General features: G+C 61.5%; 41 protein-coding genes (1 of these 41 running past the window's edge). 27 read left to right on the top strand and 14 right to left on the bottom strand.

Going from position 1 to position 43,265, the window contains the following annotated elements; genetic code table 11:
* Nucleotides 1-253, top strand: the 3' portion of a protein-coding gene (locus BUB53_RS15695) for a lytic transglycosylase domain-containing protein (protein WP_084729197.1). It extends 236 nt beyond the left edge of the window; the window shows 253 of its 489 coding nt (coding positions 237-489); the start codon falls outside the window, past its left edge; it ends in the stop codon at nucleotides 251-253.
* Here BUB53_RS15695 and BUB53_RS15700 read toward each other — a convergent pair whose 3' ends face one another.
* Nucleotides 254-688 (bottom strand): VOC family protein, encoded by a 435-nt coding sequence (locus BUB53_RS15700; RefSeq protein WP_073035734.1) that lies wholly within the window; start codon nucleotides 686-688, stop codon nucleotides 254-256.
* Between the two features lie 98 nt (nucleotides 689-786).
* On the opposite strand from BUB53_RS15700, the gene BUB53_RS15705 reads away from it, so the two are divergent.
* The 3 genes from BUB53_RS15705 to BUB53_RS15715 all read left to right on the top strand — a co-directional run bounded on the left by BUB53_RS15705 (nucleotide 787) and on the right by BUB53_RS15715 (nucleotide 3,639).
* Complete coding sequence (locus BUB53_RS15705; protein ID WP_073035735.1) at nucleotides 787-2,271, top strand: AMP nucleosidase; 1,485 nt, start codon at nucleotides 787-789, stop codon at nucleotides 2,269-2,271.
* Nucleotides 2,272-2,402: 131 nt separating this feature from the next.
* On the top strand, nucleotides 2,403-2,690 hold the full coding sequence (locus BUB53_RS15710) for an HU family DNA-binding protein (protein ID WP_073035736.1): 288 nt from the start codon (nucleotides 2,403-2,405) through the stop codon (nucleotides 2,688-2,690).
* A gap of 73 nt (nucleotides 2,691-2,763) precedes the next feature.
* Entirely contained in the window at nucleotides 2,764-3,639 is an 876-nt protein-coding gene (locus tag BUB53_RS15715; RefSeq protein ID WP_073035737.1) for a DMT family transporter, read from the top strand.
* A 168-nt stretch (nucleotides 3,640-3,807) separates the two neighbouring features.
* Here the strand turns inward: BUB53_RS15715 and aroC are convergent, their stop codons facing one another.
* Together aroC and ald are read right to left on the bottom strand one after the other, a co-directional pair.
* Entirely contained in the window at nucleotides 3,808-4,911 is a 1,104-nt protein-coding gene (gene aroC / locus BUB53_RS15720; protein WP_073035738.1) for a chorismate synthase, read from the bottom strand.
* A gap of 127 nt (nucleotides 4,912-5,038) precedes the next feature.
* Entirely contained in the window at nucleotides 5,039-6,157 is a 1,119-nt protein-coding gene (gene ald, locus BUB53_RS15725; RefSeq protein WP_073035739.1) for an alanine dehydrogenase, read from the bottom strand.
* A 136-nt stretch (nucleotides 6,158-6,293) separates the two neighbouring features.
* Between ald and BUB53_RS15730 the strand changes: the two genes are divergently transcribed.
* Together BUB53_RS15730 and BUB53_RS15735 are read left to right on the top strand one after the other, a co-directional pair.
* Nucleotides 6,294-6,752, top strand: coding sequence for an Lrp/AsnC family transcriptional regulator (locus BUB53_RS15730; protein WP_073035740.1), 459 nt, complete (start codon nucleotides 6,294-6,296; stop codon nucleotides 6,750-6,752).
* A gap of 57 nt (nucleotides 6,753-6,809) precedes the next feature.
* Nucleotides 6,810-8,396, top strand: coding sequence for a GMC family oxidoreductase (locus BUB53_RS15735; protein ID WP_073035823.1), 1,587 nt, complete (start codon nucleotides 6,810-6,812; stop codon nucleotides 8,394-8,396).
* Nucleotides 8,397-8,696: 300 nt separating this feature from the next.
* Here BUB53_RS15735 and pnp read toward each other — a convergent pair whose 3' ends face one another.
* From pnp to BUB53_RS15775, 8 genes are all read right to left on the bottom strand, one after another.
* A complete protein-coding gene (gene pnp, locus BUB53_RS15740; protein ID WP_073035741.1) occupies nucleotides 8,697-10,832 on the bottom strand; it encodes a polyribonucleotide nucleotidyltransferase in 2,136 nt (711 codons plus the stop codon).
* Nucleotides 10,833-11,084: 252 nt separating this feature from the next.
* On the bottom strand, nucleotides 11,085-11,354 hold the full coding sequence (gene rpsO, locus BUB53_RS15745; protein ID WP_073035742.1) for a 30S ribosomal protein S15: 270 nt from the start codon (nucleotides 11,352-11,354) through the stop codon (nucleotides 11,085-11,087).
* Between the two features lie 146 nt (nucleotides 11,355-11,500).
* Entirely contained in the window at nucleotides 11,501-12,550 is a 1,050-nt protein-coding gene (locus BUB53_RS15750; RefSeq protein WP_073035743.1) for a calcium-binding protein, read from the bottom strand.
* Between the two features lie 126 nt (nucleotides 12,551-12,676).
* Nucleotides 12,677-14,068 carry an FAD/NAD(P)-dependent oxidoreductase gene (locus BUB53_RS15755; RefSeq protein ID WP_073035745.1) on the bottom strand — a complete coding sequence of 464 codons (1,392 nt, stop codon included), beginning with the start codon at nucleotides 14,066-14,068 and terminating at the stop codon, nucleotides 12,677-12,679.
* Nucleotides 14,055-14,369 carry a (2Fe-2S)-binding protein gene (locus BUB53_RS15760; RefSeq protein ID WP_229709568.1) on the bottom strand — a complete coding sequence of 105 codons (315 nt, stop codon included), beginning with the start codon at nucleotides 14,367-14,369 and terminating at the stop codon, nucleotides 14,055-14,057. The genes BUB53_RS15755 and BUB53_RS15760 overlap by 14 nt, the downstream gene beginning before the upstream one ends.
* Nucleotides 14,344-15,444: an NAD(P)/FAD-dependent oxidoreductase gene (locus BUB53_RS15765; protein WP_073035750.1), complete on the bottom strand. Its 1,101-nt coding sequence runs from the start codon at nucleotides 15,442-15,444 to the stop codon at nucleotides 14,344-14,346. The genes BUB53_RS15760 and BUB53_RS15765 overlap by 26 nt, the downstream gene beginning before the upstream one ends.
* 182 nt (nucleotides 15,445-15,626) lie before the next feature.
* A complete protein-coding gene (locus BUB53_RS15770) occupies nucleotides 15,627-16,358 on the bottom strand; it encodes an ABC transporter ATP-binding protein (RefSeq protein ID WP_073035753.1) in 732 nt (243 codons plus the stop codon).
* A 19-nt stretch (nucleotides 16,359-16,377) separates the two neighbouring features.
* Entirely contained in the window at nucleotides 16,378-17,484 is a 1,107-nt protein-coding gene (locus BUB53_RS15775) for a KpsE/RkpR family capsule polysaccharide export protein (protein ID WP_073035755.1), read from the bottom strand.
* A 233-nt stretch (nucleotides 17,485-17,717) separates the two neighbouring features.
* On the opposite strand from BUB53_RS15775, the gene BUB53_RS15780 reads away from it, so the two are divergent.
* From BUB53_RS15780 to BUB53_RS15790, 3 genes are all read left to right on the top strand, one after another.
* Complete coding sequence (locus BUB53_RS15780) at nucleotides 17,718-18,542, top strand: ABC transporter permease (protein ID WP_229709569.1); 825 nt, start codon at nucleotides 17,718-17,720, stop codon at nucleotides 18,540-18,542.
* Nucleotides 18,543-18,689: 147 nt separating this feature from the next.
* Nucleotides 18,690-20,933 (top strand): glycoside hydrolase family 99-like domain-containing protein, encoded by a 2,244-nt coding sequence (locus BUB53_RS15785; protein WP_073035757.1) that lies wholly within the window; start codon nucleotides 18,690-18,692, stop codon nucleotides 20,931-20,933.
* A gap of 3 nt (nucleotides 20,934-20,936) precedes the next feature.
* Nucleotides 20,937-21,929 carry a hypothetical protein gene (locus BUB53_RS15790; protein WP_073035760.1) on the top strand — a complete coding sequence of 331 codons (993 nt, stop codon included), beginning with the start codon at nucleotides 20,937-20,939 and terminating at the stop codon, nucleotides 21,927-21,929.
* A 183-nt stretch (nucleotides 21,930-22,112) separates the two neighbouring features.
* Here BUB53_RS15790 and BUB53_RS15795 read toward each other — a convergent pair whose 3' ends face one another.
* The 3 genes from BUB53_RS15795 to BUB53_RS15805 all read right to left on the bottom strand — a co-directional run bounded on the left by BUB53_RS15795 (nucleotide 22,113) and on the right by BUB53_RS15805 (nucleotide 25,634).
* Nucleotides 22,113-22,766, bottom strand: a complete 654-nt coding sequence (locus BUB53_RS15795; protein ID WP_143163242.1) for a hypothetical protein — start codon at nucleotides 22,764-22,766, stop codon at nucleotides 22,113-22,115.
* A gap of 392 nt (nucleotides 22,767-23,158) precedes the next feature.
* On the bottom strand, nucleotides 23,159-24,115 hold the full coding sequence (locus BUB53_RS15800) for a glycosyltransferase family 2 protein (protein WP_308424330.1): 957 nt from the start codon (nucleotides 24,113-24,115) through the stop codon (nucleotides 23,159-23,161).
* A gap of 97 nt (nucleotides 24,116-24,212) precedes the next feature.
* A complete protein-coding gene (locus BUB53_RS15805) occupies nucleotides 24,213-25,634 on the bottom strand; it encodes a calcium-binding protein (RefSeq protein WP_073035766.1) in 1,422 nt (473 codons plus the stop codon).
* A gap of 201 nt (nucleotides 25,635-25,835) precedes the next feature.
* On the opposite strand from BUB53_RS15805, the gene BUB53_RS15810 reads away from it, so the two are divergent.
* The 18 genes from BUB53_RS15810 to BUB53_RS15895 all read left to right on the top strand — a co-directional run bounded on the left by BUB53_RS15810 (nucleotide 25,836) and on the right by BUB53_RS15895 (nucleotide 43,132).
* Nucleotides 25,836-27,332: a calcium-binding protein gene (locus tag BUB53_RS15810; RefSeq protein WP_073035768.1), complete on the top strand. Its 1,497-nt coding sequence runs from the start codon at nucleotides 25,836-25,838 to the stop codon at nucleotides 27,330-27,332.
* A gap of 118 nt (nucleotides 27,333-27,450) precedes the next feature.
* Nucleotides 27,451-28,767 (top strand): DUF2793 domain-containing protein, encoded by a 1,317-nt coding sequence (locus BUB53_RS15815; RefSeq protein ID WP_073035770.1) that lies wholly within the window; start codon nucleotides 27,451-27,453, stop codon nucleotides 28,765-28,767.
* A gap of 11 nt (nucleotides 28,768-28,778) precedes the next feature.
* Nucleotides 28,779-29,093, top strand: coding sequence for a hypothetical protein (locus BUB53_RS15820; protein WP_073035772.1), 315 nt, complete (start codon nucleotides 28,779-28,781; stop codon nucleotides 29,091-29,093).
* A complete protein-coding gene (locus BUB53_RS15825) occupies nucleotides 29,090-29,470 on the top strand; it encodes a hypothetical protein (RefSeq protein ID WP_073035774.1) in 381 nt (126 codons plus the stop codon). The genes BUB53_RS15820 and BUB53_RS15825 overlap by 4 nt, the downstream gene beginning before the upstream one ends.
* 263 nt (nucleotides 29,471-29,733) lie before the next feature.
* On the top strand, nucleotides 29,734-30,420 hold the full coding sequence (locus BUB53_RS15830; RefSeq protein WP_159437845.1) for a sulfotransferase family 2 domain-containing protein: 687 nt from the start codon (nucleotides 29,734-29,736) through the stop codon (nucleotides 30,418-30,420).
* A 61-nt stretch (nucleotides 30,421-30,481) separates the two neighbouring features.
* Nucleotides 30,482-31,369: an HAD family hydrolase gene (locus BUB53_RS15835; RefSeq protein ID WP_073035779.1), complete on the top strand. Its 888-nt coding sequence runs from the start codon at nucleotides 30,482-30,484 to the stop codon at nucleotides 31,367-31,369.
* 23 nt (nucleotides 31,370-31,392) lie between these two features.
* The gene (locus BUB53_RS15840) at nucleotides 31,393-33,894 is read left to right on the top strand and encodes a glycosyltransferase (protein ID WP_073035781.1); all 2,502 of its coding nucleotides are present in this window, start codon (nucleotides 31,393-31,395) and stop codon (nucleotides 33,892-33,894) included.
* A gap of 226 nt (nucleotides 33,895-34,120) precedes the next feature.
* Nucleotides 34,121-34,570, top strand: coding sequence for an Lrp/AsnC family transcriptional regulator (locus BUB53_RS15845; RefSeq protein WP_073035783.1), 450 nt, complete (start codon nucleotides 34,121-34,123; stop codon nucleotides 34,568-34,570).
* A gap of 2 nt (nucleotides 34,571-34,572) precedes the next feature.
* Nucleotides 34,573-35,187 (top strand): LysE family translocator, encoded by a 615-nt coding sequence (locus tag BUB53_RS15850; protein WP_073035785.1) that lies wholly within the window; start codon nucleotides 34,573-34,575, stop codon nucleotides 35,185-35,187.
* A gap of 138 nt (nucleotides 35,188-35,325) precedes the next feature.
* The gene (locus tag BUB53_RS15855; RefSeq protein ID WP_073035787.1) at nucleotides 35,326-35,793 is read left to right on the top strand and encodes an RrF2 family transcriptional regulator; all 468 of its coding nucleotides are present in this window, start codon (nucleotides 35,326-35,328) and stop codon (nucleotides 35,791-35,793) included.
* 190 nt (nucleotides 35,794-35,983) lie between these two features.
* Entirely contained in the window at nucleotides 35,984-37,180 is a 1,197-nt protein-coding gene (locus BUB53_RS15860) for a sulfate ABC transporter substrate-binding protein (protein ID WP_084729209.1), read from the top strand.
* A 3-nt stretch (nucleotides 37,181-37,183) separates the two neighbouring features.
* Nucleotides 37,184-38,023 carry a sulfate ABC transporter permease subunit CysT gene (cysT, locus tag BUB53_RS15865; RefSeq protein WP_073035789.1) on the top strand — a complete coding sequence of 280 codons (840 nt, stop codon included), beginning with the start codon at nucleotides 37,184-37,186 and terminating at the stop codon, nucleotides 38,021-38,023.
* 293 nt (nucleotides 38,024-38,316) lie between these two features.
* The gene (gene cysW, locus BUB53_RS15870) at nucleotides 38,317-39,186 is read left to right on the top strand and encodes a sulfate ABC transporter permease subunit CysW (RefSeq protein WP_073035791.1); all 870 of its coding nucleotides are present in this window, start codon (nucleotides 38,317-38,319) and stop codon (nucleotides 39,184-39,186) included.
* A gap of 11 nt (nucleotides 39,187-39,197) precedes the next feature.
* Complete coding sequence (locus BUB53_RS15875; RefSeq protein WP_073035793.1) at nucleotides 39,198-39,917, top strand: sulfate/molybdate ABC transporter ATP-binding protein; 720 nt, start codon at nucleotides 39,198-39,200, stop codon at nucleotides 39,915-39,917.
* Nucleotides 39,918-39,932: 15 nt separating this feature from the next.
* On the top strand, nucleotides 39,933-40,292 hold the full coding sequence (locus BUB53_RS22795) for a hypothetical protein (RefSeq protein WP_159437846.1): 360 nt from the start codon (nucleotides 39,933-39,935) through the stop codon (nucleotides 40,290-40,292).
* Nucleotides 40,289-40,768 (top strand): Lrp/AsnC family transcriptional regulator, encoded by a 480-nt coding sequence (locus BUB53_RS15885; RefSeq protein ID WP_073035797.1) that lies wholly within the window; start codon nucleotides 40,289-40,291, stop codon nucleotides 40,766-40,768. Before BUB53_RS22795 ends, BUB53_RS15885 begins: the two co-directional genes overlap by 4 nt.
* A 60-nt stretch (nucleotides 40,769-40,828) precedes the next feature.
* Nucleotides 40,829-41,485: a peroxiredoxin gene (locus tag BUB53_RS15890; RefSeq protein WP_073035800.1), complete on the top strand. Its 657-nt coding sequence runs from the start codon at nucleotides 40,829-40,831 to the stop codon at nucleotides 41,483-41,485.
* A gap of 18 nt (nucleotides 41,486-41,503) precedes the next feature.
* Nucleotides 41,504-43,132, top strand: coding sequence for a Na/Pi cotransporter family protein (locus BUB53_RS15895; protein ID WP_073035802.1), 1,629 nt, complete (start codon nucleotides 41,504-41,506; stop codon nucleotides 43,130-43,132).
* Nucleotides 43,133-43,265: the final 133 nt, after the last annotated feature.

Below are 43,265 nucleotides of genomic sequence, written 5' to 3' on the forward strand. Positions count from 1 at the left end.
GGCGCGCAACGGGCCATATTACGGGCTGTTGCAAATCCTGCCGCAAACCGCGCGCACCATGGGATTTCGCGGTCACCCCGATGATCTGCTGGATGCGGAAACCAACCTGAAATACGCGGTCAAGTATCTGCGCGGCGCGTATCTGGTGGCTGACGGCGATCCCGATGAGACGATCATGTGGTATGCGCGCGGCTATTATTACGAAGCCAAGCGCAAGGGCCTGCTGGTGGAAACCGGCCTGCGCCCGGCCTGATCATCCTGCCACACCCGACAATGGTCGCGACGGCACCCACGCATAGCCATCGGCGCACAGGATGAAACATTCGCGTAGCCCGTGGGGCTTGTCGGTGGGGTCTTGCAGGATGGCGCCGCCCGCATCCTCGGCCCGGCTGGCGGCCAGATCGGGATCGCAATCATAGAGCCTGATCTCGACCCCCGCGCCGCGCGGCGGATTCTCGGGCAACAGGTTCAGCAGGGGATTTTCGGCATAGGTACCGTCTGCGTGCAACTGCATCACATGCGTCCCGTGGGCCATGATCGCAAAATCGGCCGAAACCCGATGCGCGGTCATCCCGAACACCGTTTCCAGAAACCGCGCGCTGCGCGGCACATCCGTTACCAGAATATTGAATCCGAACCCGTGCAAGGATGCGCCGAATATCTCGGGGCTGACCGTTTCATAATCCATGAAGTACCACGCCTTACCGTCCGACCGTCGCAGGAATGGTTGATTGCCCCCCGCCCCCATGTCAACGTCGGACGCGACACGACCCGCAAGGATTGCGCATGACTCCCAATGACGCAGGCGTCCGGTTTCAAACGCCGGAACAACCCGAGCCGCAACAGTTCACCGATGCCGGACAGGCCGTCGATCATCTTATCCAGATGTATGAGACGGCAACCGGCTTCCTGTGCGAGGCGTTCAATCAGGTCATGCGCGGCAAACAGCCGCTACAGCGTATCCGCGCATTTTATCCCGAGATCCGGATCACGACGGCCAGCTATGCACAGGTCGACAGCCGCCTGAGTTTCGGCCATGTCGCGGCGCCAGGCACGCATACAGCCACGATTACCCGGCCCGACCTGTTTCGCGGTTATCTGGAACAGCAGATCGGCCTGTTGCTGGCAAACCACGGCGTTCCGATCACCATTGGCCAGTCGGACACCCCTATTCCCATTCATTTTGCCGTGGCGAAGGATCCGTCGATCACCGTGCCACAGGAAGGGGCGGCGGAATTCACCCTGCGCGATGTGTTCGACGTACCCGATCTTGGCACCACCAATGACGATATCGTCAACGGCACTCATCAGCCCGCGCCGGATGGCTCCGAGCCGCTGGCGTTGTTCACCGCGCAGCGCGTCGATTACTCTCTGGCGCGTCTGTCGCATTACACGGCGACAGACCCCGAGCATTTCCAGAACCACGTTCTGTTCACGAACTACCAGTTCTATGTCTCGGAGTTCGAAGCCTATGCCCGTGTGATGCTTGGCGATCCCGACAGCGGCTATACCGAGTTCGTCGGCACCGGGAACGTAGCCATCACGGCAGCCGATCAATCCTTGCCGATATCGGCCAAACAACCCCAGATGCCCACGTTTCACCTGAAACGCGCGGATGGGTCGGGGATCACGCTGGTCAATATCGGCATTGGCCCGTCAAACGCCAAAACGGCCACCGATCACATCGCCGTTTTACGCCCGCATGCATGGCTTATGGTTGGGCATTGCGCCGGGCTGCGCAATACCCAGAGGCTGGGCGATTTCGTGCTGGCGCATGCCTATCTGCGAGAGGATCGCGTACTGGATGCCGATCTGCCGTCATGGGTGCCGATCCCGGCCCTTGCCGAAATCCAGATCGCCCTTGAAGAGGCTGTCGAAACCGAAACCCAGATGGAAGGCTATGACCTGAAACAGGTCATGCGCACCGGCACCGTGGCCAGTTTCGACAATCGCAACTGGGAACTGCGCGACCAATCCGGCCCGGTGCAGCGGCTCAGCCAGTCGCGCGCCATCGCACTGGACATGGAAAGCGCCACGATCGCGGCGAACGGGTTCCGGTTTCGTGTGCCCTACGGGACCTTGCTTTGCGTCTCGGACAAGCCGCTGCATGGCGAATTGAAGCTGCCGGGCATGGCCTCGGATTTCTATAAAACGCAGGTGGCGCGGCATCTTATGATCGGCATTCGCGCCATGGAAAGCTTGCGCCAGATGCCCCTTGAGCGTATCCACAGCCGCAAATTGCGCAGCTTCAGCGAGACGGCTTTTCTCTGACGTTGCGAAAATCACCGCAAAATCCATGAAAAACACTTGCTTTTCGCCACTATTCGTTGTGTTTGGTCACAAGATACAGTTAAATTCTGCACATGAGGCCCATAGATCGGGCAGTTGAAGGAGACCATGAAATGGCAAAACCGATGACCAAAACCCAGCTCGTTGCGGCCCTGGCCGAGGAAATGGGCAGCGACAAGAAATCCGCAAGCGCTGCTCTGGACGCCGTGACCTCGATCATCACGCGCGAAGTGTCGGGCGGCGGCGCTGTCACCCTGCCGGGCGTCGGCAAGATCTATTGCCGCGAGCGCCCCGAGCGCATGGTGCGCAACCCGGCCACCGGCGAGCAAATCAAGAAAGAGGCCGACAAGGTCGTCAAGATGACCATCGCCAAGGCCCTCAAGGACAGCGTCAACGGCTGAACTTGAAAACCGCATAAGTTTCGGAAAGGGTCGCCCCGACAAGGGGCGGCCCTTTTCCATTGGGAGGCAGGCAATGAACATTCGGGCGATCCTGACAGGGCTGGCCTTTGCCGCCATGTGGTCCAGTGCCTTTACCACGGCCCGGATCATCGTGGCGTCGGCGCCGCCCTTGACGGCCCTCAGTCTGCGCTTTCTGATCTCGGGTGTGCTCGGGGTGCTGATCGCCCTTGCCCTGCGGCAGACCTGGCGGCTGACCCGTGCACAATGGCGCGCCACAATCGTCTTTGGAATATGCCAGAACGCCTTGTATTTAGGGCTTAATTTCATGGCCATGCAAACCATCGAGGCCTCTCTCGCCGCCATTGTCGCCTCCAGCATGCCCCTCATGGTCGGGTTGGCAAGCTGGGCCATCTTCGGGGAAAAGATCGGCCCGGTCGGAGGTCTTGGTCTGGTGACGGGTGTCATCGGCGTCAGCATCATCATGGGCACGCGCCTACAGGGCGGAGCCGACCTTTACAGCGTGGCCTTGTGCGTGGGCGGAGCCCTGGCCCTGGCCCTGGCAACCCTGACGATGCGCGGTGCAACGTCGGGCGGGAATTTCGTGATGGTCGTGGGGTTACAGATGCTTGTCGGCAGCGCCGTTCTGGGCGTGATCGGGCTGGTCACCGAACCGCTGATCATCGACTGGAGCTGGACCCTGGTCGCGGCTTTCCTTTATACGACGCTGGTTCCCGGCCTGGCGGCGACACTGGTCTGGTTCCTGCTGGTCAACCGGATCGGCGCGGTCAAGGCGGCCACGTTTCATTTCCTCAACCCGTTCTTCGGTGTCGCCATCGCGGCGATTGTCCTTGGCGAGAAGCTCGGCCCATCGGATATCATCGGGGTGGCGGTGGTCATGGTGGGTATTCTGGCCGTCCAACTGTCGCGCCAGAAACAGGTTTCGGCCTGAAAACCGGCGAATCAGCGTTAACGCCAACGCATACAGTAAAATGTGCAATCGGCGTCACGTCGGTAAAACGTCGGTATTGCGTCGGTGCGCGAAACCGATCCCGGTCGGGTTAACAGGGCGGTCGGACCTTGCATGAGCAAACCGGCACGCCGAAGCCGCAGATCCGGATCACCCGATGGTGCCGCGCGGCCCCTCACCAACCTGTCCGCGATGCAGCAAAAAATGGTCCAGCACCACACAGGCCATCATCGCCTCGCCCACGGGGACGGCACGGATACCGACACAAGGATCATGGCGTCCCTTGGTCACCACTTCGGTCGGGCTGCCATCCAGCCGGATCGAACGGCGCGGCGTCAGGATCGACGAGGTCGGCTTGACCGCGAAACGCACCACCACGTCCTGCCCTGTCGAAATACCGCCCAGGATACCCCCCGCATGGTTCGAGGAATATTCCGGCCCGTCCTCACCCATGAAAATTTCATCGGCATTCTCGGTGCCGGTGAGGCGCGCGGCGGCCATGCCCTCGCCGATCTCCACGCCCTTGACGGCATTGATCGACATCATCGCCGCAGCCAGATCGGTATCGAGCTTGCCGTAGACCGGCGCACCCAGACCTGCGGGCAGGCCACGGGCCACCACCTCGACCTCGGCCCCGACCGAGTTCTTATTCTTGCGCAACCGTTGCAGGTAGGCCTCCCATTCGGGCGCGGCAGCGGTATCGGGAACCCAGAAATCGTTGCCGTCGATGGCGTCCCAGTCAAACCGCTCGCGATCGATGGCCAGCTCGCCCATACGAGTCATGTAGCCCTTGATCTCGATCCCCGGAATCAGCGCATTCAGCGCCGCCCGCGCCACACCACCGGCCGCCACGCGGGCCGCCGTTTCACGCGCGGAACTGCGCCCGCCGCCGCGATAGTCGCGCAGCCCGTATTTCTGGTGGTAGGTGATATCGGCATGGCCGGGGCGGAAGGTCTGGGAAATCTCGCCGTAATCGCGCGACCGCTGGTCGGTGTTTTCGATCATCAACTGGATCGGGGTGCCGGTTGTCCGCCCTTCGAACACGCCTGACAGGACCCTGACCGCATCGGGCTCCTGCCGTTGCGTGGTGTTCTTGTTCTGGCCCGGACGGCGCTTGTCCAGCCATTGTTGCAGAAACGCCTCGTCAATTTCGATACCCGGCGGGCAGCCATCCACCGTCGCCCCAAGGGCCGGTCCGTGGCTTTCGCCCCATGTGGTGACGCGAAACAGATGTCCGAATGTGTTGAGGCTCATGGTCCTGCACTCCTTTGTCCCAGTGTCCTAGCCGGGCATGGGCAGCGCCTCAAGCCATTTTGCGAAACGCAAAACGGGGCCAGCCCGAAAGAGGCGGCCCCGTCTGAAGGCAATGAAAGGGCGCGCTTCAGCCTTTGACGATCTTCTCGGGCGAGATCACGTCGATGCCCAGCGCCTTGCCCACGGCGTAATATGTCAAGTGCCCGGCATGGACATTGAGACCGTTCAGCAGGTGCGGATCGTCCGCGCAGGCCTGCTTCCAGCCCTTGTCGGCCAGCGCCAGCATGAACGGCATCGTCGCGTTGCCCAGCGCAATGGTCGAGGTGCGCGCCACGGCGCCGGGCATGTTGGCCACACAGTAATGCACGATCCCGTCCACATCGTATATCGGCTCGGCATGGGTGGTGGGTTTCGACGTTTCGAAACATCCGCCCTGATCAATGGCCACGTCCACAAGCACGGACCCCGGCTTCATCATTGCCAACTGGTCACGGCGCACCAGCTTGGGCGCCGCCGCCCCCGGAATCAGCACGGCACCGATGATCATATCCGCCGCCGGAAGCAATTCGGCCAGAGAGGCCTGATCCGAGAACTGCGTCGTCAGGCGACCCATGAACACATCATCCAGATAGGACAGGCGCGGCAGCGAGCGGTCGAGAACGGTCACGTTGGCCCCCATGCCCACGGCGACACGCGCCGCAGCCGTTCCGACGACCCCGCCCCCGACGATCATCACATTCGCCGGACGTACACCGGGCACGCCGCCCATCAGCACACCGCTGCCGCCATTGGCCTTTTGCAAGGCCCATGCCCCGCTTTGCGGCGCCAGCCGCCCGGCGACTTCGGACATCGGCGCCAGAAGGGGAAGACCGCCGCGATTGTCGGTGACGGTTTCATAGGCGATGGCGGTGCAGCCCGAGTCGAGCAGATCCCTGGTTTGCGCGGGGTCGGGCGCGAGGTGCAGATAGGTGAACAACACCTGACCTTCGCGCAGCATCTTGCGTTCGGCCGCCTGCGGTTCCTTGACCTTCACGATCATATCGGCGGTGGCAAAGATTTCCTCGGCGGCGTCGATAACCGTGGCCCCTGCGGCCAGGTAATCCGCATCTTCAAAGCCGGCCCCCGTGCCGGCCCCCGCCTGAACGATCACCTCGTGACCGTGAGCGATGGCCTCTTGCGCGGCATTCGGGGTCATCCCGACGCGGAATTCCTGGGGTTTGATTTCGGTCGGGCATCCGATTTTCATTGGGGGTATCCTCTCCTGAATTACAGGCATAATGCCGCATCTTACGCGCAATCGGGTTGAAAAATCCCTCGCAATTCCGGGTTTGTTGTGAATATCCTTCGAAATATTGACCTAAAGACTGAAAGGTTTTGCACATATGGCACTGGATGCGATGGATCGTCGTTTACTGGCAGCCCTGCAACGACGCGGACGCATTTCAAATGCCGATCTGGCTGAAACCGTCAACCTGTCGGCCAGTGCCTGCCACCGACGCGTACAACGGCTGGAGGCCGAGGGGTATATCCGCGACTACGTCGCCCTTCTGGATGCACGCAAACTGGGCGTGGCCGCAACCATCTTTGTCGAGATCACCCTGTCCACGCAAGCCGATGAGGTTCTGGAGGCCTTCGAAAAGGCCGTGACCCGCATCCCGGACGTTCTGGAATGCCACCTGACGGCAGGGGCGGCGGATTACATCCTGAAGGTCGTCGCCGAAAGCACCGAGGATTTCGCGCGTATTCACCGGCAATACCTGACGCGATTGCCGGGCGTCGCCAAGATGCAATCCAGCTTCGCGTTGCGCACGGTATTCAGCACCACGGCCCTGCCGGTTTAACCTGGTCCTGTGGGCAGGATACTTGCCAACAGTCGCGGGATGATCAATCTTGGCGCCATGGAATGGGATTATATCATTGTTGGCGCGGGCAGCGCCGGTTGCGTGCTGGCAAACCGCCTGAGCAGCAAAGGTCACAAGGTTCTTCTGCTGGAAGCCGGAGGGCGTGATAATTACCACTGGATTCACATCCCGATGGGGTATCTCTACTGCATCGGCAACCCACGAACCGACTGGTGTTTTCGCACGGTCGAGGAAAAGGGCCTGAACGGGCGATCCCTGATCTATCCGCGCGGCAAGGTTCTGGGTGGGTGCAGTTCGATCAATGGCATGCTCTATCTGCGCGGGCAGGCCGCCGATTACGATGGCTGGCGGCAGATGGGCAATACCGGCTGGGGCTGGGACGATGTGCTGCCCTATTTCAAGCGCTCGGAAGATTATGTCGATGGCCCATCCGACCTGCATGGCACAGGGGGCGAATGGCGCGTCGACAATCAACGCCTGCACTGGGACGTTCTGGATCACTGGAAAGACGCCGCCGTGGCGGCGGGCCTGCCGGAAACCGACGATTTCAACACCGGCGACAACGAAGGCGTCGGGTATTTCAAGGTGAACCAGCGCAAGGGGTGGCGACTGAACACGGCGCGGGCGTTTCTGGGTGCGCGGAGCGGCGATACCCTGAAGGTCGAAACCCAGGCCCATACCCGACGCGTGATGGTCGAGAACGGGCGCGCCGTGGGCGTGGAATACGAACAGGGCGGCGAGGTGAAAACCGCCCGTGCACAGGGCGAGGTGATCCTGAGCGCAGGTGCAATCGGCAGCCCGCAAATCCTGCAACTGTCGGGCATCGGGCCCGGCGATCTGCTGCAACGTCACGGGATCGAAATGCGGGTCGATATGCCGATGATCGGCGGCAACCTGCAAGACCACCTGCAACTGCGCTGCGCCTGGCGGCTGTCGGGCGCGAAGACCCTGAACACGATGGCCAATTCACTATGGGGGAAGGCGTCGATCGGGGCGCGCTATTTGCTGAACCGTTCGGGGCCGATGTCGATGGCGCCCAGCCAGTTGGGCGCCTTTGCGAAATCGCGGCCCGATCTGGCCACGCCGGACCTGGAATTCCATGTCCAGCCCCTGACGCTGGAGGCGTTCGGCCAGCCTTTGCATGATTTCCCCGGTCTGACGGCCAGCGTGTGCAACCTGCGTCCGGAAAGCCGTGGCCATGTCGCAATCACCTCGGCCAACCCGCAAGACGCGCCCGAGATCGCGCCGAATTACCTGTCGACGGAGGGGGACAGGCAAGTGGCGGCGGCCTCGATCCGGTTGACACGCGATATCGTCGCTCAAACCCCGATGCAGCGCTACCGCCCCGAAGAGATAAAGCCCGGTCTTTCCGCGCAAACCGAAGAGGACCTTGCGAAAGCCGCGGGCGATATCGGCACAACGATCTTTCACCCGGTGGGGACGGTCCATATGGGGGCGGATGACAGCGCGCCGCTGGATGCCAGCCTGCGCCTGCGGGGGATCGAGGGGTTGCGGGTGGTGGATGCCAGCGTGATGCCGACCATCACCAGCGGCAACACCAATTCCCCTACCATAATGATCGCCGAAAAAGCCGCCGATCTGATCCATGCGGATAGTCGTTAAAAAATCGGCCCCGGCGTCTCCGCCGGGGCCTGAACCAGTACGCTCTATCCGTGAGTGGTCAGCGTAGCCAGTCTACCGTAAACAGAATACTGGTCACTCACAAACCAGGAACATGAAACTCGCTATAGCGGTAGTTGTGCATCAAAGCACAACTGTGGTCATGGGCAAGAAACCGAATTTTGTCTGGTACGGAATTCCTTACCTTTCGCTCAAAAATAAAGTTGACGTAACGTAATCTTGCCTGCAAAAAAAGCCCCGGCATCGCTGCCGGGGCCATATCTTGCCGGAATTGGCCGGGGATCAGTCCTCGGCGTTTTCCTCTTTCTTGATCTCTTCGCCGGTTTCCTGATCGACGACTTTCATCGACAGGCGCACCTTGCCACGATCATCAAAGCCCAGCAGCTTGACCCAAACTTCCTGACCTTCTTTCAGAACGTCGGAAGGATGGTTCAGGCGGCGGTTCTCGATCTGGCTGACATGCACCAGGCCATCACGCTTGCCAAAGAAGTTCACGAAGGCCCCGAAATCGACGATCTTCACGACCTTGCCTTTGTAGACCGCGCCTTCTTCAGGCTCGGCGACGATCGAGTGGATCATCTCGTAAGCCTTCTGAATGGCTTCGCCGTTGGGCGAAGCGATCTTGATGACGCCATCGTCGTTGATATCGACCTTGGCACCGCTGGTTTCCACGATCTCGCGGATCACCTTGCCGCCCGAACCGATCACTTCACGGATCTTGTCGGTGGGGATGTTCATGGTTTCGATGCGCGGCGCATGAACCGAGAAATCGCCGGCTTCGGTCAATGCCTTGGACATCTCGCCCAGAATGTGCATCCGACCATCCTTGGCCTGAGCCAGGGCTTTCTTCATGATCTCGGGGGTAATGCCCGCGACCTTGATGTCCATCTGCAACGAGGTGATGCCGTTTTCGGTACCCGCCACCTTGAAGTCCATGTCACCAAGGTGATCTTCGTCACCCAGAATGTCGGTCAGAACGGCATATTCCCCGTCGTCTTCCAGGATCAGGCCCATTGCCACGCCGGCGACCGGCGACTTGAGCGGCACACCGGCATCCATCATCGACAGCGACCCGCCACAAACGGATGCCATCGAGGACGAACCGTTCGATTCCGTGATCTCGGACACGACGCGGATCGTATAGGGGAAATCGGTGGCTGCGGGCAGAACCGCCTGAAGGGCGCGCCAGGCCAGCTTGCCGTGGCCGACTTCGCGACGGCCCGGAGGGCCGACACGACCCGCTTCACCAACCGAATAGGGCGGGAAGTTGTAGTGCAGCAGGAAGTTCGAGCGGAAGTTCCCGTGCAGGGCGTCGATGATCTGTTCATCGTCGCCGGTGCCAAGCGTGGTCACGACAAGGCCCTGCGTTTCGCCACGGGTGAACAGCGCCGAGCCATGCGTCCGCGGCAGGAAGCCGGTTTCAGCCACGATCGGGCGCACGGTGTCGAGGCTGCGCCCGTCGATCCGCTTGCCGGATTTCACGACGTCGCCACGCAGAACGGCGGCTTCCAGCTTTTTCAGGGCCGATCCCAGGTTGGGATCTTCCAGCTGTTCTTCGGTCAGCGCCTCGCGGATCGCTTCCTTGGCGTCGGCGACGGCAGTGGTGCGTTCCTGCTTGTCGGTGATGGCATAGGCCGAACGGATCTTGTCCTCGCCCGCCGCTTTGACGGCATCGTACAATTCGGAATAATCCGGCGGGGTGAAATCGAACGGCTCTTTCGCGCTTTCCTCGGCCAGGTCGACAATCAGGTCGATCACCGGCTGGATCTGTTCATGCGCGAAGGTCACGGCGCCCAGCATTTCGTCTTCGGTCAGCTCGTAAGCCTCCGATTCAACCATCATCACGGCGTCTTTGGTGCCGGCAACCACCAGATCAAGGCGCTGATCGGGGTTGTTGCGCAGGTCGTGCATATCTTCGACCTCGGGGTTCAGGATGTATTCGCCATCCTCAAAGCCCACACGGCAGCCCGCGATCGGCCCCATGAAAGGAGCGCCCGAAATGGTCAGCGCGGCCGATGCGGCAATCATCGCCACGATATCGGGATCGTTGACCAGATCGTGCGACAGCACGGTGCACATCACCAGAACTTCGTTCTTGAAACCCTCGACGAACAGAGGGCGAATCGGGCGGTCGATCAGGCGCGCGGTCAGCGTTTCCTTTTCGGTCGGACGTGCCTCGCGCTTGAAAAAGCCGCCGGGCACCTTGCCCGCGGCATAGTATTTTTCCTGATAGTGGACGGTCAGCGGAAAGAAATCCTGACCGGGTTTCGGGGATTTGGCAAAGGTCACGTTCGCCATGACCGTGGTTTCACCAAGTGTGGCGATGACCGAGCCATCTGCCTGACGGGCGACCTTGCCCGTTTCCAGTGTCAGCGTTTCTTCGCCCCACTGGATCGATTTTTTCACTTCGTTGAACATCATCGTTTCCTAGCTGGAGGCCCTCCCGGGCGTATCCCGGGTCCTCCGTTTCACTGGCGGCCCCATTGCCGCCGACCCCTTCATCCTCACATGCGCCGGGGTCAGAGCGTCACGTCTCAGATGTGCGCGCCATACAGCAGAATGCCCGATTTGCAAAGCGATTTACGCGATCCGGGCACCTGCAGGGCCTGACTGGCCAACAAAAAACGCCCGCAGCAAATGCGGGCGTTTCAAGACATTGGCGGCCAGCGCTTAGCGGCGGATGCCGAGGCGCTTGATCAGGTCGCGATAACGCGCCTCATCCTTGCCCTTGAGGTAGTCCAGCAGCTTACGGCGCTGAGCAACCATTTTCAGAAGGCCACGGCGACCGTGGTTGTCTTTCTTGTGGGTCTTGAAATGCTCGGTGAGGGTCGCGATGCGCGAGCTGAGGATGGCAACCTGTACTTCGGGCGAACCGGTGTCGCCGTCCTTGGTTGCGTATTCCTTCATGACACGTGCTTTGTCTTCGGCAGTGATCGACATCGGGGTCTCCTTTTAATCAAGGGTTCAGGGCACAAGCCGGGATGTCGTCCAGCAGGGTCCTATGGAGAATATCCCCGATCCAAGCCGGGGATGCGTGCGTTTAGAAGATATCAGGGAAAAATGAAAGCGAAAATTGCCAACAGGGTTCAGCGGGTCATGAGCGTGCCAAAGGTACTTTCCGCAATCAGGGTGATGTGTTCCAGTGACAGCCCATCGGCCCCATCCAAAGCGGCGATACGCACGCCATTCAGCACAACATGCTGACGGGTCTCATCGGTGTCATCCTGTTCGATTGCCACCTTGGGGTCGGGGTTGGCGATATCGTCGTAAATCACCATCAGCGAATCCTCGGCCACCGAAAAATCGCTGATCTCGGCCTGATGGTCTTGCGACAACCACTCTCCCAGCACGACGCGATCCGAACCGTTCCCGGTGCTGACGATATCGTCACGCCCCGCAAGGATCAGATCGTCACCGTCTCCGCCATTCAGATAATCGCCTTCATCCTGATCCTGAATGCCGGGCAGATCATCATCGTCGGTGATACCGATAAGAGTATCGTCACCCCACCCCCCGAACAGCGTATCGGCCCCGAGGCCGCCATCCAACATATCGTCGCCCAAATAACCATGCAGCGCATCCGCGCCATCCCGCCCAAAAAGCAGGTCGTTTCCGGCGCCACCCACAAGACTGTCGTCGCCGTCATCGCCCGAGAGCGTGTCGTCCCCGTCATGGCCGAACAACTGGTCGCTACCGGGGCCGCCCATTAGGCTGTCATTGTCCGCACCGCCGTGCAGGGTATCGTTCCCGGCCTGCCCGTCAATGGTATCAGCGCCGAGACCGCCGAACAGTTGATCGTTTCCGGCCCCGCCGAATACCTGATCGGCCCCGGCATAGCCATTCATCTGATCGTTTCCGGGAGTTCCCTGCATGACATCCGCCGAAGGCCCGCCCGATACGATCTGCCCGGCTGCGCTACTGCCACCGGGCGGCGCCGGAGAGCCCGGCGGCGGATCACGCTCTGCTTCGTCCTCGGGGTCGGTCAGCAGATCGTCACCGCCAGAGGACCCACCCGCGGACTCGGGCAGCGGCAGGTTGATCATACTGCCGTCATCGTCATTCGCGCCCATATCGAACCCGAAAAACGCCGTAGCCCCGACAGCCATCATACCTAAAAGACCTGCAAAAAGCAGCATCGCACCATTCCACACTTACCGCCTGAAACTGAGCCACAAAGCCCGAAACCAGTCAAACCTATCTCGCGATAGTGGTTAACACCCCATGAAGCGGGACGCAGGTGCTTGGGCAATGGTTTTTTTACACTACCCGGCCCGGCCGGTTTGATCTTCCGTCGCCGCCAACTCGCCCAAAGTGACGGGTTTCAGCGGCGGGCGAACGCGAAAATACCCTGTCCCATCATGCGTGGCATCGTTTTCCTGCGCCAAAAGGCTGCTGACGGCCAAACCGCAATATCGACCCTGACAAGGCCCCATACCGGCGCGGCCAAAGGCCTTGGCCTGATTTGGGCCCTTGCACCCCAGCCGTGCAAAACGGCGGATATCACCCGCAGTCACCTCTTCGCAGCGGCAAACGATGGTGCCGTCATCCGGCGAAAGCGCGCCGGTATAGGGCGGATAGGCCGTATCGAGAAAAGGACGCACGGCCAGTTCCCTGTTCCGTTGCCGAAACAAAGGCGCGGCCTGTGCATCGCGCTCCGGTCCGGTCATCCGGCCCAGATCCGTCGCGACCCTGAGTGCGGCAAGCCGACCCGCGATTTCGGCCACCCTGGCACCGCCGATACCCGCCCCGTCACCCGCGATCAGAATACGGTCATGACCGGTACCGCCCCATTGATCCGGACGGGGAACGAAACACGCCTGCCGATCGCTCCAGACGTGATCGACACCAAGCGAACGAGCCGCCTGCGTATTGGGAACGACGCCGTGATGCAGCAACACGGTATCGCAAGCGATACGGTGCGATTGGCCGGATGCAGTGAATGTCAGCGCCTTGGCCTGACGCTCCCCCTCCACGGCGATCCCCGTTGCCCCGCGATAGCGCAGCACACCGGCTCGCTCTGTTTCACGCAGCATTTTCAATCCCTTGAGCAGATACCGCCAACCTCGCAGCGCGCCAACGGAATGCCTGAGGGCGGCAATGAAATCGCCTCGCACCTGGGTTTCCACTAATGCCAGCGGAGGGACGCCAGCGCGAACCATCTGCGCCGCAATCAGGTAGAGCAGCGGGCCGGACCCGGCCAGAACCGCCCGCTTGGGCACTAAACCAGATTGCTTGAGCAATATCTGCGCTGCGCCAGCCGTCATCACACCCGGCAAGGTCCAGCCGGGAATGGGCATGGGACGTTCCAGTGCGCCGGTGGCCAGCAGGACACGCAGCCCTCGTGCAACAATCCCCTGTCCGTTCACCGAACAGGCGACCTTCCCTGTGGCGTCGATGCTCCAGACGGTTGCGCCGAAAACCTGCGTAATCCCTTGTTTTTCAATGCCTTCTACAAGCGGGAGGCCCTCTGTGAAATCCTGCCCCAGAATATGGCCCCGCACAGTGGCGGCGCGTTTTACATCACGGTAAATCTGCCCGCCCGCACGGGGCTGTTCATCCAGCAACAGAACGCTCAGGCCCGCATCGGCGGCGGTGGATGCGGCGGCCATGCCAGCCGGGCCAGCACCGATAACGATCAGATCAGCCGTTTTCATCCACACCTCCTGCGGTATGGGCGCGTTCGACGATCAAACCTTTCCGCACCTCTGTCATACAGGCCTGACGGGTCGTACCGTCGATTTTCACGAGGCAGTCATAGCAGGCCCCCATCATGCAATAGGGTGCGCGCGGGGCCTGCGATGTCGGGGTTGTCCGAAACACCGTCACGCCGGCGGCCAGAAGTGCCGCGGCCAGGTTGGCGCCCTCGGGCAAGGCGTATTCCGTCCCGTCGAACCGCACGTTCACAAGAGATGCGGTATCGGGCGAAAGATCATGAAACGGCAAAGCGTTGTTCACTGAACACCTCCAGATCCGGGGCGGAGTCATTGCCTTCCAGCCAGTCGGTCAAAGACATGGCATGGGCCGCGGCAAGGGTAATTCCGCTATGGCAGGTCACAAGATAAGCCCCTGAAAATTCATGGCTTTCCTGATATATCGGTAACCCGTCAGGCGACATGATCCGCAGCGCGCCCCACGCGCGAACGACCTGCGCGCGGGCGAGATCGGGAAAGACCTGAGTGGCGCGGGCGGCGATGCGGGTGATGGTGTCGGTGGTGACGCCATCATCATATCCGACCTCTTCCTTGCTGTTGCCGATCTGAACGCCCCCTTCGTCCACCTGACGAATGATGCCGGAGGGGCGGTTCATCAGTTTCGGCAGCTTTTCGGTGATCAGAACCTGCCCGCGCTGAGGGCGCATCGGGGCCCTGAATCCCATTTTCGGGCCAAGCTCGATTCCACCTAACCCTGCGGAAAAAATGACTTTTTCGGACTCGAACACGCTTCCATCCGCGCAGGTCAGACGAAATCCCGAGGGCTTGTCGACATCGGTGACCTGCTTACCGGTCAGAACGGGGCCGCCCATGCGGCGGACGTCGTCGGACAGTGCCCTGAGCAAGCGCAAAGGGTTCACGTGACCGTCCTGACGATGCAGAATTGCGCCCGCGACAGCAGGGCCGATATTGGGCTCTTCGCGTTTCAGGTCAGCGGGACCCAGCACCTCGAACGGGTAATTTCCGTTCAGTTCCTCACGCAGTTTTTCATAAGATTTTACTTTGTTTTCAAGCTCTTCTTCGCTCAGATGATAATCGAAACCACCGTCCTGGCGCAGTGCGAGATCATGGCCCGTCGCCTCGGAAATCCGGGCGGCGAAGGTGGGCCAGGCGGTGGCGGAGTGTTGGGTCCAGCGGGTGTAGGCGGGTTGGGTCAGACCCTTGCCTTGTACCCAGACCAGCCCGAAATTGCCCCGGCTGGCGCGGAAAGCGGTGTCGCCGCCATCCAGCACGATGATTTTACGGCCTTTTTTCAGAAGGCCCCACGCGATGGAGAGGCCGACAACGCCGCCGCCGATGATCGCGTACTCTGCCTGCATGCCCGCCCCCCTGTGCTGCGGAGTTTCGTACAATTCGTACAATCTGTACGCGGGTTTTGTACGAAATACAGGGTGGTATTGCGAATTTGCACCCATCATGGACGCAAACCGGCCCCGATCGCGGGCCGCCGAGACCCGATTTCAACCATCGCCGCATCATCGGCCGAACAGTTCGGCGCGGATCAGTCCTCGCGCGGGAATGCGTGACCGGCGGCTTTCTTGCCCTTGCCCCTGTTCCGGCGCATCCACGGCGGCAGGCGGCCCTGCATGACGTGTTCGTGATGCTCGATCGCCTTGTTGATCCTCTGGTAATAGAAGAACCGGCCACGATCCAGAACGACACCGGACTCGCACAGGCGGGTCAGCAAGGGCATCGAATGCGAGACGATGACCGCGCCGCTGTTTTGCAGGCGGTTGCGCAGCATTGCCTCGCTTTTCTGCTTGAAGGCCGCATCGCCCACGGCGGTGACCTCGTCAATCAGGTAGGTATCGAAGGGCACGGCCATGGACATGGCGAAGGCCAGCCGCGATTTCATCCCCGAGGAATAGGTGCGCAGGGGCAGATTGAAATGCCCTTCGAGCTGCGCGAACTCGCGGGTGAAGGCGATCATCTCATCGGTGTCCACACCGTAGATGCGCGCGACGAAGCGAACATTCTGCGCGCCGGTCAGATCCGGATGGAACGACCCCGCAAACCCGACCGGCCATGAGATCGTACCGCTTGAAACGATCTGGCCGCTGTCGGGGTCCATCGTGCCGGCAATCATTCTGAGCATGCTGGACTTGCCGGCGCCGTTGCGCCCCAGCAAGGCGACACTGGAACCGGTGGGAAAGGTAAAGCTGATATTGTTGGCGATGGTCTTGGACACGCCGTTGAGATGGTAGGTCTTGCACAGGTTACGCAGTTCGATCATTGCGTCCGCCCCCTATGGCTCAGCGCCGGTCCCGCAGGCTGTAATAGACCAGCACCAGCAAGGCCCATGACAAAAGCAGGACAGCACCGGCAATCACCGACAGCAGGAACCGTTTCGGATAGCGCGAACTTTGCGCCATGGTCGGGTTCGTGTAGGTGGCCAGATAGCGGCTTTGACGTTGCGCCTCGGCCAGGGCGGTATCCAGCGCGGTCTGCGCCGCGAGATAGCTTTTCTCGGCGTATTCCAGATCGACCATCAGGCGCTCGAATTCGCCCACCAGCGTCGAGTAATCCGTACCGTCGGCGCGGGTGGTGCCGCCGAACCCGAACTTGGTGCGTTCCTCTTCGATCAGGTTGGTGATGACGGCGATACGTCGGCGCGCCTGACTGACACGGGGATCGCCCTCGCGCGAGGTTTCCAGCAACAGGTTGAGTTCGATATTGGCCTCGGCCAGCTGCGCCTCGAGCGAGTTGAGCAGGCCCATCTGGCCCTGAATATCGGCACTGGGATCGACAAGCTGCGTGCGGCTGCGGAATTGGGTGAGCGTTTCGCGGGCCCCCTTGAGCCGTTCGAGCGACAGTTCGAGTTCGGCGCGCGCATAGCGCGTGGCGTCCTGGCGCGCGATGGCCGACAGGTCGTTGATCAGGCGGGTGGATTCAGCGACGATGCGTTCGGCGATGGCGCGGGCATCCTCGGCGCGGAAGGCATTGACCCGCAGCGCGATCAGCCCGGTATTGCTGTCATAGGAGACCTGAACCATCCTTTTCCAATACTCGGCCAGGTCTTCGATCTGGCCGGTGGGGTGGTAGGCAAAAACCGGGTCGAAAGACGGCACGGTATACATCGTGACAAGGTCGAGATCGGCGTTCACGCGTTCGACCAGATTCTGGCTTTGGATGAATTCATATAGAATATCGGCGTCCGAAGAACTGGTCCCCGACAGCGAACTCGAAATCCCGCCCAGCAGATCCTGCGCGCTGTTGATTTCTTCGGAACGCACGGCAAAGCCGACGCGCGAGGCGTATTGATCGTCTGCGATGACGAACAGGTAGAACACGCAGAGCACGAATGGCACGAGCACCAGAATGACGAAGCTGGCGAGAATGCCGTAGTGACGCGGACGCATCTGCGCAATGCCCGCGAGCCCCGGTGTCTTACGCTTGTCATTGGCGGCTTTCGCGGGCTCCTTCGCCGCCTGCGCGGCGGGCTGTGGCGCGTTTTTTACGGGGGTGGTTTGTGGAGAGACCTGGGAAATCGTAACAGCCCTTTTTCTGACCTTCCTGTCACGGAAGCATTCCGAGTTTACACGCGATAGGCGACCCAATACAACAAGGCACGTCTAGCACAACAGCCCCTGGAGTGAAGGCCCTGTCCGACATAATCGGCCATATTGCGCCCCCCCGGCCCCGCCCGCAGCGCCGTTTCGCCGCGGCGCGGGCGATCTTTGCCCTGATCCTGCGGGAGATGTCCACCACCTATGGGCGATCGCCGGGCGGCTATATCTGGGAAGTCCTGCAACCGGTCGGCGGCATCGCCCTTTTGTCGATCGTGTTTTCCTATGCGTTTCGCTCGCCGCCCATCGGCACCAGCTTTGCGCTGTTCTATGCCACCGGGTTCATCGTGCTGAGCCATTTCAACGGGCTGAACCAGAAAATGGGCATCGCGATCCGGTTCTCGAAACCGTTGCTGACCTATCCCAACGTCACGCTGATGGATGCCATTCTGGCGCGGTTCCTGCTGAACACGCTGACCTCGTTCCTAGTGTTCATCATCCTGATGACGGGGATCGTCACCATGTTCGATCTGCGCGTCATTCTGAACCTGCCCGAAATCTTCAAGGCATGGGCGATGCTGACCGCGCTGACCTTTGGCATCGGGATTCTGAACTGTTTCCTGATGAGCATGTTCCCGGTCTGGCAACAGGTCTGGCAAATTCTGACGCGGCCATTGTTCATCGTGTCGGGGATATTCTTCCTGATGGACAACCTGCCGGCCACCTATCGCGATATCCTGCTGTATAACCCGGTTGCGCATGTGATCATGCAGATGCGCGCGGGGTTCTATGCCACCTACGATGCCCCCCTTGTTTCGTCCGTCTATGTCTACCTGATCTCTCTGGTTTGCGCCGTGTCCGGGGTGTTGCTGCTGCATCGCTATCACCGCATGATCATCGACGAGCGCTGATCCGCGCCGCCCTGTCACAATGCACAACCGCTGAGAGATGTATCGGCGCGGACCTGCAATTATGGCGGCGGTGTCGGGTTTCGTTTGCCTCTGTCGGGGGGGGTTGCTATGGGCCGGGTAAAGTTGAACTGGGTTGTGAAATAGATAATGTCGTCTTCCAATGGGCATGCCGCCCGGCTTTTGCGCTTTCTGAGGATTTTCTGCCTGACCCGAGAGGAACGCGCCCTTTACAAGGCGGCGCGCGGATCGGGGTTTTTCGACCCGGTCTATTACACCGGCGCCTATCCCGACATTCACCCGCTGTTCCATCGCTTTCCGCTGCGCCATTACATCGTTTACGGCGAAAAGCGCGGCTATCGTCCGAACCCGGATTTTTCGCCCTGGGCCTATCTGCGCTACAACCCGGACGTGGCCGGGGAAGAGGTATCGCCGCTGCTGCACTGGATACGGGGCGGGCACGCGGAACAGCGCGTTCACAAGGACCTGCCCAAGGTCGAGAAGATGCCGGACGACACCCCGCGCCTGCCGCGGTTCGACCGCACGCGCGCGCGGGGGCGTGTGGCGGTTGTCATGCATGTCTATTACCCCGACCTGTGGCCGGAATTCGCCGACAGGCTGCGCCGACTGCCCGGCGATTTCGACGTGTTCGTGACCCTGACCTATCGCGGTGACGAGACCGACGACCTGGCCGGGGAGATCCGCCGCGATTTTCCGCGCGCCTTCGTGCACCCGGTCGAGAACCGCGGGCGCGATATCCTGCCGTTCCTGCGGCTGGTGAATGCCGGGGCGCTGGACGGGTACGAGGCCGTGTGCAAGATCCACACCAAGAAATCCCCGCACCGCGAGGATGGCGACATCTGGCGGCGGCACCTGATCGACGGGGTTTTGCCGGACGAGGGGCTGGAGCATCTGCTGAGCGCCTTCCTGTCCGATCCGACCGCCGCCTTCTGGGTGGCCGACGGGCAGCATTACAGCGACCCGCGCTGGTGGGGATCGAATTTCGAGGCCACGCAAAGCCTGCTGCGGCGGGTGGAGATCGAGATCGGGCGCGCGGACCTGTCCTTTCCCGCCGGGTCGATCTATTGGATGAAACCGCTGATGATCGGGATGCTGAAGGCGATGAAGCTGCGCGCCGGGCATTTCGACCCGGAAGAGGCGCAGGTGGATGGCACCCTGGCTCATGCGATGGAACGCGCCATCGGTATCCTGGCGCGGGCCGCCGGGCAGCATGTGGTGCAGACCACCGAATTGCAGCAGGCCCTGAGCAAACCGGCGCCAAAACGGCTGCGGCCCGCCTTCGTGTCCGCCTTTTACCTGCCGCAGTTTCATCCCATTCCCGAGAATGACGCGTGGTGGGGCAAGGGCTTTACCGAGTGGCGCGGCACGGTGGGGGCGGAGCCGTTTTTCGAGGGGCATACGCAGCCCGTCCTGCCGTCGGACCTGGGGTTTTACGACCTGCGGGTTCCCGAAACCATGGGCGAGCAGGCCAGGGTGGCGCGGGCCGCCGGGATCGACGCGTTCTGTGTCTATCATTACTGGTTCGACGGTCGCCGCGTGCTGGAGGCGCCGCTGGACAACCTTCTGCAACGCCCCGACATCGACTTTCCCTTCTACCTGTGCTGGGCCAACGAAAGCTGGCGGCGCAACTGGGACGGGCTGTCGGGCAGCGTACTGCTGGAGCAGACCTATGCCGAGGGGTTCGAGGAGCGGCTTGTCGCGGACAGCCTGCCCTATATGCGCGACCCGCGCTATCAGCGGCCCGACGGCACCCGCCCCCGCTTTGTCATCTACCGCCCCGAGGACATGCCCGACCCGGCGGCCAGCGTGGCGCGGATGCGCACGGCATGGCGCGAGGCCGGGATCGGCGAGGTCGAACTGGGCGCGGTCTGTTTCCATACCGCGGGCGACACGCCGGTCGACTCCGATCTGTTCGATTTCTGGATCGAGATGCCGCCGCATGGTCTGGTAACCAAGGACGATTACCTGTTCGGCGGCTCGGCGGGCAATATTCTGGAGCGCGACATTCAGGGCGGGTTCGAGGGACTGGTCTACGATTACCGCAAGGTGATCGCGAACGCGATGTCGCCCGAATATACCGGGGCATTGCCCGGCAACACGATCTGCGGTGTCATGCCGAGCTGGGACAACACCGCGCGGCGCGACCTGAATGCGCATATCGCCTATGGCGCGAACCCCGCCAGTTTCAACCGGTGGCTGCTGGACCTGACGCAAACGCGGCTGAGCGGATCGTACCGGCAGGAGCTGTTCGTCAACGCCTGGAACGAATGGGCCGAAAAGGCCATGTTGGAACCCAGTGTCATATGGGACGACATGTACCTGAAGGTTCTGGCCGATCATACCGGCGCGGACGCGCAACTATCGGAGCTTTAGCAAATGGCACGAGTGATTCTTCACATCGGTACGCACAAGACGGCCACGACTACCGTTCAAAACATTTTTCACCACAATTCGGAAAAACTTGCCGCCTGCAAAGTGGCCTATCCGAAGCTTGGAACGATCACGGCACACCATGCGCTGGTCGGAGACTGGACCCCGTTGCCCCCGGCCTATCGGCTTCCCGAAGGTAGCCGGGCGGCCCTGAACAAAATCGTCCATGATTATGCGAATACCGATATGACGGTATTTCTTTCGACCGAAGAATTTTCACGCTGCGGTCAAGGCAGGGTGGATTTGGCTGAGATCCGACAGATACTTTCACCGTTTGATCGGATCGAGATCATCTGCACTCTGAGAACGCAATGGCAATTCATACAATCTGCTTATCTGGAAATCTCGAAGCGCCGCTTGCCTGAGCGCCCCCCGGAACTGGTCAAAAAAGCTATCAACAATGGTGTGATTGATGGCCTTTGGGTTGATTACAACAAGCTATTAGACGAGCTTGAAAAAGTCTTTGACCCCTTTGAGATCACTTTTGTCGACTATACCGAAAGCTGCAAAAGCGAAGGTGGGATCGTAGGAACATATCTGCGCTACCTTGATATTCCCATTCGCGCCGATGACCTGACTCCATTGGAACACGGAAACGCGAATGTTTCGCCCGAACCGCTGGCCAACTGGGCGGCAAACACGCTTGCGAACCCGAAAGTGACTCCGCCATGGCTGATAAGAATGGCGACCACGGCCTTGAAAGGAACGTTCGGGGATTACGAGAAAAGCACCATTTTTTCCGCAGGGGAGATTAATGCGATGGAGAAACATTTCAGGCCCCTGAACGAAAAACTCGTCAGTCGCCGCGCGCCCGTACAACCGGGGTTCAGGCTCAGCAATGCGAGTCTCGGGGAAAATACCATCTCGCGTAATATGTTGAATGGACATTTCTGGGTGCGCCTGTCACGTGCATTGTTTCAGGACAGAATAGACGGTTGAAAGGCCATCGCGCCAACCGGCCAATGCCCGGCGCAAAGCTGACAGCCGGCCCCATCCTGTCCGATGGGACAGCTTTGCCGCACTGGATTACGGCAAAGCTGATGAACGAAGGGAGTTGCCTGTTGTTACCGGTTCTGCGGGCAAATCCGGTGTGAAAGAACGTATCCCCACCTGTGCCGCCGTTCAGCCTGTCAGCAGGTCGGGTGCCTCGGAGTCTTGCAGGAACATTTTGGAGAACCGGATATTACTGTCGCGGTAATAGTCCAGAATGCGTAGTTTCAGTTCCTCATCGACAAAACGGAAGCTGCTTTTGCCTGTAGTCTGCTCGACCTTGCGCAACGCCTCGATCATGCCGTCTCGCTTCAGCTTGCCCGGAAAGAGCCGATCATACTCGTGCAAGATCAGAATCGAGCGCGCATCAAGCGAGGGCCTCATCCTTATCGCCCGCTGCTCATTCGGGAGGCTGAACCCCGTCAACCGGGCAAAATCCACGGCAACATCCATTGCTCCGGACAGGTAGGGCCGCACGAGAATAGCCTCTTGCCCGAACGCCTTGAGCCAAGGCGCGATGCGCAGACGGTAGTCGAATGCTTTCCACGACCTTTCCAACCATTCGTGAAAGGGCGCAACCCGAACATTGGCCTGCATCACCTTGGTCTTATAGGTGCTTTCGATCAAATCCGGTTGCGGACGTACGTAATAGACGATCCGCACATCCCGCCCGGACAGACCCCCGGCGATATCGGCAACCTGCGGAGCCGACAGATAGCACATATGTTCCGATGACAGCACCAAGGGCCGCGCATCCCCACGATACGCCGCCAGCATTTCAGCCAACTGGCTTTGCGCTTGTTTCCATTTTATCCCATCCCGAGCGGACAAGGGAAAAAATCCATGATGCGCCCTGTTGCCATTATGCTGCCCTTGAAGAGGGTAAAGGATTTCTCCGGAATCCCCGAGGCTTTGAAGATACGCCTGTATAGAGGTCGTACCTGTCTTGCCCTGCCCGATATGCAGCCAAACCGTTGCCATCTGTCCCTCGTTACCAAATCATGAAACCCGGTTGATGCTGCACCATAAAGCCCGACCGGTGAAAAGTCGATTTAGGTTCGGGCCCTGCATATCCTGCATCGAAACGAGCATGTTTTGAGTACCCGCCCGCAGTTACTTGCGCGTCCATAAGGCAACAGCTGGCACGACAATACACCGAAGCCAGAGACACCAACCTGTCACAGCTTGCGCAGGGCGGCCGCCAGATAGAGCGACAGCGTACCCTGTTTGCCTTGCCGATAAAGGCCGTTTCGCCGGATCATGGCCAGGCGGGCCCAGAGGCTGCCGTTGCGCCCGGTGGCGAAATCCTCGAGCATCTGGCGGTTCTCGGGGCTCAGCCGATGGGCCGATGCGCTGAGGGCGTCGATATTCATGGTGTTCCAGCGGCGCAGACGCCCGGCCAGCATGAAGCGCAGCCGTTTCCTTTTGGCCTGAAAGCCGCGATTGGCGCCGATCAGGTTGCCCTCGTGTTGCCGGTACATCAGAAGCGGCGCGTGATCGAACAGCACCGTGCCGCCCGCGCCGGTGACGATCTGATAGAGCCACCAGTCATGCACCACGGGTTTGCGCGCCTCGAGACTGGCGGCCTGCGCGAGCTTTATCGCGGGCCGGTTCAGCATGATCGTGTTTCCGCTGGCGATGTTCTGGACCAGGGCGTTGCGAAATCCCGCCGGCCGGCACAAGGGGCGCGATATCCGCATGTCGCGCAGTTCGGCGTTACATTCCCAGGTGCGCCCGCAATAGAGCAGGCAATCGTCGGGGCGGGCCGCGCCCGTCAGCGCATCCGCTCCGCGCTGCAACTTGTCGCGCAGCCAGACATCGTCCTGGTCGGACAAGGTAGCGAAATCGATTCCCTCGGGGATGGCGCGGATCAGGCTGAGAAAGTTCTGCGCGGCGCCCTTGCGGGGCCCGTCGAGCAGGGTCACGTTCAGCGCGGGATGCGCATTTGCGAAGGCGCGGACGATATCGCGGGTTTCATCCGTCGAGCCATCGTCGCTGACCAGAATCAGGGCGGGTTGCAATGTCTGGGCGACGAAGCTGTCCAGTTGCGCCTGAAGGCGGGCCGCCCCGTTCCAGGTTGCGAGCAGTACGGCAACCGCCGGTGTCCTGCCGGATATCTGACACTCTGTTTTGATCGTACCGGCCTCCGGCTACAGGGGCGGCATGTGCCCATACCGGCAGACCCATAGTCCTTTTGGACGGGCCTGAAAAGATCATGACGCAGCGCCCCCGTTACGCCAGCAAATCGAATATTTCACCCCCGATGCGCAGGTTTATGCTGGTTTGCGCCTCGCCATCGACCAGCGCCCACAGAATCTGGCGGGTCGGCTTGTGGATGATGAAGGCCTCGTCCACCGCATCGTCACTCGCCCCGCTTGAGGCGTAGTTTACCTGAAACTGATGCGGGCCAGTGGATTCGCCGCCATATTGCAGGATATCGCCCTCGTCAGCGTTATAGTCCTGAATCCAGTCGCTGCCGTGATCGACAACCCCGAGGTGAAAAAACGTGTCCCCGCCCGCGCCGCCGTTCAGGCGATCATGGGCAAAGCCCCCGTTGATGAAATCGAACCCGTCGCCACCATAGATCCAGTCAGCGCCGGCCCCGCCATTTATCCGGTCGTCGCCAGCGTTGCCGATGAGCGTATCACTGCCATATGAGCCGATCAGCGTGTCATCGCCGGTGCCGCCGTGCACCTCATCGTTCCCGTACCCCGCATCGATGTAGTCATTCCCCGCACCGCCATAGATCACATCGCCGCGGTCCAGTTCGGTCGCGCCGCCGAAGATCAGGTCGTCGCCGTCGCCGCCCGACAGCGTATCACGCCCGTCGAGCCCTTCCAGCGTGTCATTGCCGCCTTTGCCGCGCAGGATGTCATTGCCGTCGGTGCCGATCAGATGCTCGGGCAGGTCCGACGGATCGACTGGATCAGGAGGGTCGGGTGGGCCAGGAGGATCGGGCAGAACCGGAGGGTCGGGCGGTGTATCCGAAGGCAGGGACGCCGCGCCACCGCGCATTTCGTAAAGCCACAGCCCTGCGACCCCGGTATTCCCGGCGATCCCCGGCAGGTGCAAAAGATCGCTGTTCTGCTCATGCGTAAACAGCCAGCCGGGCGCGGATGGCCCCCCTGCCGCCAGCCCGATACGCGCCCCGGCATCGTTTTCGGCGGTGCCCACGGCCCAATCCAGCGCCTCGTACCGGAACACGATATCGAAATCGCCGCTGCCGCGGTCGATAAGCTGGACCTGAAAGGTATTGGTCAGGTCGCCATTGCGGCGATACACCCCGACATCGTGCCAGGTGACGGTCAGGGTTCCGGTTTGCGGTGACAGGTCGACCCAGATCGCACCGCTTTCCGCGCCCTCGCCATCCAGGCGGGTGTCGACATCGCCCCAGAACGGCGCGATCACGTCGCGAGACAGGATTTCGTTCTCAGGCGTCGGATAGGCGGGAAGGGCCGCGCCAAAGGACAGCGTGCCGTTGGTGTTGACGAACAGGCTGTCCGCCGCATGGAGCGAGCCGAAAAAATCGAAGCCCGCCCCGAATATGAGGCTGGCATCCAGTTGCAGGGACCCGTCGTCGTTGCGCGGCACCATGAGTTCGCCATAGCCTTCGGGGCCGCCAAGCCCGGATATGACCGTTCCGTTTTGCGTCATTGTCAGCACCTCCCGCCGGGGAAAGTCGGCATTTGGCATTGAGATTCCGTGAACGTCCGGCGGTGAAGTCACACAGGTTTGAGGCAAATCCGAAATGCCCGGATTTTAGGAAACCTCCACGATCCTGCCGCATCCGTGGCCCGTTTGATCCGTGTTGGCCGCCCACGTTCGATGGCACGACAACGGCCCGTGGGGGGCGACATGGACAAGATGACATTCCGCGCGCTTCTGGGCGGCGGCGACATGATGCTGTTTGACCGGCTGTGGGCCGATCCGGCGACCGGCCCGGACGGGCAGACCGTCATATGGGCGGGCAGCAGCGCCACCGGGGGGCTGCGCCAGATGGTCATGGACGACAGCCTGACGCTGACGGTGCGAAGCGAAAGCTGGCTTACCGATCATGTGTACCGGTTCAGTCAGCTTGCCACCGCCGAAACCGCAAGCGGCGAGGTTCTGATTCTGCCCGAAGCGATGAGCGGGCGGCTTACGCTGCTGCGCCCGGATCAGTCGGGGGCGCTGTTGCCACCGGTAGAGATACGGGACGACGCGGGCGATCCGGTGGCCCTGTCGGTTCTGGCCGCCCTGCCCGCGGAGCGGCATCCCGGCCTGCTGATCGGTGCGCCCGCCTCGGGGCCGGGTCTGGCCCTCTATCGTCTGGAAGACGGGGCCGATCGGGCCACGCTGCTGGACCGGGCAGAGGAAACGGCCAAGACCACGCTGAAAGGGGTGTCCGATATCGTGGCCCTGTCGGTCGGTGGCACTCAGTTCATAGCGGTCAGTTCCGCCGCCGAGGACGGGCTGAGCAGCTATGCCATAGAGGATGGCGAAACGCTGGACCTGCGCGACACGCTGGGGCCGAAGGACGGGCTTTGGATCGACGGGCTGAACGATATCGCAGCCGTGACCGCCGGAGAGGCGCAATATATCGTCGGGGTTTCGGGGCAAAGCGGGACGCTGACATCGGTGCGGATCAACCCGGTGGGGGCCTTGTTTCTTGAGGATATCGAATATGACGACCGCAACACGCGCTTTGCCGGGGCGGTCTCGCTGGACGTTTTCAGCATCGCAGACCGGGGATTCGTGGTGACGGGCGGCACGGACGGGGGGCTGAGCCTGTTCGAGGTCCTGCCTGACGGGCAGCTTTGGCATCATCAGAGCATCGGGCAATCCGCGGACTGGGATATCGGAGATATCCTCGATATCAGCGTGGCGGTCACGGGTGACACCCTGCATATCGTTCTGGCGGGCAGCCATGCGGGGGCGATTGCGCAGCTGGTGTTGCCGCTGTCGAATCTGGGCATGTCGATGCGTGGCGGACCCGGTGACGATACCCTGACAGGCACCTCTTTGGACGACATGCTGATCGGCGGGGACGGGAACGATGTTCTGTTCGGATCGGACGGGGAGGACACGCTGATTGCCGGAACGGGCCAGGACAGCCTGACAGGCGGGGCCGGTGCGGATGTGTTCGTGTTCCGCGCCGACGGGCAGCCCGATACGATCACCGATTTCCAACCGGGCATCGACCGGATCGACCTGGGCGGTTGGGGGATGGTGTACGATCTGTCGGCCCTGACGCTGACCCGGCAGGATTGGGGCGCCACCATCGCGTGGCGCGACGAGCTGCTGCACATCCACAGCGCCGATGGCAACCCGATCGAAACCGACAGTTGGGGCGCGGACGACATCCTGTTCTGAGGCCGCTGGCCCTCGGGTGAGTCTTGACGAAGCGTTAAGCGATGGAACGCCCTGCTCGGGAAACGTGAGGGATTGGCGGTGAATGTCGCGGGGGACAGCAAATCGCCAGGAGCATGGAATGTCAGAAATCTCGGCACGGCTGGGATTGCCTTACATAGCGCAATCGCAAGCCCAGAAACACGTCACGCATAACGAAGCGCTGGAGCGTCTGGACGCGCTGGTTCAGTTGCGGGTCGAAGCCTTCGACGCCACCGATCCGCCGGCCGATCCCGCGCCGGGCGCGATATTCGCGCTTGGCGACGCCCCGCTGGGAGGCTGGGCGGGACAGGGCGGGCAGCTTGCGGTTTTCGGCAATGCCGGATGGGTCTTCCTACAGCCGCAAGACGGGTGGCTGGCCGTTCCCATGGCACAGGGCGCACCGCGTGTCTGGCGCGCGGGGGGCTGGCGGCCCTGGACGCAGAACCTGAACCGTATCGGCATCAACGCGACGGCGGACGACATCAACCGCCTGACCGTTTCCGCGCCCGCGACGCTGCTGACCGGGGAAGGCGCGGGGCATCAGCTGAAGATCAACAAGGCCGAATCGGCAGACACTGCCAGCGTGATGTTTCAGACGGGCTGGACCGGCCATGCCGAGATGGGCCTGACCGGAGATAACGATTTCTCGATCAGGATCAGCCCGGATGGCGCGGCCTGGACCAGTGCCTTGCGGTTCGACGGGCAGAGCGGGCGGGCCACGGGCGCGGCGGTGCAGGCCGACGCCACGGATACGACCGAAGGCCGGTTGATGCGCGTCGGGGCCTTCGGGTTGGGCGGCTCGACGATCGAATTCAGCGGCGATATCGACGATCCGGCGCAACTGCCGACCGGGTTCTATCGGATTCGCGGCGATGCGACGGGCGACAAGCCGGTAACGGCATTCAACCTGATTTGCATACGGCGTGGCGGCGGTGCGCCGCATGGGAACACCGTTCAGATCGCCATGATGGACGGCACCAACAAGCAGTATCAGCGTGGCTGGAACGGCACCGCGTGGACAACCTGGGCAGAGGCCTATTCCAGTGCCAATCTTGTCGGCACGGCCAGCCAGACGGGCGGCGTTCCGACAGGGGCGGTGATCGAACGCGGCAGCAACGCCAATGGCGAGTACGTACGCTTTGCCGACGGGACGCAGATATGCTGGTCATTCGGGAGTCTGAGCGTTCCGTCCATTTCCAGTGCAGTCGGTTCGGTCTTTGAAAGTGCCGCGTTTCCCTGGACTTTTCCGGCCAGCTTTTCGGCAAACCCGGTCGTTACGGTTGATGGCGGCGATACCCGAATCATCGGCAGTTCTTCGGGATCGGGCACGACATCTTGCTGGATGAGACTGTTTTGCCCGGCCTCGGTTTCGACGCAGCAGTTTGCCCGCACCATGGCGATTGGCCGCTGGTTCTGAGGAGAGATCAGATGATAATCACGTTTTCACCCACACGCAGCAATGCACCCCTGACCCTGTCGCGGCAGGGCGATGTTCTGACGATCAACGGCGAAGAATTCGATTTTGCCGCCCTGCCCGAGGGGGCCACCCTGCCCGGCGATGCGGTCAGGTCGGACTGGATCGCAGGGGAGGTCAGCCGCAAGGAGGGCCGCCTGCACATCCCGCTGATCCTGCCGCATGGCGCGAACGCACCCGGCACGACCCGTCATCCCGAACCGATCACCCTGAACGACGACGGGCCGGTCGACCTGCCCGCCTATGACATCGAGGAGCCCCGGCCATGAGCAATATAGATTTCTCGCGGATCATCAGCGCCGGGGATGCGGCGGACCGGCGGCTTGCCGCGCATCGCGATGCCGTCAAGGCAGAGTGCCGCCGACGCATTCTGAGCGCCCTGCCTTTCGAGGTGCAGACCAATATCGCGCAGGCCATCGCGAGCCACGCCAACGCATTGGCGTCGGGCCTCGATCCGGACGGGGCCGAAGCGGCTTTGGGCCTGTTGGCGGAGGATATCGCCGGTGCGGCGGCGACACGGGACTGGATCGCGCGGATGCGGGCGGCCTGCGCGGAGCTGGGCACAGACCCGCACGCGCCCTATCGCGACGACACGGCATGGCCCACCCTGCCCGCCAGCGTCGCCGCCCTTGCCGCGCGGGTCTGATTGCGGCAGCTTATTTCCAATGTCCGCCGGGCGCTGAAGACAGGCCCGGCGGCCGCACCCCGGCAGATGTTGCCAGCCATTCCCGCCTTGCCCCGAATATGTGCAATCAGTAGAAAACCGCCGTGATGCGACAAACGAACGCCTGTCATGATGTAGCATCCCTGCCGTCTTTCGTTGACCGCCTGTGGTCCGGCTGTTAGCTACATTCTGGTTCAATTTCGAGTGGAGCGGATACGTTGGAGACGCAGGAATACATAAAGGCTTTGTTTGCCAATCGGCCGGCAACAGCAAACTACCTTGTCCATTGGACGAGAGGCCGCAACTATATCTATGTCGAAACCCCCAAGGTGGCCTGCACGACGATCAAACACGATCTGCAAATGGATGCGACCGGCGAGCCTGTCACGGGGAATGTTCATGACAGGGATGCCTCGCCGCTGCTTCGGATCACCGACGCGCCCGGCGAGTTCAAGGCGCTGAACGACGATCCCGACACGTTCAAGTTCTGTTTTGTGCGAAACCCGTTTTCCCGCGCGCTGTCATGTTATCTGGACAAGTTCGCCACCAACGAATGGGAGCGCCAGCGGTTGTCCGGCCAGTTGGGATTCGATCCTGAAACGCCGCCAACCTTCATCGAGTTTCTGGAAGCGGTCCGCGCCCAGGACGACATGGAACGCGACATCCATTGGGCCACCCAGACATTCCTGTTGCGGCCCCGGCGATACAAGTATTCCTTTATCGGCCGTTTCGAGCTGTTCGGACCCCAGTTTGAGAGCATAAAGGCGTTCCTCGGCATAAATGTGCCGTCCCGGAATGTAAGCCGTCATGCAACCGGCGCATCGGGCAAACTCGATGAATTCATGACAGAAAACGCCGTTTCTTTGATCAAGGAAATCTACGAACTCGACTTTCACAACTTTGGATACGGCTGGTCCCATAAATTGCTTTGAACTTCGGGATACAACCTGACATAGCAATGCCCGAACGCTTTTCACGGTAAACGGGGAAACCATGAGGGACACAGATGTAACGAGTTTGCATCGTTTCGACGAGATCGAAAACCTGCTGACCCAGGCAAAAACGGGTCGGCGGGACTTGTTTTCCGACAAGGATTTCACCGCACGGCTGGCGGATCGTCTGGATCGCATGCTGGACGGGGATCGCATTTTGTCGATGGATATATTCGACACACTGGTTTTGCGGGACAATTCATCCGAGATAACCCGCTTTTACGAGATCGGCGGCAAGATGGCCGATCTGGCCACGTCGCATACCGGGCGGGATATCGCGCAGGTCGATGCCTTTGTGGCGCGTCATCTGGGCACCAAGGCCACCTATCGCGCCTCGGGCAAGATCAGGGGCTGCCGCGAAGGATCGCTTTTGGAAATCCACGCCACGGCCAGCCGCATCCTGACCGGTGGCGGCGAGATGTCTTCGCCCTTTGTCGAGGCAGAACTGGAGTACGAATCAGCGCGGATCGAACCGAATCCGTTCCTTGTGGACTACGCCGCCCGCCACCGGGCCCGCGGTGGCCGGGTGGTCTTGCTGACCGACATGTACATGCATGCCGAACAGGTCACACAGCTGCTGAATCTTCTGGGCATTTCCTCGAAGCAATACGATTTCCTCTTGTCCAGCGCCGATACCAAGGTGTCCAAAGCCTCGGGCGGGATATTCCGGAACATGCAGGAAGAGATGCAGGCCGCACCCGGCGAATTCGTTCATATCGGCGACAGTTTCCGCGGGGATGTGGCGCAGCCGATCCGGCAGGGCTGGCAGGCGCTGCACCTGCCGCTGGCGCAGGCCGACATCCTTGAGCGGCGCAAGGATCATGCGAAAACGGCCACCATGCTGCGCGAGACGTTCAATGTCGATATCGACATTGCGATGCCCAAATGACCCAGACCCCGGACCGAAAAGACATGGCGCAAAATTCTGACGAAATGATCCGGCACGTTGGCTATGATTGCCTTGGACCTGTCGTGCATCGCTGGCTGCTGGCGCTGGACCAGCATGTGCATTTCTTCGACAAGGGCAGCACCAGTTTCCTGTATTGTGCGCGGGCGGGAGTGCGGATTCGCCGGTTGTACGACCTGTATCTCGACGGTCTGGGCCGTCAGGCCGGCGATCGTCACAACATGTTCTGGATCTCGCGTCTGGCGCTGTGCAAGGGCACCTATGCCCATAACCCCCAATATGCCGCCGAGATCATCGCGCGGGAATACTACCACCAGCCGATGCGTGAACTGATCAGGGGATTGTTCCGCCACGATCAGACCTTTCTGAACGCGAACGAAGACCTGTTGCAGGACACCGTGTTCGATGCGCATGGGTTCAATTTTCCTGGCTGGCTGAAAAGCGATCATCCGCTTGTCGAACCCGTCGATGCCTATCTGCGCGGGTGCAGCGACTCGTTCGATACCTATCTCACGTCGCTGATCGGCGATTCGACCGATGTGGTGCTGATCGACAGTGGCTGGCAGGGCACGTCGCAAAGCATTCTGCATCGCGCCTTTCCGTCGCTGGACTGGCACGGCCTGTATGTGGGCCGCATCCTGACACCTGCCCATGACGCCAAGATCGCCGACAAGGTGATCGGCCTGCTGTTCCAGTCCGAAAGCTATGACCCGGACAGACCCGAAACCGCGATCACGCTGCATCGCCACCTGTTCGAGACCCTGCTGGAGCCGAACGGCCCCTCGATCGAGGAAATCACGGGCGGCCCGAACGACGACGTGGCGCAAGACCAGATCCAGGCCAATCTGAACGAACGGGTCGATCCCGAACGCGACGCCCTGTTCCTGCATGTCGAGGCCTATCTGCGCGATCATGCGGGCCTTGGCCCGGCAGCGATCATCGCAAACCATCAACAGGCGGTGCCTGAACTGGCCCGTATCCTTGCCCGGCCCACCCGCGAAGAGGCCCTGGCCGTTCTGTGCAAGGACAGGTCGGCGGATTTCGGCAAGGATCTGGACGTTCCGGTTCTGATCGAACCCGATGGCAATGCGCTTGCCTCGGATCTCAATGTGGATCAGCGCATTCAGCGCGCGCTGTGGCCTCAGGGCCAGATCGCCCTGGAATACACGGGCGCGTTCCGCGAAAGCCTGCAAAACCGGGTGAGCGGACAGGAAGACAACACATCCCATTTCGATCCGTTGGGAACGGACGCCGCCACGCAAACCGCCGCGATCGACGCGGACCTGCCCAAGGGCCCTCTGGTGGCGATCGTCACACGCACCAAGAACCGGCCGATCCTGCTGCGGCGGGCCGCCGACAGCGTGGCGCAGCAAACCTATGATTCTTATATCTGGGTCGTGGTGAACGATGGCGGCGACGAAGACGTGGTGCGCGAGGTGATTGCGCAAAGTACAGTGGACCGGCGCAAGATTCATCTGGTTTCGAATGCGCGCAGCCTTGGCATGGAAGCGGCCTCGAATGTCGGTATCCGCAGCGTCGACAGCGATTACATCATCATCCACGACGACGACGATTCCCTGCATCCGCAGTTTCTGGAAAAGACGGTCAGGTTCCTCGAAGGGTCCGGCGGCAAACGCTATGACGGCGTTGTCACGGGATCGGAATACGTGTCCGAGGAAATTCGCGGCGACGAGGTGATCGAACACGCCCGCAAGCCCTATATGAACTGGGTGCGCAACATCCACCTGTCCGAATTGCTGGCCCAGAACCTGTTTGCCCCCATCAGTTTCCTCTACCGGCGCAGCGTCTATGACGACATTGGCGGTTACAATGAGGAGCTTCCGGTTCTCGGGGACTGGTATTTCAACCTCGAATTCGTGCTGCGCTCGGACATCAAGGTCATGCCGGAACCGCTGGCGTATTATTACCACCGTGATTTCGGCGACAGTTCCCGTCAGGGTATCTACGCCAATTCGGTTGTCGGCGGCCAAAGCAAACACGAGGAATTTGCCTCGGTCTTCCGCAACATGTTCATGCGTCAGTATGGCAACAGCAGCCCGCTGGCCGCGGCGGCGATCTCGGCCTATTTCGCAACGGATATCCGCAACCGGCTGGATGCGGTCGGCACACGCATCGGTCAACTGGAACATGCGGTCGAAACCAACACCGCACCGCAAGAAAACCAGAACAGGACAGACACCGCCGAAATCGACAGGCTGTGGCTTCTTGTGCATATCCAGCGCGCGGAAATGAACCGGAACGATCACGAGAAGCAAACTCCTGATCCGGCAGACCCCAATGCGCCCATCGACGCGTTGGTTCAGATTCTGGCCTCGGGGAATATCCCCGTCGCCATACAACCGCAATTCGACGAAGAAACCTATCTGAAGCTGAATCCCGATGTCAAAGCCGCAGTCGACAGTGGCAGTATCCCCTCGGGATATGTGCATTACCTGACGAACGGCCGTAAGGAAGGACGGGAACGTCCCTATTGCAAAACACCGTAGAAGGGTTTGCCTCGGACGATCTGAAAACACCGGAGAACCGTCTCCGGTGTATGAAGATATGCGCCGAACCATTTGCCAGTACAGCCCAAAGCCCCCCGCCGCAAACGGGCGGGTTGCCTTACAGGATGAGGCGGCAAAGGAGTTTGGCCGTAAATAATGATGTCATACTTTTACAAAGTAGAATAATTTATGTTGAAATATAAATTTTACAGTGTAATTTACGCACATGGATGACATTGACCTCAAAATCATCGGTCTTCTGGCCCTGGATGCGAAAAGATCGCTGGCGGATATCGGCGGCAGTGTCGGGCTGGCCCCGTCCAGCGTGAACGAGCGCATCCGGCGGCTGACCGCCTCGGGCGCCATTCGCCGGTTTACCCTCGATCTCGATCCGGCGGCGATGGGGATGCAGACGCTTGTGTTCGTCTGGATCGCGCTGCGCGAAGACGCGGATGAAACGGCTTTTCGCGAATATGCGGCAAACCACCCGCTGATCCTGGAATGCCATCATGTCACCGGGGCATGGGCCTACCTGGTCAAGCTCCGCGTGAGCGCCCCGCCCGAGATCGAGGGGTTTCTGGCCGACCTGAAAGAGCATCGTTTCCTCGGGCGCAGCGAAACCGTGATCGCCCTGTCCTCGCCCGTGCCCGGCTCGTTTACGCCAAAGGACATGTAACCATGGACCCCGCCCTGTTCCTGAAGTCCGTTCTTCTCGGGCTGGCCATCGCCGCGCCGCTTGGCCCGATCGGGGCGCTTTGCATCAATCGCACGCTGGAGCGCGGTTTCGTAGCCGGGGCGGCGGGCGGCCTGGGCACGGCGCTGGCCGATGGTGTCTACGCGACACTGGCTGCCATGGGATTTGCGGCGTTCTCAGGCATGCTGACGCAGATCGACACGCCGCTGCGGCTGATCGGCGGGGCGTTCATGCTGTGGCTGGGCTGGAAAAGCCTGACGCCGAAACCGCCCCACGCGGCGGCGAAGATATCGGCGCGCGATCTGCTGGGCACGACTGCGGCAACCTTCCTGCTGACGATCACCAACCCGATGACGATTCTGTCCTTCGCGGCGTTGTTCGCCGGGCTGGGGCTCGCCTCGGCCTCGGGGTTTACAGGCGCATGGCCGGTGGTGGCGGGAGTCTTTGCCGGGTCGATGCTGTGGTGGGGCCTGCTCAGCGGCGGTGTCGCGCTGGTGCATCACCGCCTGCCCGAAGGTTTCACGATCTGGGTCTCGCGCCTGTCCGGCGCGGTGCTGATCGGCTTTGGCGTCTGGGCGGTGGCATCGGCCTTGGTCTGACAGAGTGGCCACGTTGACACCCTGAAAGATAGCTGAGCCTGAATACCGACCGCCGAGTCTTATGGTAGGGCTCGCATTTCACCCTGATCTTGATAAACTTGATCCAATTAGTCGCATATCAAGGGTTGCGGTCACCGAATGATTACTCAAAAAACAAAATATGCCCTCAAGTCCCTCATGGTGCTGGCCGACGAAAAAGCCGGCGATGGCACGGCCCTGCGGATCGAGGAGATCGCCGAACGATCAGGGGCACCGAAACGGTTTCTGGAGCACATCCTGCTGGATCTCAAGCGGGCCGGGCTGATCGGCAGCCGGCGGGGACGCAAGGGCGGGTATGAACTGATCAAAGACCCCCGGCGGGTTTCCCTTGCTGAAATCCTGCGCCTGATCGACGGGCCGATGGCGCCATTGCCCTGTCTGTCGCGCAAGGCCTATCAACGCTGCGAGGACTGCAAGGACGAAGTCACCTGCCGGGTGCGCGCCGTGTTCGGCGGATTCTACTCCACCTACATCCTGATGATCGAATCGCTCACGCTGGCCGATCTGATGGAAGATTCGCAGCCTCTGGAGCGTTTCAACCTGCCTGAAATCGCGGCAGGGGAATAATCTTCTAAAATCACGATCAAATTAGACGTGATTTTTCCTTTGCAATACACGACTAACTCTGTCGTTATTTAGGTGTCAGGCGGCGCCGATGGTTTTCGCCGGATTTCCGGAGCGTTCGATCCGGTCCGGCGCAACCGTCCCGCCAGCCTGACACGAATGACGATGACCGTGTTCAGCAGAGGAAGTCACAATGATCCATACCATCAGCACCGGGCCCCATGCGCTTGCGCAGGGCAAATTCATCCGAAGTCTGGGCGACGGTCGTATCGAAATCGATGCGGGAGGACGCATTCTTATCGGTACGCCCGTCACAAGACGGCATAGCGTTTCCCACGGCAAATCGCCCTTTCTGCGCGCGCTCACGGCTCCGCGCTGGAAAACAGGCCTGTTCGCGGCGGTCAGCGCGCTTGCGGTGACATTCGGGAACGTGCCTGCCGCCCGGGCGCAGGACCCGGTTGAAATCCTGAATGTGTCCTACGATCCGACACGCGAGTTCTACCGGCAGTACAACGAGCTTTTCAACGCGTGGTGGACCGGCGAAGGCCATGAGGCGGTTACGCTTCGCCAGTCGCATGGCGGCTCCGGCGGGCAGGCCCGGTCCGTGATCGACGGGCTGGAAGCGACCGTCGTAACCCTTGCGCTGTCGGCGGATATCTCGGCTATCGCCGACCGCAGCGGCAAGATTCCCGAGGACTGGCAATCGCGCCTGCCGCACAATTCGTCGCCCTATACCTCGACCATCGTTTTCCTTGTGCGCGACGGCAACCCCAAGGGGATCGCGGACTGGGACGATCTGGCCAACGATGGCGTCGAAGTCATCACCCCGAACCCCAAAACCTCGGGTGGCGCGCGCTGGAACTTCATGGCCGCCTGGGCCTGGGCGCTTGAGGAATTTGACGGCGACGAGGATCAGGCCCGCGCCTACATGGCGTCGCTTTACCGCAATGTGCCGGTGCTCGACACGGGCGCGCGGGGGTCGACCAACACCTTTACCCAGCGCGGGATCGGTGATGTGCTGCTGGCCTGGGAAAACGAGGCGTTTCTTGCACTGGCCGAACAGGGCGAGGATGCCTTCGATATCGTAGTGCCCTCGGTTTCCATGCTGGCGGAACCGCCGGTGACGCTGGTGGACGGGAACATCACCTCGGACGCGCAGCGTGAGGCGGCCGAGGCCTATCTGGAGCATCTTTACAGTCCCGAAGCGCAGGCACTGGCGCTGAAGAACTTCTACCGCGCATGGGATACTTCGGCGGCAACCGAGGAAGACATCGCCCGCTTCCCCGAGGTCGAGCGGCTGTCGATCGACGAATTCGGCGGCTGGGCAGAGGTGCAGCCGGTGTTTTTCGGCGACGGAGGCATCTTCGACCAGATTTTCGAGGAGCAGTAAGCCATGAGGGCGGGCATTCTCCGCTCGCCCTCACCCCTGCCGGGGTTTGGGCTGAGCTTCGGGATCATGATGGCGATGCTGTCCATCGTGGTCCTTCTGCCGATCATCGCCCTGCTGGGGCACGGCCTGGCCATCGGCCCGGCCGAGCTGTGGGGGATGGTCAGTTCGCGCCGTATCCGCGCGGCGCTGGTGCTGTCGTTCCGGGCGGCCCTGATTGCGTCGCTGTTCAACCTTGTCTTCGGGCTGGCGCTGGCCTGGGTGCTGGTGCGCTACCGGTTCTGGGGACAGCGCCTGATCGACGCGGCCATCGACCTGCCCTTTGCCCTGCCAACGGCGGTGGCCGGGATCGCGCTGACTGCGCTTTACGCGCCGAACGGTGCCTTCGGACAGCTTCTGGCGCCGCTCGGTATCAAGGTGGCCTATACCGAGATCGGTATCTGGCTGGCGCTGATCTTCATCGGATTGCCGTTTGTGGTGCGCACCGTCCAGCCGGTGATCGAGGAGGTCGACCGCGAGGTGGAAGAGGCCAGCGCCACGCTGGGCGCGCGCCGTGCCTATACGCTGCGCCGGGTGATCCTGCCGACGCTGACGCCCGCGCTGCTGACGGGCTTTGCCCTCGCGCTGGCCCGGTCGGTGGGCGAGTACGGCTCGGTCATCTTCATCGCCGGGAACCTGCCCTACCAGACCGAGATCGCGCCCCTGCTGATCGTGATCCGACTGGAGGAATACAATTACGACGCCGCCACCGCGATCGGACTGGCCATGCTGCTGATCTCGTTCGTGATGCTGCTGGCCATCAACGCCATCCAGATCTGGAGCAGACGGAGGATCGGAGATGTCTAGGAACAGAAGCTGCCGGAACACCTGCCGGAGAAACGAAGTGACGGGATTGCCGCCGGGATCGGGGTTCGTTCTTGCCGGGACGATCGGGTTTGCCAGTGTTCTCATTGGCGCAGCGGTCTTTCTGTCGGGGGCCGGGATCGGCTGGGCCGTTGTGGGCTGGCTTGTCGCCAATACCTGCGGGCTCCTCCTGGTCGTGGCCTCCGTCTCTGCGAAACGCCCGTCGCAACCGGACTCCTGCGTATCTGCGAGGTGCCGATTTCACGACGACCACCGACTCTTCGGGAGATTTGTAAATGTCTGATGTCGCACACTCTGTTCACCGGGCCACGCCGGTCACGACAGAGCCCCGGCTGACCCGTCGCATCCTGACCGGAACCGTCGTGGCGCTTGTTGCCGTGCTGCTGTTCGCGCCGTTGATCGCGGTTTTCGCCGAGGCCCTTCGCGAGGGATGGGCCGCTTCGCTCGAAGGCCTGTCGTCGCCCGATGCGCACGCCGCGATCCGGCTGACGCTGATCGTGGCGGCCATTGCGGTGCCACTCAATGCCGTCTTCGGCATCGCCGCCGCCTGGGCGATCACCAAGTTCGACTTTCGCGGCAAGGCGTTCCTGATCACGCTGATCGACCTGCCGTTCTCGGTCTCGCCGGTGGTGGCGGGGCTGGCGCTGGTGCTGCTGTTCGGGGCGAATTCCTGGCTCGGGGCGTGGCTGATCGCCCATGACCTCAAGATCGTCTTTGCCTTCCCCGGCATCATACTGGCCACGATGTTCGTGACCTTCCCCTTTGTCGCGCGCGAACTGATCCCGGTGATGATGGAACAGGGCCGCGCCGAGGAAGAGGCAGCGCTGACGCTGGGCGCGTCGGGGTGGCGCACCTTTTTCACCGTGACCCTGCCGAATATCCGCTGGGCGCTGCTCTATGGCGTGCTGTTGTGCAACGCGCGTGCGATGGGGGAATTCGGCGCGGTGGCCGTGATCTCGGGCAAGATCCGGGGCGAGACCACCACCATGCCGATCATGATCGAGATGCTCTACAACGAGTATCTTTCGGTCGCGGCCTTTTCGCTGGCCGCCGCGCTGGCGCTGCTGGCGCTGGTCACATTGTTCCTGAAATCCCTGCTCGAATGGCGCTATGCAGATCTGCTGGCCGCCACGCGACGCCATTGAAAGGATATCCCATGTTTGTCGAAATCGAAGAAATCGCCAAGGAATTCGGGACCGAACGCGCCCTGCATCCGGTGTCTCTCTCAATCCCCTCGGGTGCGCTGATCGCACTTCTGGGACCGTCGGGCTCGGGCAAGACAACCCTTTTGCGCATCCTTGCGGGGCTGGAGTTCCCGACCTCGGGGCGGGTGCTGTTCGACGGGACGGATGCAACCGGGATGAGTGTGCAGGAGCGCCGCGCCGGGTTCGTGTTCCAGCATTACGCCCTGTTCCGGCACATGACCGTGTTCGAGAATGTCGCCTACGGTCTGCGTGCGCGCAAACGTCACGAACGCCCCACCGGGGCCGAGATCGGGCGGCGTGTCAACCGGCTGCTGGACCTGATCCAGCTTCCCGATATCGGGTCGCGCTATCCCAGCCAGTTGTCCGGCGGTCAGCGTCAGAGGGTCGCCCTTGCCCGCGCGCTGGCCATCGAGCCGCGAATGCTGCTGCTTGACGAGCCCTTCGGCGCGCTCGACGCCAAGGTCCGCAAGGAACTGCGCCAGGGCCTGCGCGAAATCCACGACACGACGGGCCTGACCACCGTGTTCGTTACCCACGATCAGGAAGAAGCCATGGAACTGGCCGATCTGGTGGTGGTCATGTCGATGGGCCGGATCGAACAAGTGGGCAAGCCCTCGGACATCCGGGCCAACCCCGCCAGCGATTTCGTCCGCAGTTTCACGGCGGCCTAGGATCGGCTGAATGCGATGTGCCCGCAATCTCCAGCAGGTGCCCCGGTCTGGCTTCGTGCGGCGCTGTGGCTCACGACGACGCCGGTGCGGCGCAGAATGGTGGCCGGGTGGTCACTGCGCACCGCCGGGCCGAAATGGGCCTGCGTCTGGCGCAACCACCCCGAGGCGCAATGCCGGTTGCGGACAATCGTCATGCCCGCGCCCTGGAACGGATGGTGCGACCCGGCTTGGCAGGCCCTCCTGCATCAGCGGTTGCACGAGATCGGACTTGAACCGGACGGGCCGGACCCCCGGCTCCTTGCGCAGGCCGAGCGGGAAACCTTCGCACGGCTTGCGCCCCCCTGGACGAAACGGATGATGGAACAGTACAAATGAGTGACCTCACGCTCGACAGGATCGACCGGAAAATTCTGGATCAGCTGATGCAGGACGCAACGCTACCCGTGGCCCAACTGGCGGAGCGCGTCGGCCTGTCACAGACCCCTTGCTGGAAGCGGGTGCAAAAGCTCGAGGCCGCGGGCATCATCACCGGCCGGGTCGCGCTGGTCGATCCCGCGCGGATCGGCCTGGGCCTGACCGTCTTTGTCGAGATCGAGGCCTCGGACCACACACCGGAATGGCGTGCGGAGTTCCGCAAGGTGATCCCCCGTTTCCCGGCCATTGTCGAGGTGCATCGCCTTGCGGGCGATATCGACTATCTTCTGAAAGTCGCCGTGCCGGACATGACGACCTTTGACGAGTTCTACCTGCAACTGACCCGCGCGTTGCCATGCCGGAACATCACATCGAAATTCTCGATGGAGACCATCAGAAACACGACCGCATGGCCCATCGACGTGGAAACGGTATGAGCGTTACGGCGACCGGCCGGGCGCAGGAATTGAAACATTCAGCTTAGGAGAAAAACCAAAATGTCCCTGCGTATCAATGACATCGCGCCCGATTTCGACGCTGACACCACCGAAGGCCCGATCCGTTTCCACGAATGGATCGGCGACGGTTACGCGGTGCTGTTCAGCCACCCCAAGGACTTCACACCGGTCTGCACCACCGAGTTGGGGCTGATAGCGGGCCTTGCGCCCGAGTTCGCCAAGCGCAACGCCAGGATCATCGGCATCTCGGTCGACCCGGTTGAGAGCCACGAGAAATGGAAGGTGGACATCGAAACCGCCACCGGCCATTCCGTCGGCTATCCGATGATCGGAGACCCGGACCTGAAGGTGGCCAAACTCTACGACATGCTGCCCGCATCGCTGGAGGGCAGTTCGGAGGGCCGCACGCCCGCGGATAACGCGACCGTGCGCACGGTGTTTATCGTCGGACCGGACAAGCGGATCAAGCTGTCTCTGACCTACCCGATGACGACCGGTCGGAATTTCGACGAGATCCTGCGGGCACTGGATTCTATCCGGCTGACCGCGGAACACCAGGTGGCCACGCCCGCGAACTGGAAACAGGGCGAGGACGTGATCGTAACCGCCGCAGTGTCGGATGAAGACGCAGCAAGCCGTTTCGGTGGCTTTGACAAGGTGCTACCCTACCTTCGGACCACGAAACAACCGGAGTGACACACAACAGGGAACGCGATGGCCTCAATTGTTGTCTTCCTGCAGATTGGCGGCGCGGTCGCCTTGCTCCTGTTCGGGCTGGGCCTCGTGCGGGACGGGATCACCGTGGCCTTCGGTATCCGGCTGAAGACGGCACTTGGCCTTGGCACCCGGACTGGGCCGCGTGCCTTTCTTGCCGGGCTCGTCGCAACGCTGGGGCTGCAATCCTCGACCTCGACTGCGCTTCTGACCGCTTCGTTTCTCGACCGGCAACTGATCGGCGGGCGGATGTCCCAGATCGTGCTGCTTGGCGCGAATGTCGGGACCGCGCTGACCGCCCTGATCATCTCGATGGGGATCGGCGCCATTGCCCCGGCCCTGATCCTGGCCGGTTTCGTGGCAAGCCGCCGTGACAGGCCGGTCGTGAGCGGCAGCGGACGCGCCCTGATCGGGCTGGGCCTGATGCTGCTATCTCTGACGTTGCTGGACGCGGGAACGCAGCCGTTGCGCGAGTCGGGAGAGATGGCGGCGTTCCTGACGATGCTCAACACGGCATGGCCGGTGGCCTTGCTGTTCGCCGCCGGTATTGCCGCTATCTGTTCGTCCTCGCTGGCGGCGGTGCTGCTGGTGCTGTCTCTGGACGTGCCCACGGGCCTGTGCGTGGTTCTGGTCCTGGGCGCGAACCTGGGCGGGGCGATCCCACCGGCCATGGTGACGGCGAAATCCGGCGCCCCCGCGCGCCGACTGACACTGGGAAACCTGGTCGTGCGCGCGGTCGGGTGCCTGCTGGTTCTGCCAATCGCCGGGCAGTTCGGCGATGTGCTGGCGGCAGTTCCTTTCCCGATGACCGGACTGGCCGTCGAGGTGCATCTTGCCTTCAACATCCTGCTGGCCATATGCATCGCGCCTTTCGCGGGTCCACTCTCGCGCAGCCTGGAACGCATTTTTCCCGAGCCGGAGCCCAATGGCGACGGCGCGCCGCAATGGCTTGACGAACAGGCGCTCGAACTGCCGCTTCTTGCCCTTGCGGGGGCCAGTCGGCAAGCGCTGGCAATCGGCGACGACATCGCCCGTATGCTGGACCTGACGCGGCTGGCTTTCACGAAGAACGACGCCAGCCCGCTGTCCGAGGTCAGCACGCTGGAAAACCGGGTGGACCTGCACCAGCAACAAGTGAAAACCTATCTGTCCCGGCTCGGCCGCGATGCGGACGAACATGACCGGCGCCGGTCGATCACGATCCTCGACTACGTGATCAATCTCGAACATGTCGGCGACATCATCGACAAAGGGCTTGCCCAGAACGTGCGCAAGAAGATCGGATTGCAACTCCGGTTCTCGGATGCCGGATATCAGGAACTGGACGCGATGTTCCTGATGACGGCCGAGACCTTGCGAATGGCGCAGACGATCTTCATGACACGCGACACCGATCTTGCGCGACAGCTGATCGAACAGAAGGTCGAAATCCGGCATCGGGAACACCAGTCGGCGCAGCGCCATCTGCTGCGATTGCGCGAAGGGCACCAGCAAACGCAGGAAACCTCCTCGCTCCATCTCGACATCCTGCGCGATCTGAAGCGGATCAACGCGCACCTTGTTGCGGTCGCCCATCCGATTCTGGACGAAGAAGGTCTCCTGATCGAAAGCCGGTTGCGCAACAGCTAGCGAATCGGCGGCCGGTCACCGCCCGGACTTGGGGAAAGCGGCCATGCTCCCGGTTTTCCAGAGTCGACGGCATATGGATACCCCTGCCGGAGAACATCCTTCTCGTTTTCGCCCTCACTTTGGAATTCAAATA

The sequence above is a fragment of the Roseovarius pacificus genome, assembly GCF_900142665.1.
GTDB classification, from domain to species: Bacteria; Pseudomonadota; Alphaproteobacteria; order Rhodobacterales; family Rhodobacteraceae; genus Roseovarius; species Roseovarius pacificus.

Bases quoted from the DNA above. Each gene is read 5' to 3' on its own strand.
- BUB53_RS15700 (WP_073035734.1), bottom strand. From the start codon at position 688: ATGGATTATGAAACGGTCAGCCCCGAGATATTCGGCGCATCCTTGCAC.
- BUB53_RS15705 (WP_073035735.1), top strand. From the start codon at position 787: ATGACTCCCAATGACGCAGGCGTCCGGTTTCAAACGCCGGAACAACCC.
- BUB53_RS15710 (WP_073035736.1), top strand. From the start codon at position 2,403: ATGGCAAAACCGATGACCAAAACCCAGCTCGTTGCGGCCCTGGCCGAG.
- BUB53_RS15715 (WP_073035737.1), top strand. From the start codon at position 2,764: ATGAACATTCGGGCGATCCTGACAGGGCTGGCCTTTGCCGCCATGTGG.
- aroC (WP_073035738.1), bottom strand. From the start codon at position 4,911: ATGAGCCTCAACACATTCGGACATCTGTTTCGCGTCACCACATGGGGC.
- ald (WP_073035739.1), bottom strand. From the start codon at position 6,157: ATGAAAATCGGATGCCCGACCGAAATCAAACCCCAGGAATTCCGCGTC.
- BUB53_RS15730 (WP_073035740.1), top strand. From the start codon at position 6,294: ATGGCACTGGATGCGATGGATCGTCGTTTACTGGCAGCCCTGCAACGA.
- BUB53_RS15735 (WP_073035823.1), top strand. From the start codon at position 6,810: ATGGAATGGGATTATATCATTGTTGGCGCGGGCAGCGCCGGTTGCGTG.
- pnp (WP_073035741.1), bottom strand. From the start codon at position 10,832: ATGTTCAACGAAGTGAAAAAATCGATCCAGTGGGGCGAAGAAACGCTG.
- rpsO (WP_073035742.1), bottom strand. From the start codon at position 11,354: ATGTCGATCACTGCCGAAGACAAAGCACGTGTCATGAAGGAATACGCA.
- BUB53_RS15750 (WP_073035743.1), bottom strand. From the start codon at position 12,550: ATGCTGCTTTTTGCAGGTCTTTTAGGTATGATGGCTGTCGGGGCTACG.
- BUB53_RS15755 (WP_073035745.1), bottom strand. From the start codon at position 14,068: ATGAAAACGGCTGATCTGATCGTTATCGGTGCTGGCCCGGCTGGCATG.
- BUB53_RS15765 (WP_073035750.1), bottom strand. From the start codon at position 15,444: ATGCAGGCAGAGTACGCGATCATCGGCGGCGGCGTTGTCGGCCTCTCC.
- BUB53_RS15770 (WP_073035753.1), bottom strand. From the start codon at position 16,358: ATGATCGAACTGCGTAACCTGTGCAAGACCTACCATCTCAACGGCGTG.
- BUB53_RS15775 (WP_073035755.1), bottom strand. From the start codon at position 17,484: ATGCGTCCGCGTCACTACGGCATTCTCGCCAGCTTCGTCATTCTGGTG.
- BUB53_RS15785 (WP_073035757.1), top strand. From the start codon at position 18,690: ATGTCGTCTTCCAATGGGCATGCCGCCCGGCTTTTGCGCTTTCTGAGG.
- BUB53_RS15790 (WP_073035760.1), top strand. From the start codon at position 20,937: ATGGCACGAGTGATTCTTCACATCGGTACGCACAAGACGGCCACGACT.
- BUB53_RS15805 (WP_073035766.1), bottom strand. From the start codon at position 25,634: ATGACGCAAAACGGAACGGTCATATCCGGGCTTGGCGGCCCCGAAGGC.
- BUB53_RS15810 (WP_073035768.1), top strand. From the start codon at position 25,836: ATGGACAAGATGACATTCCGCGCGCTTCTGGGCGGCGGCGACATGATG.
- BUB53_RS15815 (WP_073035770.1), top strand. From the start codon at position 27,451: ATGTCAGAAATCTCGGCACGGCTGGGATTGCCTTACATAGCGCAATCG.
- BUB53_RS15820 (WP_073035772.1), top strand. From the start codon at position 28,779: ATGATAATCACGTTTTCACCCACACGCAGCAATGCACCCCTGACCCTG.
- BUB53_RS15825 (WP_073035774.1), top strand. From the start codon at position 29,090: ATGAGCAATATAGATTTCTCGCGGATCATCAGCGCCGGGGATGCGGCG.
- BUB53_RS15835 (WP_073035779.1), top strand. From the start codon at position 30,482: ATGAGGGACACAGATGTAACGAGTTTGCATCGTTTCGACGAGATCGAA.
- BUB53_RS15840 (WP_073035781.1), top strand. From the start codon at position 31,393: ATGGCGCAAAATTCTGACGAAATGATCCGGCACGTTGGCTATGATTGC.
- BUB53_RS15845 (WP_073035783.1), top strand. From the start codon at position 34,121: ATGGATGACATTGACCTCAAAATCATCGGTCTTCTGGCCCTGGATGCG.
- BUB53_RS15850 (WP_073035785.1), top strand. From the start codon at position 34,573: ATGGACCCCGCCCTGTTCCTGAAGTCCGTTCTTCTCGGGCTGGCCATC.
- BUB53_RS15855 (WP_073035787.1), top strand. From the start codon at position 35,326: ATGATTACTCAAAAAACAAAATATGCCCTCAAGTCCCTCATGGTGCTG.
- BUB53_RS15860 (WP_084729209.1), top strand. From the start codon at position 35,984: ATGATCCATACCATCAGCACCGGGCCCCATGCGCTTGCGCAGGGCAAA.
- cysT (WP_073035789.1), top strand. From the start codon at position 37,184: ATGAGGGCGGGCATTCTCCGCTCGCCCTCACCCCTGCCGGGGTTTGGG.
- cysW (WP_073035791.1), top strand. From the start codon at position 38,317: ATGTCTGATGTCGCACACTCTGTTCACCGGGCCACGCCGGTCACGACA.
- BUB53_RS15875 (WP_073035793.1), top strand. From the start codon at position 39,198: ATGTTTGTCGAAATCGAAGAAATCGCCAAGGAATTCGGGACCGAACGC.
- BUB53_RS22795 (WP_159437846.1), top strand. From the start codon at position 39,933: ATGTGCCCGCAATCTCCAGCAGGTGCCCCGGTCTGGCTTCGTGCGGCG.
- BUB53_RS15885 (WP_073035797.1), top strand. From the start codon at position 40,289: ATGAGTGACCTCACGCTCGACAGGATCGACCGGAAAATTCTGGATCAG.
- BUB53_RS15890 (WP_073035800.1), top strand. From the start codon at position 40,829: ATGTCCCTGCGTATCAATGACATCGCGCCCGATTTCGACGCTGACACC.
- BUB53_RS15895 (WP_073035802.1), top strand. From the start codon at position 41,504: ATGGCCTCAATTGTTGTCTTCCTGCAGATTGGCGGCGCGGTCGCCTTG.